This window comes from Bradyrhizobium sp. CAR08 (assembly GCF_052871955.1).
In genome coordinates this window covers 326145-380773 of record NZ_JBIXJX010000005.1, presented here as the reverse complement: position 1 = coordinate 380773, position 54629 = coordinate 326145, and the positions used below count along the sequence as shown (strand labels likewise).

Sequence of the window (54629 nt, the reverse complement as noted above, 5' to 3'; positions counted from 1 at the left end):
CTCCGGCCAGTGCAATCACGGCCGCCCCACCTATGTCGAGCTGAAGCTGTCGGATGTCGAGAAGCTGTTCGGGCGAAGGTAATGTTCGAAGTTACGGCCGCTTCAAAAACACGAACTCCGTGTCGTCATAAGCGCGCCGCTCCAATTCCTCGAAGCCTTCCGGCGTGACGAACTGCGCAGCCTTTGCCTCTTCCACCACGAGCAGCGCGCCCGGCGTGAGCCAGCCGCCGTCGCGCAAGCTCGCAAGCGCCTTCTCCGCAAACCCCTTGCCATAGGGCGGATCGAGGAACACCAGCGAGAACGGCTCGACCGGATGCGCAGGGCCGAGATCGGTGGCATCACGGCGATAGACTTTTGTCACGCCACCCAGGCCCAGCGTCTCGACATTATTCCGCAGCAGGGCGCGCGCTTCCGCGCCGTTGTCGACGAACAGCGTGAACTTCGCGCCGCGTGAAGACGCTTCGATTCCCAGCGCACCGGTGCCGGCGAAGAGATCGAGCACGCGCACATCCGCAATCGGATCGTCATAGGCGTGCACGAGGATGTTGAACACGGACTCACGCAGGCGGTCCGCCGTGGGGCGGATGTCGCGCGAGGACGGTGAGGCCAGATTGCGCCCCTTCAATCGACCGCCGACGACGCGCAACGTCAGTCCTCCTTCGGCGCCAGATCGCGCTTGCCGTGATAGCCGCGCTTGGGACGGCGCGGCGGGCCGTAGCCGCTCGCCTCAGCCTCGTTGCGCTCGCGCGCTTCCTCGCTGCCGGTGCGTTGCACCAGCACGCGGCGGCCCTTGCGGTCGTTGATCACGCCGCGCTTGGTCGCCGGCTTCTTCTCGCGCGGCACGTCGTCGCCCTCATGCGAGGCAGATTTCTGCGGCACGTCGAACTGCGCACCCGATTTCTCGATGATCTTTTCGCCGAGCTGGTCGCGCAGCACGCGGGACTTGATCTCCTCGACCTGGCCCTCGGGGACCTCGCCGAGCTGGAACGGGCCGTAGGAGACCCGGATCAGCCGGTTCACCTCGAGCCCGAGATGAGCGCAGACGTTGCGTACTTCGCGGTTCTTGCCCTCGCGGATCGCGAAAACCAGCCAGACATTCGCGCCCTGGTCACGCTCCAGCGTGGCGTCGATCGGACCGTATTTGATGCCCTCGATCTCGATGCCGTTCTTCAGCTCGTCGAGCTGCGCCTGCGTGACGTCGCCATGGGCGCGGACACGGTAGCGGCGCAGCCAGCCGGTGTCCGGCAGCTCGAGCGTGCGCGCGAGCCCGCCATCATTGGTGAGCAGCAGCAGGCCCTCGGTGTTGAAGTCGAGCCGGCCGACGCTGATCAGCCGCGGCAGACCTTCGGGCAGATTGTCGAACACGGTCGGACGGCCCTCGGGATCGTCATGCGTCGTCATGAGGCCGCGGGGCTTGTGATAGAGGAACAGCCGCGTGCGCTCACGCTCCGGCATCGGCTTGCCGTCGACAGTGACGACATCGTTCGAGGTGATGTCGAGCGCCGGCGAATTGATGACACGGCCGTTGACGCTGACGCGGCCCTGCGTGACCATCTCCTCGGCATCGCGGCGCGAGGCGAGGCCCGCGCGCGACAGCACCTTGGCGATACGCTCGCCGGCCTTCTTCGGCTTGGTCTCTTCCTCGCGGCGCGGCCGCCGCTCGGAATCACGATCGCGCTCGCGATAGGCGCCGCGACCGCCGAAGGCCGGACGCTTCTCGAAGATCCTGCTCTCGTCCTCGTTTTCGCGGCGTGGACGATCGCCGGAACGCGCTTCGCTGCGGGGATGCTCGTGCCAGTCGGAACGGCCCTCGGAACGCTCGCGCGGACGATCGAATTTCGGGCGATCGCCGCCGCGATCGAACCTCGGACGATCATCGCGAGGACGATCGAATTTGGGGCGCTCGCGGAACGGACGATCACCCGATGGACGATCGTCGCGCTTCTGCCAGGGCTTGTCCCCACCGCGGTCGCTGCCGCCAAAATCCTTGCGCGGACCCTTGCTGAAGTCCTTGCGCGGCGGCCGGTCGCCGCGAGGCGCCGCATCGCGCTTCTGCCAGGGTTTTGAATCGCTGCGCTCGCTGCGATTGCGGTCCGGTGCGCCGCGCGAAAACTTCCGCTCGCCGTCGAACTTGCGTTCCGGACGGTCGCCACGCGGCGCATAAGGTCGCTTGTCGCCAAACTTCGCGTCACCGGTTCGGCCGGCCGGACGGGAATCGTCGCGATCCCTGCGCGGCGGACGGTCATCACGCCCATAGGACGGGCGATCACCGCGCGGCTTGAACGGCCGCTTGTCGCCATCGCGCGAGGGGCGATCAGAAAATGGGCGGTCACCACGGGGCTTGAACGGGCGCTTCTCGCCGTCGCGCGACGGACGATCGGAAAACGGACGGTCTTCACGCGGCTTGAAGGGACGATCGCCACGCGGCTTGAAGCTGCGCTCGCCACGATCCTCGCCGCGCGGCCGGTCTTCACGCGGCCGGTCTTGGCGATTGAACTTCGGGCGGTCGCTGAAGTCGCGGCGCGGGGCATCGCCCTCCTCGCGGCGGCGGAATGATGGACGGCTGTCGCGGTCGCCGCGGGGCGGGCGGGCGTCGCCTTTGTCCCCGGGAGGGCCGCGCTTGGCGAACTTCTTGTCGGGTCCGCGTGGCTTGCCGGAGCGGCCCTTGGCGGGGCCGCCCTTGGCCGGGCCGCGATCACGCCGGCCGCGGGAATCGTTGTCTTTGTCGCTGTCGCGAGGCATGAATAATCTCACTCAGGGGATGGCCAGAAAGCATTGTGCGCGCTCGTCTCGAGCCGCATGCTCAGGCAAATTCGGTCAAGCACTTCTGCTGAAGGCGCAGCTACTAGCAGGTTTCTCGCGATGATACGAGGCTTGAAAGCCCCCTCTTTCATGGATTTGGCGCTCAAAACGGCCGAAAACGCCGGAAAGGCGGGCGAAGTTCCGATCGGATGCGTCGTGGTCCGCAATTACGAGGTCATCGCCACCGCGGCGAACCGGACGCTGACCGACTACGACCCCACGGCGCATGCCGAGATCGTGGCGCTGCGCGAGGCGGCCAAAAAGATCGGCAGCGAGCGTCTGGTCGACTGCGACCTCTACGTGACGCTGGAGCCGTGCACCATGTGTGCGGGCGCGATCTCGTTTGCAAGGGTGAGGCGGCTCTATTACGGCGCCGCCGACCCCAAGGGCGGCGCGGTTGAATCAGGTGTGCGGTTCTTCACGCAGCCGACCTGCCATCACGTCCCGGATGTCTATTCCGGGGTCGGCGAAAGCGAGGCGGCGCGGCTGCTCAAGGACTTCTTTCGTGAGCGGCGGTAGGAGATACGCCCTCCGCTGTCATGCCCCGGCTTGACCGGGGCATCCAGTACGCCGAGGCGTATCGATCAATCATGACCGCCTCGGAGTACTGGATCGCCCGCCTTCGCGGGCGATGACAGTTGAGTGTGTGGCGAACAGCGTGGCCTAGACCGAGAAGAACTCGCGCAGCGCCTTCGCGGTGACATCCGGGTTTTCCTCGGTAAGGAAGTGGCCGGAATCCACCGGCATGCCGTCCACGTTCGTCGCCCATTGCTTCCAGATGTCGAGCGGGGTGGCGGCGGCTTGCGCCACGCCGGCATTGCCCCACAGCGCCAGCATCGGAATGGTGATCTTCTTGCCGGCCTCGAAATCGGCCTTGTCGAGATCGTAGTCGAAATAGGCGCCGGCGCGATAATCCTCGCACATCGCGTGGACGCGGGCGGGATCGCGGAACGGGGCGATGTAGTGTTCGAGCGCGCGCTTGTCGATCGCATCGAGCGTCTTCGATTTGGTCTGGCTCGCCATCTTGAAGCGCAGGAAGAACTCGCCATTGCTCGCGACCAGCGTCTCCGGCAGCGGATAGGGCTGCGCCAGAAAAGTCCAGTGATAGATCTTCAGCGCATAGGCGCGGTTCATCCGCTCCCAGTAATTATAGGTCGGCAGGATATCGAGCACCGCAAGCTTCGACAGCCGGCCGGGATGATCGAGCGCCAGCCGATACGAGACGCGGCCGCCGCGATCGTGGCCGGCGAGCGCGAAGTGCACGTGGCCGAGCCGCTCCATCGCCTCCACCATCGCTTTCGCCATCGCGCGCTTGCTGTAGGGCATGTGCAGCGCGTCGCTCTCGGGCATGTCGGACCAGCCATAGCCGGGCAGATCGGCGATGATCAGCGTGAACTGGTCGGCCAGCTGCGGCGCCACGCGGTGCCACATCACGTTGGTCTCGGAGAAGCCGTGCAGCAGCAACAGCGGCGGTCCCTTGCCGCCGACGCGGGCGAAGATGCGGCCGAAGGAGGTGTTGATCCATTCGGAGGCGAAGCCGGGATAGAGGTCGGCGAGATCGGACATCTTCTGCATCCTTATCTGTCAGCGTGGGATCTGTTCGGTGTTGAGAATGCCCCAAAACAAAAAGTCGAAAAACAACCCCATGCACAGTAGCTAAGTCCAACAACCGCCTACATAATTTCGGAGTGCCGTCGGGCGGGGCGAAATTGCGCGCGTGTGCGAAAAAAGCCTGTCAGCTCTTGGCCTTCTCGGCGTCCACGGCCTGCCAGCCGATGTCGCGGCGGCAGAAGCCTTCCGGCCAATTGATGCGGTCGACGGCCTGGTAGGCGCGCACCTGCGCTTCCGTCACGGTCTTGCCGAGCGCGCAGACATTGAGCACGCGGCCGCCATTGGCGAGGATGGCGCCGTCCTTCTCGACCGTGCCGGCGTGGAAGATCTCGGCGGTCTCGACCTCTGAGGCGTCATCGAGCCCCTCGATCCGCGTGCCTTTCTGATAGTCGCCGGGATAGCCCTTCGCCGCCATCACCACCGTGAGCGCGGCCTCCGGATGCCAGCGGAGGTCAAAGTTCTTCAGCTGCCCGTCGCAGGCGGCGAGGAAGGCCGGCACGATGTCCGACATCATCCTGAGCATCAGCACCTGGCACTCGGGATCGCCGAAGCGCACGTTGAACTCGAAGAGCTTTGGGCCCTGCGTCGTCAACATGATCCCGGCGTAGAGGATGCCGCGAAACGGCGTGCCGCGCTGCTTCATGCCTGATACCGTCGGCAGAATGATTTTGGCCATGATCGCGTCATGGATCGCCGGCGTGACCAGCGGCGTCGGCGAATACGCGCCCATGCCGCCGGTGTTCGGACCGACGTCGTGGTCGAACACGCGCTTGTGGTCCTGCGCGGACGCCAGCGGAATGGCGGTCTCGCCGTCGCACAGCGCGAAGAAGCTGATCTCGCGGCCCGGCAGAAACTCCTCGATCACGACCTCGGCGCCGGCCTCCCCAAAGCCGCCCTCGAACATCATGGCGATGGCGTCCTCCGCCTCGCGCACCGACTTGGCGACGACGACGCCCTTGCCGGCGGCAAGACCGTCGGCCTTGACCACGATCGGCGCGCCCTGGCTCTGGACGTAAGCACGCGCATCGGCGGCGTTGGTGAAGCGCTTGTAGGCGCCGGTCGGAATGCCGAACTCGGTGCACAGCGCCTTGGTAAAGCCCTTCGAGCTTTCGAGCTGGGCGGGGATCCTGTTCGGCCCGAACGCCTTGATGCCGGCGGCGGTGAGGTCATCGACGATGCCGGCCGCCAGCGGCGTCTCCGGGCCGACCACCACGAGCTCGACCGCATTCGCCTTGCAGAAGTCGATCACGGCGGCATGGTCGGCGATGTCGAGCGCCACGCATTCCGCCTCGCGCGCGATCCCGGCATTGCCCGGCGCGCACCAGAATTTGGTCACCAGGGGAGAGGCCGCGATCTTCCACGCCAGGGCATGTTCGCGACCGCCGGAACCAAGCAGGAGAATGTGCATCGAGGGCTCAGAAATGAGGGATTTGCTGGGGGCGGAGGTCGCACGAATCGGGGCCGGGCTCAAGGGGGCGGCGCCCGAACTCCCCGTCATTCCGGCGCTCGCCGCTGAGGCGCGAGCCCGAATTCATCGGGACCATACGCAGACGACCAGCGATGGGATTGACCGGCTCTCCTGCTCTCAAGCTCAACTTGCTTACCCAAATCCTTCAAGATGGCCATCTCGTAGATGACGCGTCCCTTGTCGAAATCGCCAGTGCCATTGTGGCGGCACGTTTGCCGGACAATAGTTGGGTACGTGGACACATCAAACAAACGCTAAGTGGTCTCGGTTCTTCGTCTATATGGAGCTTGTATGCCCAAATCTGGCTTGCTTCGAAGTACTCATCGAACGATGAACTCATGGCAATAATTGACACGAAGGCCTCCATGTGGGGAAGCAACGAGCATCTCACTCGATTAGTCGCAGGAATGTTTTCCAGATTTGTTGGCTCTCCGCTTCAATCAAAGTTTGAGGCAATACTTCGCAAGGCAGGGGGCTTTGCTACCTCAAGTGTAACGCAGTTTCACCGCGAGCTTGCTGATACCGTTGCTGGCTTCACAGCCATCAGAAAGTTCATCGTTGCTCACAACACTTCACTTCCAAATCGCATTTCGCACGCAAAGTTTTTGATGCTCCTCTCGCTCCTTCGGAACGCGGGCATTGCGCCGGTGGCAGTAACCCAGTTGAAAACCATCACGCAGTCACTCTAACGGACCCATTTTACGCTCACCTTGTACCGTAAGCAGCCCGTAGGATGGGTTGAGCCCTTGCGAAACCCATCGCACTTGTTTCGTGGTAACGTCCCGTCATGACCGCGTACCGCCGCAACTTTCTTCCGGGTGGGTGCTTCTTCTTCACGGTCAACCTGGCGGAGCGGAAGCTAGCGTTGCTGACGGATCATATCGGGTTGTTGCGCACGGCGTTTCGTGAAACGCACCGACGCCATCCATTCACGATCGATGCCATCGTGGTGCTGCCTGATCACCTTCACACGGTGTGGACGTTGCCAGAAGGTGGTGCCGATTTTGCAATGCGCTGGCAGTTGATCAAATCCACCTTTTCGCGCGGCCTGGCGCGCAACGAGAGGATATCCCCAAGCCGCGCGGCCAAAGGTGAACGGGGCATCTGGCAACGCAGATATTGGGAGCATACCATTCGCGACGAAGCTGATTTCGCGCGGCATGTAGACTATGTTCATATCAATCCGGTCAAGCACGGGCTCGTCGACAGAGTCCGTGACTGGGCGCCCTCCTCGTTTCATCGCCACATAAAGTTCGGCAATTACCCGGCCGATTGGGCCGGCGATCAGTCGGATGACGGCCGCGATTTCGGAGAACGGGGATAGAGAAGCGATGGGTTTCGCAAGGGCTCAACCCATCCTACGAGCTTTGTACCAGTAAAGCAGCGTTGGCCCCTTGATGCCTCGGACCCCGGAGAATCGTACTCGCTTTCGGCACCTGCACACGGCGCCCGGATCGGCATCCGACGCAAGGAAACGCGCGAAGCCGTCCTGCTATGGGAGCGCCAGAATCGCCCGCAATTTCTCGTTCAACTGATCGATAGAAAACGGCTTGCCTATCGCGGGCGAACTGTTGAACTCCTCCTCGAGCGGAGGTCCGCCGTAACCCGTGCTAAACAGGAAGGGAATCCTTCGCTCCCGCAAGATGCGAGCTACCGGAAAAACAAGTTCGCCAGCCAGGTTCACATCAAGGAGCGCCAAATCGAACGATGCCGTCGTCGCGAGTTCGCACGCCTTTTGTACGTGGGCTGCTGAGGCAACGACCTTCAAGCCCAGTTCCTCAAGCATATCTTCGAGCATGAGGGCCACAAGGCCCTCATCTTCGACCAGGAGAACCTTGGCGCCGGACAGCTCAACCATTGGACGCTGCAGGCATAATGGGAAACACCATGCGGCAGCGAGTGCCCTCCGGCTCGAATACCAGATCGAACTCACCTGCGAGATCATGCTCGACGCAACGTTCCATCAACCGCGTGCCGAAGCCGCGCCGCTTTGGAGGCGTAACAGGTGGTCCGCCACGTTCGTGCCATTCGCAATCCAGCACGGCTGGCGAGCGCTCGCCGGCGCTGATCCGCCAAGTGAGCGCAACTGATCCATTCGGCACTGAGAGTGCGCCGTACTTCGCCGCATTAGTCAGAAGCTCGTTGAGCACCATGGTGATGCTCAGTGCCATGCGGGCGTCTAGCTCAACGTGCGGCCCGCTAGTCAGCACCCGTCCGCCCGACATCGGAGCGACGATATCGTGGACGAGCTTTTCGAAAGGCGTATCCTGCCAGTTTCGCTTCGTCAGCAGGTCATGTCCGCGGGCGAGCGCAAGCAGCCGTCCCGTGAAGGTCGGCAGAAATTCCTGCAGATCGGCGGCGTGACGGGCGGTCTGGTTCGCCAGAGATTGCACCGTGGCCAGGGTGTTTTTCACACGGTGGTTTAGTTCGTCGATGAGAGCCTTTTGAGCGTTCTCGGCGTTCTTCCGCTCGCTAATGTCGACGAGCATGTTGATGGCGCCGACAAGATTGCCGTCCGCGTCGCGCAGCGGCGTTGGAAAAGGAATAAACGGCACGCGTCTGCCGTCTGGACGTTCGGCCACCGCTTCGGCACCGCGAACCGGCCGGTTTTCGCGCAGCGCAACAGCCATCGGGCATTCATTGTGCGGCAGCGGCGAGCCGTCGGGCCAATAGAGCTTCCAGGTCACACACCATTCGTCGCCTGGCTGCGGCGTTCTGCCCGCCATCTCGACGGCAGCCCGATTGAAGAAATTAATGCGCCCCTTGGCGTCCGTCGTGTAGATGGCTGCTGGCAACGCCTCGAGGAGATCGCGCATGCGCTGCTCGCCTTCACGCAAGCGATCCTCCAGTTGCTTGGTGGTGGTGACATCCTGAGCGACCCGCACGCCATAAAGGAAGCAGCCTTCCGAATCCCGCACCGACGAACTGAAGATATCCAGATGGCGAACGGACCCGTCAGGCCGTACCACACGCTTGCGAACCGTGTAGTTCTCGATGTCGCCGCGGACTTGCCGCGCGTACAGTTCGGCATCTTCGGTCTGATCGTTGGAATCGGTGTAGTCGAGGAAGGTCATCCCCAACAGTTCGTCGCGTTTGCGCGCGGTGATGCGGCAGAGGGAATCATTCACCCGCAAGAAGCGACCGTTCTCGTCGGTCTCCGAAATACCGACGCTGGCGGCCTCATAAGTCGCCGCAAGCCGCGCCTCACTTGCTTGCCGTGCCTCTTCGGCAGCATGCAGTTCGGTGACGTCGGTCGTGAAGCAGCGCGTGTTGACAAACTTGCCGTCCACAATGCGGCTGTTCGAGGTAATCAGGACATGCTTGATCGTGCCGTCGCGGGCGCGCAGCCGGGCAGGGTAGCGCTGCAGCGGCTCACCGCACGAAAGACGCTGGAGAATATCGCCAATCACGGGAGCGTCGGCGTGGAACTCGGCGACATGACGCCCGATATACTCCTCGGGCCGGTAGCCAAGCAGATCCAATTCGGCCTTATTGGCGCGAATGATAATTCCCTCGCCACTGACGATGTGAAGGCCCACCGCGCCATTGTCAAAAAAGTCCTGCAGATCCTGCGTCGTGCGGCGGACTTCCTCCTCGACCTGCTTGCGTCCGGTGATGTCCTGGAAGCAATTGATGGCGCCCTGGATGCGACCAGAAAAGTCGCGCAACGCGCGGATGTTGACCAAGGCCGTGAAGCGAGAGCCATCCGGCCGCGCCATTATCACTTCGGCATTGCGCGTCGGCGTTCCCGCGCGAACGGCGGTGGCTATGGGGCAGTCGGCATGCGCGAGGGGAGTTCCATCCACCAGGTAGAGCTGGTGTGAACCGCAGAAGCGCTCCCTCCCAACATCAGGTGTGCGCCCCCACAGCACCACAGCCTCCGCGTTATAGGCGACCAGCAGCCCCTCCGCGTCACAGAGATAGACTGCGCCCGGAATGGCATCGAGCGCGGCAGCGCCGGCCGCAACCAGGGCCTCGAACTCCGTGGGGCGGTGCCGGGCGGAGAGTGGGAATTCTTCTACGTTCGACATGCGGGTGCCCGGCTCTCGGGGGCGAGAGGAACGACGACCCGATACGAGCGTCGTTCGTGCAATAAACATGGGCGGACGCCCCTCCGGCCCGCCGAACTGCTCTTAACGCATCACGGGCCCCTTGGTTCCCCCCGTAGGTACGGGTTCGCGAGGGTCCGCTAATGGCGGTTATCGGCGTCAGGACAAGCTGATGAGCATGTCCGCTAAGGGCCGCCTGACCGGGGACATTGCATGGCCGCGACCGCCACTGAGCGGCCTTACTGTCTTGTGTGGTGCTTGAGAACAGTGACGCGCCGATCTCTGTGCCACACTTCTAAATCGTGGCCGTCGAGCAGCTGTCTCGCTTTGGCTGTGGCCTCCTCGTCGTCGGCGCAATCCATCTCATGAACGCCGCTGATCCGCCCGTCCTCGCCCATGATATAAGCGCGGTAGTCCATCGCACGCCTTCCCCGTTGGGAACGTTTTACCTCCCAGTTACGGGGCGCGGCTTTAACATAGATTAATCGATGTCGTGGGTGCCTCAATCGTCGCAATGAGCTCCTGGCACTTGAAGATGCGGACGGTTTTGAAGAAGCGTGTATCGAGATAGCTTTGGACCCGCAGCAATCGGGCATCGCAATGCCGGCAATCCCCAAATTGATATGGACTATCGTTGTACGGGCGAGCCTCGCAGGTCAGCTTCGGGTCACAAGCCATCGATCATGCCCGAGGTGGGAGACTTCCGCTTTGCGTTAGTAAGCCGACGTTTTTGAGTACGTCCTACCCCTGCTTCCCCGCGATGATCTCCTGCAACGTCGCGACATGCCGCGCAAACGCGCCGCGGCCGGCGGCTGTGGCAGTCACCGTGGTCTGCGGCTTCTTGCCGACGAACGCCTTCTCCACCGACACGTAGCCTGCTTTCGCCAGCGTCTCGATATGCGCGCCGAGATTGCCGTCGGTGGCGCCGGTGAGCTTTTTCAGCCGGGAAAATTCCAATCCTGCGGTGGCCGGCAGCGCGTTCAGTGCCGCCATGATCTTGAGCCGCAACGGCTGGTGGATGATGTCGTCGAGCTCGGCCATCAGATCCGCCGCATCCAGAGGCCGCCGAGGATCAGGCCTCCGCCATTGACGAAGGCCATCCAGAGCGGGAACGCCTCGCCGATGTAGAAATAGCCGATCAGCGTCAGCGCGGAGATACCGAGACCGATCGCCATGAAGGCATAGCCGAACCAGAGACCCGCCAGCGAATAGAACAGCATGAAGTAGAGCGGCCAGAACGTGCCGAGCTGGCGCGGACCGAAATGACCGATCACGCTGGTGCAGAGATAACCGAAGGCGAAGAAGAGCGCGAACACCAGAAGCAGTCTGACGTTGAAACCGACGCCATGGGAATAATGTGGCGGATTGAGAATGCGCAGCGCCACCAGACCGCCGGCGCCCAAAACGTCCACGGCAACCCAGGCGTAGCCCGCATAGACCGGCCAAAGCCAGGTCACGAGATTGCCCGCGAACACCAATGCGCCCCACCAGACGGCAGCAAAGCTCGCCAGCTCGTAGAGCTGCGATTGCTTCACGCGCTGGACGATGTCGTCGATATCGGCCAGCGCCGCCGAGGCTTCCTTGCTGTCGATCATGACTGCCCTGTCCCGCGCGTCGCCACATCGTCGGCGATGACCGAGATCGCCTTCGGGTTGGTGACGATGCCCATATGGTTGATGCCGTCGATGATCTTGACGTCGACCGACGGCTTCACCGCCTGCACGGTCTCCGCGTACTTGTCCGAGATCATCATCTCGTCCTCGGCGCCGCCGAAGATCGTGATCGGGCGGGTCGTCGCCGGAAAATCGGTGCGATAGCCGCGCGTTGCGAAATTGCGCGTCAGGCGGTCCGAATAGGTCGAGACGAGGTACTTTGCCGAAGTCGCGGGCACGGCGAGCGCGAGCACCGGAAGCTGCGAACAGCAGTCGATGCCGATCTTGCGCAGCGTGGCCAGCGCGAAGAAGCGCGGCAGGTCGACATTGGCCCAGCCGCCGGCATGCGGCTTGTTGGTCGGCGCGTCATAGCCGAGATAGGGCGCGAGCAGCACGGTGCGCACGAACATGTCCTGCATGATCGGCGTCGCGGCGACGCGCAGCGAGAAGCCGGCGCCGGCGGAATGGCCGATCAAGGTGAGCGGCAGCTCCGGCGCGGTCTTGCGGATTTGAGCGACGAAATCGACGAGGTCGTCCTCGAGCTGGCCGACATAGCCGATATCGCCGCGCGTGCCGGAGCCACCATGGCCGCGGATGTCGAGCGCCCAGGTCTCCACGCCGCGCGCGGCGATGGCATGGGTCAGGGCATGATTGACGGTGCCGCTGGAGCCGGACGAGCCGTGGATGAAGATCGCGCCACGGCCGGTTGCAAGACCATTGGCAGCGTAGTGGCGGAAACCGATCCAGGTGCCGTCGCGGGCCTGGAAGCGCTCGAGCGGAGGCAGCGTGGACCAGTCTATCCCCTTCGATGAGTCGGAGACCGACTTCATCTCCGGCGGCCGCTCCAGCGGCGTTGCGATCATGGCAGCCAGGATCAGCGCCACACAGCCGACCGCACACAGGGCCCATTTCAGCCCGTTCACAACGCCGCGCAGCACTCGAATTGCCATGATCTACTCCTCTCAGCCTATTCAGATATAGAGAACTCTATATTGCAGAGTACTCTTCTGGTCAATCCCCGGATTGGCGCGGCGCTGCAAAAATCCTTAACGTCGGGTCTGATCCCCACATGCCGAATCGTTTGCCGATGCCTTCAGCGGAACCCCTGCTCAACACACCCGAATTCACCGTTTCCGAGCTCTCGCAGTCCCTGAAACGGACGGTCGAGGACACCTATGGCCATGTCCGGGTCCGCGGCGAGATCTCCGGCTTTCGCGGGGCGCATTCCTCCGGCCATTGCTATTTCGCGCTCAAGGACGAGAGCGCCAAGATCGAGGCGGTGATCTGGAAGGGCGTGCACGGCCGCATGCGCTTCAAGCCCCAGGAGGGGCTCGAGGTCATCGCCACCGGCAAGCTCACGACCTATCCGGGGTCCTCGAAATACCAGATCGTGATCGAGGCGCTGGAGCCGGCCGGCATCGGCGCGCTGATGGCGCTGATGGAGGAGCGCAAGAGGAAGCTCGCCGCCGAAGGCCTGTTCGACGAGGCGCGCAAGCAGCTTTTGCCGTGGCTGCCGGAGGTGATCGGCGTGGTGACCTCGCCGACCGGCGCCGTGATCCGCGACATCCTGCATCGCCTGGAGGACCGCTTTCCTCGCCACGTGCTGGTATGGCCGGTCAAGGTGCAGGGCGAAGGCTCGGCCGAGCAGGTCGCGGCCGCGATCCGCGGCTTCAATGCGCTGCCGGAGGGCGGCAAGATTCCGCGCCCCGACGTGCTGATCGTGGCGCGCGGCGGCGGCTCGCTGGAGGACCTCTGGTCGTTCAACGAGGAGATCGTGGTCCGTGCCGCGGCCGAGAGCATGATCCCGCTGATCTCGGCCGTGGGGCATGAGACCGACATCACGCTGATCGATTTCGTCGCCGACAAGCGCGCGCCGACGCCGACGGCGGCGGCCGAGATGGCGGTGCCGGTGCGCAGCGATCTCTTCGTCGAGGTCGGCGATCTCGGGCGACGCACCCGGTCCTGCTGGCAACGCGGCCATGAGAGCCGCCGCAGCGAGCTGCGTGCCGCCGCGCGCGCGCTGCCGGCCGCCGGCGATTTGCTGGCGATCCCGCGGCAGCGGCTGGATTCGGCGGGTGCGTCCCTGCCCCGCTGCCTCAAGGCCAACACCCACGCGCATTTCCGAAGGTTCACCGCCGCAGGCGCCAAGCTGACGCTGCGGGTGCTGCACGGCCAGATCGCGCAGGCTGATCATCGCCTCACCGTGTGCGGCGAACGGCTCGGCCTATCCGCACGCTCGCTCTTGCGGCGGCGGCGCGACCGCTTTGCCGGGCTGGAGGTGCGCTTGCGTGCCTCAAAACTGTCCAATGCGCAGGCGCAGCGCAACGCGATTCACCGCCAGCGCGAGCGCACGCATCGCCTTGCCGAGCGCGCGGGCCGCGCGCTGGTGACGCTGTTGCAGCGGCTGGATGCCCGCATCGAGAACAGCGGCAAGCTGCTCTCCGCCTTGTCCTATCGCGGCGTGCTCGCGCGCGGCTTTGCCCTGGTGCGGGACGAGGCCGGCCATCCGCTGCATTCGGCGAATGAGATCGGTCCCGGCGCACGGGTCGAGATCGAGTTTGCGGATGGCCGTGTCGGTGCGACCGCGGATGCGGATCGGCCCGCGGCTGCAGCGAAGCGCGCGCCGGCGCAAGCGAAGCCAGCCGCGCAGGACGCCAAGCCTGCGCCGAAGCGCGTGGGCAAGCCGGTGGATCAGGGGAATTTGTTTTAGGCGGAGGGCGGCGTTCCACCCTGGCTGTCATTCCCCGCCTTGTGCGCAATTGCGCACAGGAGCGGGAATCCAGTACGCCGCGGCTTCTCGATCCATCACAACCGCCTCGGCGTACTGGATCGCCCGGTCAAGCCGGGCGGTGACAGTGAGTGTGTGGGACGCGTGTCACGAACTCGCTGTCGTAGCCCGCATGAGCGTAGCGACATGCGGGAGCAGCGGCCCCGGATATCGCTACGCTCATCCGGGCTACAAGACTGCGCGTCTCAGCGGCAGGACAATCCCGCGTCGATCGTGGTCCAGAAGCCGCAATGTTCCGGCGCGAGTTGCGGCGCGCCGGCATGGGCTTCAAACAGGAAGACCGCGACGGTGAAGACGATCAGGGCGGAGGAGAACAGGACGAAGCGGTTGCGCATGGGATTGCGTTTAATCGACATCGTGGTCGAATGATGGCGTCGTTACGAAATGAAACCATCACGGCGCGCGATCCGTAGAGTCACGGTCGGCCATTTTCCGTGCAGGGCGGTGGTCGATGCGGGGCTGTCCGCTGTTGTTCCCTCGGGCGGCCCCGCCTTCGCTTCTCACGAGCTACGGCGCGGCGAGCCCGCTCGCCACATGTAGCTTGCATGAGCGCAGCGACATGCGGGACAGGCCTACCCGGATATCGCTACGCTCATCCGGGCTACGGCACTGCCATCACCGTGCCAGCCACTCTGCGACTTCCTTCTGCGACGCCGCGCGCGCTGCCGCATCGGTGCCGAGATGGCCGTGCTCGGGCGCGGCGGCGTCGGTGCTGCCGCTCGCTGCGTGCAGCGGCGTGTTGGCGCGGTCGAAGTCGTGATAGGCGCCGGGATAGACCACGATGCGCGCGAGCGCGCTGCGGCCATGCGCACCATCGACCATCTGGCGGCAGGCCGGCGGCGACGAGACGTCGTCATTGCCACCGATCAGCACCAGCGTCGGCACCCGTGTGCTCCACCCGAGGCCGGCGGAAATCCTGCAGTCCGGATAGAACGCGATCGCGGCGCGGAAATCCGGACCCGTCTCGCGCGCAAGGTTTTGCGGACGCACGGCCCAGAGCAGCGCGCTGGCGCCGTTGGCCCACCCCATCAGGCTGACGCGGTCGCGCGCAACCCAGCTCTGCTTCATCAGCCACGCGCGCGACGCCGCGATGTCGGTGACGCGTTCGCGCCGCGCCTTGACGTGGATCTCCTTGACGCGGCATTGCGGCCCGAGCTCGCGCGAGCCGTAGCTGTCAGGGAGCAGGACGGCGTTGCCGGACTTGAGCAGCCGCTCGGCCCATTCGCGGTAGCGCGGCAGCACGGAATCGGAATGGCCACCGAGGCCCCCGCAGCCGTGGAGCGCGATCACGGTCGGAAACGGCCCGGTGCCCTCGGGCTTGTAGAGCTGCGCATGCAGCACGCCGGACGCCAGCGGAATCTCGACCGGCTGCGGTGCCGGCGAGCCGTGCGCGGCCGAGAGCAGGAAGGTCAGGAACAGGGCGGTGAACGGAAGGCGCATCGAACTTTGCCGTTGGATCCTTCGCTCAAGCACTATCACGCGGAAACGCCGCCAAAACATCACAAACCGGTGGGTTTACCGGGCGGACAAGCCACCCTATCTGTGCTACATCCCGTCCAACACATCGTGCCCTCCCATGTGATCCCGGAGCGGCCTTCCACGGAGACTTTCGACCGTGCTGAACAAGTTCGGCCCTTCGGGCCATGGCGAAGCGCAGGTGCAGTATCTCGACGGCGATTTCCGCGTGATCTCGCCGGGGACCTTCGTGCGCTGCGCGATCACCGATACGCGCATTCCGCTCGACGAGTTGAAATACTGGAGCGTGGACCTGCAGGAAGCCTACGCCACGCCCGCCGCCGTGCTCGAGCGGCATTACCCGGGCGCGCCCAAGCCGCAGGCGTGAGGCCGCAGCCGCGCGTCTATCGCTGCTCCGCGCCATCCGCGCCCACGCAGGTCTTGATGAAACTCTTCCTGGTCTCGCCGACGATCTTCTGATCGATCGCCTGCTTGAGGCAATCGAGCCGCGCCTGCGCCATGCAGAGCTGCATCTGGTCGCGCTTATCCTGTCCCTTCAGGCTCGCCGTCGCGGAAAGACACGTCACGCGCTTGGTCGCGGGAACCGGCACTGTGGCGGTGGACGCCGCCGGCGGTGCCGTCTGTGCAAACACCGGCGCCACGACCAGACCCACAAGACTGGCGGCAACGGCGGCGGACGGCAACTTCATCGCATTCTCCTGAGCGTCTGAAAACGATAGGAGCTTGCGATGAATGGCGCCTGAATGGCAGGCTGCTGTCGATGGGCAAAGCGCAGCTGCCCTGCCGGCATAGCACGAGCGGTGCAGCTTTTTCACGAGGCATGTTCGGACGCATCGGAAATGCTGCTCTCACAGCCGAGATGATTTCCGTTATGCCAATCCGCGTTGCATCGAAGAGTGCTTGCACTCCATGGTTAGTTATTTCGCGTTGTGGTTGGATTCTTTGTTGCGATTGGCGCTCTTAGGTTGTTTGACGAAGTCTTGGTGAAACAAAGCGCCGCTATGCTTCATCTTAGGTAACTGGCCCTGCTCTTTTTATCGCACAGACAATCAAGTCAGCCAAGCCGCCACTGAGCTCTGGAATTGGCGCAGTCTGTGAACGGGCTCATATCGAAGAGCCATCTGTCGGGCTACGATCACCTCGAAAATTTGCGGTGGAATATCTGTAATCGAAAATCAACGATGGGGGTGATCATGCCCACCATATTAGACCTGCTCTATCGTGAATATTGCCGCGCCCGCCTCGCTGAAATGCGGAAACAGCTTCTGATCGCAGCTGAACGCTTTGAAGCTCTCGACGCGCATCATCATCCGGATCAGGGTGACGATGAGAGGACGGACGCACAACGCAAGACCGGTCGCCGCGCGCCGAATTGAAGCGGCCCGAGACCGGCGATCTCTCCCCGTACCAGTGACCAAGCAGTTGGCAACAGTTTGGGAGGCAGCAATGAATACACCCGAGTACTATACCGCCATGGTGGCCTGCGTCTCATGCCTGACCATTATCGGATTGATGGCCGTTGGGGCGTGGTGAGCATGATTGACTGCTGAACGCCGCGGACGCAGCACGCACCGGACAGCATGGTTCGTCAACGCAGGCTGGAAGGCCTTCGCCTTGCCTCGGTTGCAGACGTGATTCTTGCTGTGAGGTGAGCGTTGCCGCCGCTTCCTTCGACTGCGGCGGCTTCGCTTTAGATCCGGATGTCAGCTTCCGGGCGGAGTATACGAAGAACGCAGCTTCGCCGCGTTCTGGCGAACCTGCTTGATCTCGTCCTGCGTGAACAGCCGCGTCAGTTTCACGTTCTGCAGGGTGCCCGCCGTGACGGTCAGGCCGGAGATGGCCGGAGCCGCACCCGGATCAGGCACATCGAAAATCACCAACACGCCTGGGCCGTCGGCCGCAACGCTGAACATCGAAATCAGCTTTCCGCCGGCCGCTTCGATGAGTTTTCTTGCCGCCTCCTGACGATCGGTCTTGGGGTTCTCCAAAATGGCATTGAGAGCGCGGGGTGTGTATTGTCCGGTGAGGCAAAAATGCATGGCATGTTCTCCTCTGGGTTTTTGGCAATGACTTTCCCTGCCGTTCCGAACTCGTCGTTACGGCCGCTGCATCTGAAATGATGAAGGTACTGCCCGCCGTGGGCATAAACGCCGTCGATGATTTCCGGGAGTTCGGCACGTCCCGGTGACGGCTCTCATGCGAGGCTACATCAACTCCCGAACGTGCGGAAGGAAATTCATCAGTGCGACATGTCGTCCCGATCAGATCTCGCCCACCTTACGAGATCATCGCCTGGAAAACCGCCGCTCGCGCGCCTTGTAGAGATGATCGCTGATCAATTGCCGAAGCGCAACCGGGTCATCGAACTCGAGCTGCACCGCGAAAGGCACGATGTCATCCGGCACGCCTTCACGGCCGTGCAGGCGAGCGAGATCCTTTTCGGTCGTCACCAGTGTTTGCTGCTCGCGCCACGCCTCCGCAGCGACGGCTGCGATCTCCTCGTTCGAAAACATGTGGTGATCGGCGAAGGCGCGCGTGCGCGCGAGCTCGATGCCGCTGGCGCGCAACGTACGGAAGAACCGTTCGGGATCGCCGATGCCGGCGAACGCGAACACCGGCTTGCCCAACAGTCTTGCGACCGCCTCGGCGTCGGGTTTCAGCCGCGCGCGCAGTTCCGGCTTGTTGCGCCTGGCTAGCTCGGCGGCGACACCATCGGCGGCGCGGCCGCCGCCGATCACGACCAGCGCGTCGGTGCGCGCGAGCTGCGCCTCCAGCGGCGCACGCAGCGGACCGGCCGGAAACACCTTGCCATTGCCGAGGCCGCGCTCACTGTCGATCACGATCAGCGAGGTGTCCTTGAGAAGACGCGGGTTCTGGAAACCGTCGTCCATCAGGATCACGGTGGCGCCTTGCGACTTCGCCAGCACGACGCCGTCGAGGCGGTCGCGCGCGACCGTGACGGGAACGTCGCGCGCCATCATCAGCGGCTCGTCGCCGACGTCGGACGCGGTGTGACGCATGCGGTCGACCATTACCGGGCCCCTGAGGCTACCGCCATAGCCGCGGCTGAGCACCACCGGCGTCTCGCCGAGCTCGCGCAGGAGCTTCGTCAGCGCCAGCACGGTCGGCGTCTTGCCGGCGCCGCCGACATGGTAGTTGCCGACGCAGATCACGGGGATGCCGGCGTCGACGCCCGCGCGCAGCATCCGCCGTTCGGTGATCGCGCCGTAGAGCGCACCCAGCGGCCCCAATGCGTACGATTCGAGCGAACGTGGCCGGTACCAGAAGGCCGGCTCACGCATTGGCGGCCCCCATCTCGATCCGCAACTGCAGAAGATAAGGCTCGAGCGCGGTCATGGTGCGGTTGAGCGCGCCGCCGAGATCCTCGACCACGCCGGCGCCCGATTGCTGGATCTTGTGACGCACGGCAGGATCGGCGAGCAGCTGGCCGAGCTGCTTGATCAGCAGCTCCTGCGTGTCGGCCTGGCGCGCACCGCCGCTGTGATCGAGCGCCTCGTAGACGTCGGCGAAATTGAAGACGTGCGGACCATGGACGATGGCCGCGCCGAGCTTGATCGCTTCGATCGGATTCTGGCCGCCATGGTGGATCAGCGATCCGCCCATGAACACGATGTCCGAGAGGCGATAGAACAGGCCGAGCTCGCCCATGGTGTCGGCGACATAAACGTCGGTGGTCGCCGTCGGCAGCTCGTCGCGCGAGCGCAGGGCCGGCTTCAGGCCGGACGCCGTGATCAGGCCCGTGATCGAGGAGCCGCGATCCGGATGGCGCGGCACGATCACGGTCAGGAGCTGCGGGAAGAATCCGCTGAGGCTGCGATGCGCCGCCACCAGCATCTCCTCCTCGCCCGGATGGGTCGAGGCCGCGACGATGATCGGACGCCCGCGCGTCATCGCCATCAGCCGTTCGAGCTTGGCAGGATCGGCCGGCGGCGCCGGCACGTCGAGCTTGAGATTGCCCGTGGTGACGACGTCCCGGCCGCCGAGCGCCGAGAAGCGCTCGGCATCGGTCTTCGACTGCGCCAGACAAATGTCGAAACGCGACAGCAGCGCCGAGATGGTGCCCTGCATGCGGCGCCAGCGCGGGAACGAGCGCGGCGACATTCGCCCGTTGATCAGCACCATCGGCACGCGGCGCGCGGCGCCTGCCAGGATCAGGTTCGGCCACAGATCGGATTCGATGAACAGCGCCAGCGACGGCTTCCAATGGTCGAGGAAGCGCGCGACATAACGCGGGGAATCATACGGCACGTATTGATGGATGACGTCGGGCGGAAAGCGCTTTGCGACAATAGCAGCCGACGTGACGGTGCCCGAGGTGAGCAAAATGCGCAGGTTCAGATCGCGCAAGCGCTCGATCAATGCCGCCGCGGCGAGGACCTCGCCGACGCTGGCGCCATGAATCCAGACCAGCGGGCCGTGCGGCCGCACGTCCCGGGACAGGCCGCGCCGTTCGCCGACGCGCGCGGGATCTTCCTTGCCCTGCTTCAGGCGCCGCTTGATCAGCACAGGCGCGAGCGGCACCAGGCCGCGCGCCAGGCGCCGGTACATCCGCAGCGTCAAAGGCAGCGAGCCGGGCAGCGATTTAGGCATCTGCAGGTCCCGGCCGGCCGAGTTGCGCATAGGCGCGGCGGGTCGCCTCGTTCAAGGTCTCCTCCAGCTCGAGCCGCAGCGCTTCCATGGTGGCGGCGTCCGCATCCGGTGGAACGTGGATTTCCTTGATGCCGACCAATGCGCCCCGCCCGAACGGCAGGTTGATGGTGGTGCGGTCCCAGTTCTTGAGCCGGACGAAGCGGCTGGTCGCCATCGCAAAAGGCATGATCGGCCGCCCCGATTCCCGTGCCAGCATGATGATGCCGAGCCCGGCCACGCGCGAGCGCTTGGGGACGTCGGCGGTCAGCGCGACATTACAACCGTCCTGGAGCGTCCGCACCATTTCCTTGAAGGCACCGACCCCGCCTTTGCGGTGAAACGCGCCGCCATGGTCGCCGGACCCGCGGATGGTGCCGATGCCGAGCCGCTCGGCGGCAATCGCGTTGAACTCGCCGTCGCGGTGACGGGAGATCAGGACCCTGGCCTTGTACCAGTCCTTGTTCTTGATGAAGGGGGTGAGGAAATGCTGACCGTGCCAAAACGCGAAGATCGCCGGGATCTGCGGTTCGACGCGGTCATAGACGTCGGGCGGATCGAACGTGAATTTGTTCGTCCGCCACACCAGACGCAGATATTCCGCCGCCAGGATTCCGACGGCACGCTGGACGAAACTGCTCCTCAGCGTATTGCGAAGCAGCTTTTTCAACGCGCCGGTTCTTGATTCGGGTCGAGCAGCCGGTGGAGATGGACGATGAAATAGCGCATCTGCGCGTTGTCGACCGTGCTCTGCGCCTTGGCACGCCAGGCGGCGTGCGCGGTCGCATAGTTCGGATAGAGGCCGACGATCTCGACGTCGTCGAGGTTCTTGAAGGTGTTGTGCTCGAGATCGACGAGCTCGCCGCCGACGACGAGGTGGAGCAGTTGTTGCGGGGCACTATCTGGCATCGGTTCTGTTCCTAACGGGCTGCCCGGCAAAGCAGTGTTCGACAAGCACGAGAAAGCGCTTCACGGCAAGGGGCGGTTTCGAAAATGCGAGACAATGTTCGCATGACGATCGCAACCCGCTGCCACCAGCACCCCATGCGTGACTTGCCGGCGGTTATAGAGGATGGGATCTCCGGAGAGATCGCTCATCCTACCATCGGCTTCCTGCACGATCAAATCGGCCGCGGCAAGGTCCCAATCATGACTGTTGCCGCCCGCAAAAGCCGCATCCAGCGCGCCATGGGAGACGCGGCACAGCCGCAGCGCGAGCGAACCGATTCGCGGATGCAGCTTGATCTCGCCCAGTGACGGCTTCAGGCGTTCAACCAGGGGCTTCGGACCCGCGACCCGCGAGAAGTCGAGCTCGGATCCCGCCGTCGCCCGCACCGGCACATCGTTGAGGGTCGTGCCCTGGCCGCGGGCGGCGAAGAAGAACTCATCGCTCGTCGGCGCGAACACCGCGGCGAGGACGGGCGAGGCATCCTCGACCAGCGCGACGCTGACGCACCATTCGTCGTGGCCGTTGAGGTAGTTGCGGGTGCCGTCGATGGGATCGACGATCCAGGTCATCCGCCGCGACAGCCGCACCTCGTCGTCGGCGCTCTCCTCCGACAGCCAGCCATAGTCGGGCGTCGCCGCGCGCAGGCGCGCTTCCAGGAGATCGTTGACGGCAATGTCGGCTTCCGAGACCGGCGAGGACGCGCCCTTGGTCCACTTCTTCAGCTCGGTGCGGAACATCGACTGCGCGAGTGCGCCCGCCTCCCGCACCGTCTCTTGCAGCAGCGCCGCGTCGCGCGTCAGGATGGCTCCACCTGTTGCGTTCGCGTCAACGTCCGCCAAGCGTCAAACCCTCGATGCGCACCGTCGGCGCATTGACGCCGTAGCGGAACTCGAGATCGTTCGCCGGCTGCATCGACTTGAAGATCTCGAACAGATGGCCGGCGATCGTCACCTCGCTCACGGGATAAGTGAGTTCGCCGTTCTCGATCCAGAAGCCGGAGGCGCCGCGGCTGTAATCGCCGGTCACGCCGTTGACCCCCGAGCCAATCAAATCGGTGACGTAGAACCCCTGCTTGATGTCGGAGATCAGCTCGGCCGGCGTGGGAGTGCCGGGTTCGAGATGCAGATTATACGGCCCGGGCGACGGCGAGGAGGAGACGCCGCGATGGGCATGGCCGGTGGTGGTGAGACCGAGCTCACGCGCGGTGGCGCAATCGAGCAGCCAGGTCGTCAGCACGCCTTCTTCGATCAGCGCGATCTTCTTCACGGCAACGCCTTCGGCGTCGAACGTCTGCGAGCGCAGGCCGCGTTTGCGCAGGGGATCGTCGATGATGCGGATGTTCTTGGCGAACAGCTGCTGGCCGAGCTTGTCCTTCAGGAAACTGGTCTTGCGCGCGATCGAAGCACCATTGATGGCGCCGACGACGTGACCGACCAGCGAGCCCGCGACGCGCGGATCGAACACCACAGGCACCTTGCAGGTCTCGACCTTGCGCGGATTGAAGCGCGCCACGGTGCGCTCGCCCGCGGAACGGCCGACGATCTCCGGTGACAAGAGGTCTACACCATGCGGCGCCGAGGTGAAGTCGTAGTCGCGCTCCATGCCGGTGCCGTCACCGACAATGGCGGTGGCGGAGATGCCCTGGCTGGACCGCAGATAAGAGCCGTGGAAGCCGGTGCTGGTGACGAGCACCATGCCGCCCATGCCGGCGGAGGCCGAGGCGCCGCCGGATTTGGTCACGCCCTTCACAGCGAGCGCCGCAGCCTCGGCTTCGAGCGCGCGGCGCTCGAGCTCCGAGGTCGCGGGCACGTCAGGGTCGAGCAGATCGAGATCGGGGAAGTCGCGCGCGAGCAGTGCGGGATCGGCAAGGCCGACATATTTGTCGTCGGGCGCGACGCGCGCCATCGCAACCGCTCGCTCGGCAAGCTTGGTCACGGCATCGCCGCTGGCGTCGTTGGTCGAGACCACCGCCTGGCGTCGGCCGACCAGCACGCGCAAGCCGACATCGTCGCCCTCGGAACGTTCGGATTCCTCGACCCGGCCGTCGCGCACCTCGACGCCTTGCGAGACGCCACGGACGGCGACCGCATCGGCCGCATCCGCGCCGGCGCGCCTGGCAGCCTCTACCAGCCGCTGCGCGAGATCGGAGAGCGCAGACTGGTCGAACAGGTCGCGGCTGGCTGTGGACGAATCCTTGGGCGAAAGCGTCGAGCTTGGTGAAGGGTTCACAAACGAAATCCTGTTGGGTCGGGCTGCGGGACCGGAACCCACAGATGTGCCCTGATCGCGCGGACTTCAAGCATTTTCAGCCCACCAAAAGCTCAGATTCGCAGCTTGTGCGCAACGTCTCGTCAATCATGCGCGCCAAGGTCTTGTCAATCATGCGCGGCGGTGAGGTTGGATTAACCAGCCTTTTTAAGCGGTTTCGGAAAGGCACGCGCTAAGGTCCTCGCATCGACCGGGAACATAATCCCGGCGGGGAGAACTAAAGCCGTGAGGCGTCAAACAGCAACAAGCGGGATCGCTCCCGCCGGGTCGAGCCGCTCCCTGCGGCTCGACCCCCTTTCCCTTCCGGTCCGCTTCGATGCGCATGATCCGCGTGCCGACGGATATGTCCGGCAGATCGAGCTTCATCGCGAACGTGTCGTGCTGCACCGTGCCGTCCGCGGCATGCGGATGGCGATCAACGTCCGCGTCAGCGACTTCATCGGCGTCGCGCTGCGCGGCAACGACGAGGCCCAGACCCTCGTCCTCGTGCATCGCGATCCCTCGCTCTCCATTCCGCTGCTGGTCAGCGCCGATGGCGACGAACTCGTTGAGGCCTGGGCGATCTGGAGCGAGCTGTTCGCGCTTCCGCAGCTCGACGAAGGCGCACGCAAGCCCACGCCGCGCCGCCGCCGCGCCAACGCGATTCGCGACCGCCGTCCGAAATTTCTGATGCGCCGCCGCACCGGTGTTGCACGGGAGTTGTCGGTGCATCGCGATGAGCGCGAGATCATCGCCCGGAGTTAAGCCGTCCGCATCACCGCGTCGGCCAGCAAACCCGCAAACAACAACACCCCCGCGTCGCGGTTCGAGTAGAACAGGCGCTTGCAGAGATCGCCGTCGCTGATATTCAGCCGCCCGATCTGCGAGGCCAGATGCACGGCGAAGGCCCCAAGTCCGAGCCAGGCCGGCCAGCGCGCATCGCCCGACGCCAGCGCCACGCCGATCAGCAGCACCGCGAGGCCGTAGAACAGTATCAGCGCCTGGTGCGTATGCGCGCCGAACAGGCGCGCGGTGGACTTGATGCCGATCAGCGCATCGTCCTCGGCGTCCTGATGCGCGTAGATCGTGTCGTAGCCGATCACCCAGGAGATCGCGCCGGCATAGAGCACGAGCGCGGTGACATCGATCCGCCCGAAGGTGACGGCAAATCCCATCAGGGCGCCCCAGGAGAACGCGAGCCCGAGCACGATCTGCGGCCACCAGGTGATGCGCTTCATGAACGGGTAGATCGCGACGATCAGCAGCGAGGCAATGCCGGTCAGGATCGCGAAGCGGTTGAACTGCAGCAACACCACGAGCCCGATCAGCGCCTGCGCGACCATGAACGCCAGCGCCTGCTTCGCGCTCACCTGGCCCGAGGGCAGCGGCCGCGAGCGGGTGCGCTCGACCTTGTCGTCGAGGTCACGGTCGGTGATGTCGTTCCAGGTACAGCCTGCCCCCCGCATGACGAAGGCGCCGATGAAGAACAGGACGATGGTGAGCGGCAGGCCGCGGACGTCATGGGCCATGCCGGCGGCGAGCGCCGCCGACCACCAGCACGGCATCAACAGGAGCCAGGAGCCGATCGGACGATCGAAGCGGGACAAGCGCAGATAAGGCCGCGCCCATTGCGGCGCACGCGTATCGACCCAGTTGCCAGTGGAATCGGCAACTCGGGCTGACGTGTCGCTCATCGCGTCAGGACGTTGCCGTTGAGTGTGTCGAAGGTGCTGCCGCCCTTCTTGCCGGCATTGGCCTCGGGCGGCGAGCCCGAACCCAGCACTTCGCTCAGCGACGGACCGGCCGGTCCGCGCGGCTGGTTCTGCATCTGCTGCGCGACATTGCAGACCTTCGCCGCCATGGCCTCGGTGTTCTTGTGGCCGTCCTTCATCTGCGCGCCGACCTGCGCCGGAATCCCGCACTTCGAGGCGTTGGCCTCGATGTACTTGATCATCTTGGTCTCAGCCTGGCTGAAGTTGCGGATCAGCTTGCAGGCCTCGTCAGGCGGGGCGTGACGGTCGCTCGCGGCCTTGATCAGCTTGCCGCGTTTTTCGGCATCTTCGCGCAGAGGCATGAACGCCTTCATGCAGTCCTCGCCGGGACCGGCTTGCGTCGGCGGGGCCGCGCTGAAGGCGCCGGCGCCACCGACAGGAGCGGCCCCATTCACGGGGAAGGACGATTGCGGCGCGCCGCCGACGGAGGCGACGGGCGCCGAGCCATTGACGGGCGGGAAGGCGGAACTGGTTGGGGCCTGGCCCGGCAGCGGCGCGGGAAAACCCTGCGCATAGGCACCAACGGCGCCCATCGTGACCATGGCGGCAGTGATCGGAACCATCAAATGACGGATCATCAAGGCAGTCTCTCCGGCAGGAGCATGCGGGTTCGGCGTCTTCCCAATTGAAGCGCAACCGGCGTGCTCGCGATTTTACGATTCCCGCCGGCCCTTAACAACCCGTTGAATAGGGCGGGAGCGCGGCGCGCCGACGCACCATTTTGGCAAAATTTACCCCGAAAGGACTGCTTTCGGTTAAGAACGGCGGCAAATCGGACCTTTGACGATGCCTTCCCACGATTTCCGCGGCCCCCGCCTGTTCGTCGACGCCCCGCTTGCCCAGGACGGCAGGGTCGAGCTCGACCGCGACCAGAGCAATTATCTCGGCAATGTGCTGCGGCTTGCCGCCGGGGCCGAGGTTTTGGCGTTCAACGGCCGCGACGGCGAGTGGCAGGCCGCCATTGAAGGCCGCAAGCGGCCGGACGGTCTCGTCATCCTCCAGCAGACCCGGCCGCAGGACCGGCTGCCCGACCTCGCCTACATCTTCGCTCCGCTCAAGCATGCCCGGCTCGACTACATGGTGCAGAAGGCCATCGAGATGGGCGCCGCCAGCCTGCAGCCGGTTCTGACCCGATTCACCCAGGCCTCACGCGTCAATACCGAGCGGATGCGCGCCAATGTCGTCGAGGCGGCCGAGCAATGCGGCATTCTCAGCATCGCCACCGTTGCCGAGCCGGTGCCGCTGGAGCGCTTCTTGACCCAGCGCGCCGCTGGCAGGCTGCTGATCTTCTGCGACGAGGCGGCGGAGCTCGAAAACCCCATTCGGAGCTTGCAAGCCGCACGCGCCGGGGAGGGAATCGACGTGCTGATCGGACCCGAAGGCGGCTTTGCCGAGGAAGAGCGGGTCCTGCTGCTGCGGCAGCCGAAAATCCTGCGGCTGGCGCTCGGACCCCGCATCATGCGGGCCGACACCGCCGCGGTGGCCGCGCTGGCGCTGGTGCAGGCGGTGCTGGGCGACTGGGGTGGCGAACGCGGCTAAGGCACGTTGCTATTCGCCTCGTAGCGATCGGTTCAGGGTCTCCGAAGGCAACTCTCCGAAAGCCTCTCTGTAGCTCGCTGCGAATTCGCTGAGATGCCAGAAACCATGCGCAAGCGCGCAGGACTTCACACTCCGGCCTGCTCGGCCGGTGCGCAGTTGCTTGCGTACCGACCAGAGGCGCAAGACCCGGCTATAGCGATGTGGGCTCATGCCGCAGATGGCCCGTGTCGCACTCTGGAGAGTCCGGACCGACACGCCCGCCTGTTCCGCCAGTTCGGTGGTCTTGTGCCAGATCATCAGATCGCGCCGAATCAGTTTTTCCATATCAGCCACGATCCGCCGATAATGCTCGGTGGTGGACGACGCAGGTGCGCTTGCGACACTGGACCAGATCGCCGCATCCATCGTGCTGAGCAGTGACCGTTCGACAATCGTTTGCGAAGCCGGCTCATTCAGGAAGTCCGGGTCATTTGCCGCGGTTTCAAGCGAGATCGAGATCAGACGGCGCAGCGAGGCAAGCACGTCCGGCGCCGGATTCAGCAAATGGCATCCATCGCTCAATTCAGGCAATGGCTCCCGCCCGGATGGACTGAAGTAGACCACCGCCAGCAGACGCCCCTCCGGCTCATGCACCAAGCAATCTGAACCGCCTTTTAGAATGACAACAGAACCGCCGGTCGATTGCCCGTTTATGCGGGCAGAGGTCACGTGATCCATCGGTACCACCACTGCGGCAGCATTGGTGAGCTGATAGCCGCGAATGATCCGGGGGAAGGTTTTCAACAGCGACAGGGTCAGGGTCGGCAAGGTGAGCCGGGCACGCATGATCGCGGTCGTCCCGACAGACAACGGCATGCTCGATGCGCCGGCGTATTTCTCGGTCTCACCGAAATGATCGATGTCATACGATTTGAGCTCGAGCGCCGAGGATGGCTTGAGATCCTGGAACGACATCAAGCGATCCGCCGCTATCTTTTGCATTGCCTCGCGAGCAGGGACTAGACGGCTTTGATCCATGTTCTGCTGCTTACCTGACCTTCTTCGTAGAGACGGCGACTTTAGCGCGACGCAAACCACCCGGCCCTCTGGCCCCGGCGCGCCGCAGGTCGCGGGGCATTGAGAATGGCACGAACGATCAGAAGGTCGAGTGGATCTAAGTCGTAGTGCCGGAACATCTCGCTGATCAAAACAGCATACAGGCCAGCGTGTGTCGCGCGACCGTTCGGATTACATCTGTGCGTTGCCGCATGAATCGGAAACCAACTTTCGCATGGTAAACGAAGGCTCTGCGAACGGATCGTCCGCCCTACCCAAATTGAGCATGCGACCAGTGGACACCCTCAACCGGGCCAAGCAGCTCGCGGATGAGGTTACATGCGAGGCGGCGAGCATTCCGGCCAGGCGGCCATTCCTTCGTGGAAGCGGCCCGGAGAGCTCGCTGGCCGAATGAACGAGCGTGAGGCGTCCAACCTAACTCGATCGGCCGCAGCGCGATTAGGTATTATATTACCTAGCTTGGCGACGATGCCTGAATTGGGCTTCGCATCCTCTGCTGACGGCGCGTCACTCCGGCGCTGTTAAGCGATTGATCCTTTGGAGGTCGAAACCGCTTCCAGGCCATGCTAAGGCCTGCGGCAATTCGTTCCCTGCTTGCCCTGCCCGGTTCCACCGGGACGATGGACCGCGAGATGACCGCGACTGCCACCTCAAATGCTGCCGGCTCCGCCGCCTGGGCGGACACGCTGCTGCTGTCGTTCGCGCAGGCCGGCTATGTCAGGGCCGAGCCCGCCATCCTGCAGCCGGCCGAACCGTTCCTGGATCTCTCCGGCGAGGACATCCGCAAGAGCCTGTACCTGACCACGGACCTCTCCGGCGAGGAGCTATGCCTGCGCCCGGACCTGACCATTCCGGTGGCCCGCGATTACCTCAGCTCTGGCCGTGCCGGCCAGCCGGCCGGATTCAGTTATCTCGGCCCGGTGTTCCGCTACCGCAACGGCCAGAGCAGCGAATTCCTGCAGGCCGGCATCGAGTCGTTCGGCCGCCAGGACCGCGCCGCGGCCGATGCCGAAATGCTGGCGCTGGCGCTGGAGGCGACCGCCGCCTTCGGCGTTCGCGACGTCGAGATCCGCACCGGCGACGTGGCGCTGTTCAACGCGCTGCTCGACGCGCTCGACCTCTATCCGGTCTGGCGCCGCCGTCTGGTCAAGGATTTCAACCGCAAGATCAGCCTGGAGCAGGATCTGGAACGGCTGGCAGCCGCGACCACAGCGACCCGCAGCGAATATGAGGGCGTGCTTGCGGCGCTCGCCGGCTCCGACCGCAAGGCGGCACTCGCTTTCGTTACCGATCTGATGTCGATCGCCGGCACCACCAATGTCGGCGGCCGCACCACGGCCGAGATTGCCGACCGCTTCCTCGAGCAGTCGACGCTGAAGGGCGGCGCGCTACCGCGCGAAGCCATCGCCGTGCTCAAGCGTTTCCTGTCGATATCGGGTAACCCCGACGACGCCGTGGCCGAGCTGCGCGCGCTCACCAATGATGCGAAGCTCGACCTCAGTGCTGCGATCGACCAGTTCGAAAGCCGGGTCGGCTTCATGGCGGCGCGCGGCATCGATGTGAAGGCGACGCGCTTTTCCACCGCGTTCGGGCGCGGGCTCGACTACTACACCGGCTTCGAATTCGAGCTGCATCACCGCGGCAACGGCGCCGAGCCGCTGGTTGCCGGCGGCCGCTATGACGGATTGATGACCCAGCTTGGATCGGCCGAGCCGATCCCCGCGGTCGGTTTCTCGGTCTGGGTGGATGCGCTGACCCGGATCGGCCGCAAGGTGGGAGCTTAAGTCATGAGCGCGCCATTCGTTCTGGCCGTTCCCTCCAAGGGCCGCCTTCAGGAAAATACCGAGGCCTTCTTCGCCCGCGCCGGGCTGAAGCTGTCGAAGGCGGGCGGCGCCCGCGACTATCGCGGCACGCTCGCTGGCCTCGACAATGTCGAAGTCGCATATCTCTCGGCGAGCGAAATCGCCTCGCAACTGTCCCGCGGCTCGGCGCATCTCGGCGTCACTGGCGAGGATCTGGTGCGCGAGACCATCGCGGACGCCGACAAGCGCGTCTCCCTGATCGAAGGCCTCGGCTTCGGCTATGCCGACGTCGTCGTCGCGGTGCCGCAGGCGTGGATCGACGTCCGCACCATGGCCGACCTCGACGACGTCACCACCGGCTTCCGCGAGCAGCATCACATGCGGATGCGGGTCGCAACCAAGTTCATCAATCTCACCCGCGCCTTCTTCCAGAGCCAAGGCATCACCGATTACCGCATCGTCGAAAGCACGGGCGCGACCGAAGGCGCACCGGCCGCCGGCAGCGCCGAGTTGATCGTCGATATCACCACGACCGGCGCGACGCTCGCCGCCAACGGATTGCGGGTGCTCGACGACGGCGTGATCCTGCGCAGCCAGGCCAATCTGGTCGCCTCAAGGGACGCCGATTGGTCGCCGCAAGCGCGGGAGACCGCGCGAATCATCCTCGATCACATCGCGGCGCGGGCGCGGGCCAACAAATACCGCGAAGTCCGCACCCGCTTCCGCCAGTGCGACGCGGCCATGCTCACCGAGGCCCATGAGCGCTTCGGCGTCGAAGCCCCGTTCGGCGGACCGACCTCGTCAGGCATGCTCACGCTGCACTGCCCGCCGGGCCAGCTCTATGCACTCGCGAGCTTCCTGCGCGGGCATGGCGCCGAGACCGTCTCGGTGGTTTCGCTGGATTACGTGTTCGACCGGGAGAACCCGCTGTTCGCCAGGCTCGAGGCGTTCCTGCGGCAGTGAGCCCAAAGTTTGTTGAGCAATTCCGTTCAGCGTAGCGACAGCAAACGGCAGCTACCATATGCTGTTGAGATGACCTTGAACGCCTCTGGAACCTTGATCGATGACGCTGGGCTCTGACGTTTCCGGCATGACGACCAACGCGGCAAGCGCCGCCGCGAAGGGGCTGTCGATTGTCGTCCCGCTCTACAACGAAGCCGCGGGCCTCGCCGCCCTGCACCAGCGCATCTGCGATCTCGCAAAGACCTTGCGGGAGCGCTATCGCTTGGCTTGCGAGGTCGTCTATGTCGATGACGGCAGCGCGGACGCGACGCTGTCGATCGCCCGCTCGCTGCCGGCCGACGCGGTCGACGTCCAGGTGGTGTCGCTGTCGCGCAATTTCGGCAAGGAGGCCGCGCTGATGGCCGGCCTCGACCATGCCCGGCTCGGCGCGGTGCTGTTCATGGACGGCGACGGCCAGCATCCGCCGTCGCTGGTCGAGCGACTGGTGCGGCACTGGATCGAGGACGGCTACGACGTCGTCTATACCGCCAAGGCGCATCGCGACAACGAGCCCTTCCTGCGGCGGCTCGCCGGACGCGGCTTCTATGCGCTGATCAATTGGGGCGCGCGCCAGAAGATTCCCGAAGACGCCGGCGACTTCCGCCTGCTGTCGCCGCGCGCGGTCGCAGCACTGAGGCAGCTGCCCGAGCGCAACCGCTTCTTCAAGGGCCTCGCGAGCTGGATCGGCTTCCGCCAGATCCGCGTCGATTACGAGCCCGCGCCGCGCACCCATGGCGTGACGACCTTCAGCGCCGCACGCCTGCTTGGTCTTTCGATCGAAGGCGTCACCTCGTTCTCGGTGGCGCCGCTGCGCTTCGCCAGCCTGCTCGGCGTGATCCTCGCCGGCGGAGCGTTCCTGTTCGGTCTGTCGATCCTCTGGGAGGTCTTGACCACCGGCAAGCAGGTGCCCGGCTATCCCTCACTCGTGATCGGCCTGATGACGATCGGCGGCGTGCAGCTCATCATGATCGGCATCGTCGGCGAATATATCGGCAAGATCCTCTCCGAGCTGAAGGCGCGCCCGATCTACTTCGTCGCCGAGCACAGTGAAAAGCATTTCGAAACCGAGAAGGCCCAGGACGCTTCAAGCTTGGACGCCGCGAAGAGGACGGCGGCCGAATGAGCGCGGCCGCGCCGCTGCGGCGGATCTGGCTCTGCGCCGACGATTACGGCATCAGCCCGGGCGTCAATCGCGCCATCCGCGACCTGATCGAACGCGGCCGTCTCAACGCTACCTCGGTGATGATGGTGGGACCTGCGGTCGAGCGCAGCGAGATCGAGGCGCTCCAGGCGGCAGCGCAAGCGAGCCCACGCTGCGCGATCGGATTGCACGTGACGTTGTCGGCACCGTTCCGGCCGCTCACCATGCATTTCCGTCCGCTCGACGGCGACATGTTTCTCCCGTTTCCGAAGCTGCTGCGCGCGGGTCTTGCCCGAAGGCTCGACCGCGAGTTCTTTCGCAACGAGGTCAAGGCGCAGCTCGCAGCCTTCGCGAAAGCGTTCGGACGCGCGCCTGACTTCGTCGACGGCCATCAGCATGTGCAGCTCTACCCGCAGGTGCGCGACGGCTTTGTCGATGCGGTGAGCGAAGTCGCGCCAAAAGCCTGGGTGCGCCAGGGCGGCCGCGACCTGCCGCTGATGCAGCGGCTGGCCTCACCGAAAGCCATGGTGCTCGACATTCTCAGCGCGCAATTCCGCCGCCGTGCCGGCAGCGCGGGCCTCAGCTTCAATCCCGGCTTCGCCGGCGCCTATGATTTCACGCAGGCGGCCGATTTCGGCGAGCTGATGCGGCAATTTCTCGAAGGCCTGCCGGATGGCGGCCTCGTGATGTGTCATCCCGGCTTCGTCGACGAAATTCTCACCGGGCTCGACCCGATGACGGATGTCCGCGAACGCGAGCACGCCTATCTCGCCGGCGATGCCTTTGCACGCCTGCTGACGGACAGCGGCGTCACGCTGCGGTAAAACCGGCCAAGTTTGCGAGAAAGCCGCCCGCGGGCAGCTTGTCGCATACCGAAATTTAATCCAGCCGGCACTGTTGGGGCCACAATGGAACCCTACATCTGCCTCGCGCTTGTTTTGCGCGAGGGAGACTGACCATGACGCCGCAGGAACGCCAGCTCGTCGACGAGCTTTTCGACCGGCTTTCGAAACTGGAAAATGCACCGCGCGATCCCGACGCGATCGCCGCGATCTCCGACGGCCTGCGCAAGGCGCCCGGCGCCATCTATGCGCTGGTGCAGACCGTGCTGTTGCAGGACGAGGCGCTGAAGCGTGCTCACAACCGCATCCAAGAGCTGGAGGCGGCGCAGGCGCCCGAGCAGGCGCAGTCCGGCGGTTTCCTGGACACCATGCGCGACACGCTATTCGGCGGGGGCCCGTCGCGCGGCTCGGTTCCGAACGTGCCGCCGCGTGACTCGCGGCCGGTCTGGAACAGCGGCCGGGCGATGCAGCAGCCCCAGCCGGGCTATGGCCAACCACCGTACGGGCAGGCCTACGGCCAAGGACCGGGTCAGGGCTATGGTGCGCCGCCGATCGGCGGTGGCGGTGGCTCGTTCCTCGGCACGGCGGCGGCCGCCGCGGCCGGCGTCGTCGGCGGCTCGCTGCTGCTCTCCAGCATCCGCGGCATGATGGGCGGATCGCATCAGCAGGCCTTCGGCGACACCAATGCTCTGGGCGATCGCAGCCCCTGGACCGGCAGCGATCAGTCCGGCGGCTCGCTCGCGCGCGATGCCGGCCTCGATGACATCGGCTCGAACCGCGGTGATGCTTCCCGGCAGGGCTTCGCCGACCACGCTTCGAACGACGACCAGAATTACAACGATCAGAACGACAATGACGGCGGCAATGTCGACCTCGCCGACGACGGCGATTTCGGCGGCGGCGACGATGGCGGCAGCGATTACGCCTGACGCTTCTTATCCTTGCTCCAAACGAGAACGGCCGCCGATGAGGCGGCCGTTTTTGGTTCCGAGCGCTATGCGCCTACATCACCACGACCTTGGTGCCGACGTTGACGCGGCCGTAGAGATCGATGACGTCCTCGTTGCGCATGCGAATGCAGCCCGAGGAGACGTTGGTACCGATGGTCCAAGGCTCGTTGGAGCCGTGGATACGGTAGAGCGTCGAGCCGAGATACATCGCGCGCGCACCGAGCGGATTTTCGGGGCCGCCTTCCATATGCCTCGGCAGGTCAGGACGGCGCGCGATCATTTCCGCCGGCGGCGTCCAGGCCGGCCATTCGCGCTTGGCCGTGATCGACTTCACGCCGGACCAGGTGAAGCCGGGGCGGCCGACGCCGATACCGTAGCGCATCGCGCGGCCGTTGCCCTCGACGAGGTAGAGGAATTTGTTCGGCGTATCGACCACGATCGTGCCGGCGCTTTCGTTGCCGCTATAGTCAACGAGTTGTTTCTCGAATTTCGGATCGAACTGACGCTGCCGCGGGTCGACCGCCTCCTGCTGGAGACCTGCGTCCTGCATCTGCGGTTCGCCCATCGGCGGCAGGCGGCGCTGGTCATAATAACCTGGCTGCTGCTGATACACCGGCTGCTGCGGAGCGTAGGCCGGACCGCGACCGGGCCCGTCACCGAAGATAAACTCGATGAAGCCGCCGCCCATGTTCGAATTGGACGCGACGCGAACCGGCGCAGGCGGCACCTGCGGCTGGTACAGCACCGCGGGCGGATCGTTCGGCACGCTATTGTCGAAGGCGCTGGCGCTGTTGACGCCGGCAAGGAAGGTGCAAGCGCTGCCAAGCAGCGCAACAGACATTTTCTTGAACATCGACGTACTCTGTACTGTTTCGTCTAGATCACATGCGTCGTGGCGAGGTGATGGCTGATCCGCACCCGCGACGTGGTCAATAAAGAGCAAAAGCCGTTTTGTTTGGTAAACGGAAACGCCATTTCGATTCACCACGTCGTCGGCAGCGGCGCAATTTGGCGATCAGCGTTTATTTTCGATGAACGCCGCGCACGCATGGTTAATCGCTCGTTTGCAAGCCGTCGCGCACAGCCGTACGACAGTTCCGGCTGTGAACTTCGTGTTAAATCGCTTCTGCCTACAAAGACGCGTGAGTGAGGTGGGGGGAGTTCTTGATGGCTATTCACCGCAAACGTTTTCGTGTCGAGGAGGCTATTGTCGGCGAGATGCCCAGCCCCGAAATGATTGAGGAGGCTGCGCCGATGCATAGCGAGATCATGGCCGAGTTGCGTGCGATCCGCACGCAGATGGCGAAGGGCACCGCGCCGTTGTCCGGCAGCGCCGCCATGGCGGCGATCGACGCCTCCACCGCCCACGAGCTCTCCGAAGCCCGTACCATGCTCGATACTTACCGGGCGCAGATCGAGCAGTGCGAGAAGCTGAAGGTCGAGCTCGACCTCATCCACGACGCCATCGACCGCACCAAGCGCGAGATCGCGACACTGCATGGCAAGAGCTTCGACGGCGGCGAAATGGCCAAGGTCAATGGCGAGCTCGGCGCGGTCGTCGGCGGTACCGAACAGGCGACCCAGCAGATCCTCGAAGCCGCCGAGTCGATCGACCAGGCGGCCAGCGCGATGGCCAAGGTGCAATCGGCCGACCAGCAGAAGCGGCTCGCCGACGATATCCAGGAACGCGTCATCTCGATCTTCGAAGCCTGCAACTTCCAGGACCTGACTGGTCAGCGCATCAGCAAGGTCATGAGCACGATGAAGTTCATCGAGCAGCACATCAATTCCATGATGGAAATCTGGGGCGGCGTCGACGCGATCAAGTCCCACGTCGTGCCGCAGGTCGACACCCGCAGCGATGACGACAAGCTTCTCAACGGCCCGAAGCTCGCAGGCGACGTCGGCCACGCCTCGCAGGACGACATCGACGCGCTGTTCGACTGAACGGACGCGACGCTCTGAATAACGAAACGCCGGCGCAAGCCGGCGTTTTTTTGTTGTCTATCGTCCCCGCTGTCATCGTCCGCGCAGGCGGACGATCCAGTATTCCAGAGACGGCAATGATTGAGCCGAGAAGCCGCGGCGTACTGGATGTCCGCCTGCCGCCTACGCTAAAGCTTCGGCGCCCCTGGACCTCAACCCCGGCGAAGCCTTGGCGTAGCCGGGTCGCGGGGCATGACGAAGGATAGAGACTACGCCCTCGGCGCGCAGCGGACGTAGACCATGTTGCCGTAGCGGGTGGCGGCGTCCTTGTCGATGAAGCGGGTGATGAGGACGCGGCCGTCGAAGGAGACGATCTCGCGGTCCTGGTCGCCGGGCGTCGGACCCGCCGGCCCGATATAGTTCTTGCCGCTCGGCGAGCCCTTCAGGCGCAGCTCCTGCGGTGTTGCCTGGTCGGCCAGATGCATGATCACGCCGCCGGAGGAGCCGGCCGTGATCACGTAAGGATTTTTGCATTGGGCCCGGGCGGCAGCCTCGGTGCGGGCGCGGTCGGCCGGGTTCTGGAACGAGGCCAGGCCCCAGCGCCCGACGATCTCGTCGGCGCGGATCGACGCGGGCATTTCCGGACCGGTGCCGGGCTCGGCCTCGGGGGGCGGTGAGGACGAAGAAAAGGACGGCAGGCTCATGCCGCCGCCGCAGGCACCAAGCAGCAGCGCCAGGCAAGAAGCCGCCGCCAGATTGGCGACCGTGCGCGCGTGAGCTGAACTGATCATGGCATTCCCCCGGACAAAACCATGGCCGCACCCCTTACGCAGCCAAGCGCAAAACCGCTGCCGGAGCAATGACGTCCTTTAATACGCCGGCACCCCGAACAAGTTTCCAATGTCACCATCCTATATCCGTCTCACCAATCGCTTAACCACCTTTGCTTGACAGGATCGCGGCCAAGCCATATTCCCGGGCGCACCATTAGCACTCTGAAAGATGGATTGCTAACGCGCGCCGATCGATCCTCGGGAAGGGTGGACGGAAGCGCCGCCCGCCCACTTCCTCTCCTTCCGAAGCGAGCCTCCAAAGGGAAACGTCATGACTAAATCCAAATTTCGTCCGCTGCATGACCGTGTCGTGGTCAAACGTATCGACGCCGAGTCAAAGACCAAGGGCGGCATCATCATTCCGGACACGGCCAAGGAAAAGCCGTCCCAGGGCGAAGTCGTCGCCGTCGGCCCCGGTGGCCGCGACGAGGCCGGCAAGCTGATCCCGATCGACCTCAAGGTCGGCGACCGTGTGCTGTTTGGCAAGTGGTCGGGCACCGAGGTCAAGATCGACAACGATGAGCTCCTGATCATGAAGGAGTCGGACATTATGGGCGTGATGGCCTAAGGCCAGACGCCTGAACGGCCGCTGAATGCATGCCCGGGTCACTCGATCCGGGCATGCATCATTCCGCCGGGTTCGATCGCGGACCCCGGAATGAGGCGGCCCAATAAGCAAGACACATCACGAAAAAAGAAGAGGAATTGCAGACCATGGCTGCCAAAGACGTCAAGTTTTCCGGAGACGCGCGCGAACGCATGCTGCGCGGCGTCGATATTCTCGCCAACGCCGTCAAGGTGACGCTCGGCCCGAAAGGCCGCAACGTGCTCATCGAGAAGTCGTTCGGCGCGCCCCGCATCACCAAGGACGGCGTCACCGTCGCCAAGGAGATCGAGCTCGAGGACAAGTTCGAGAACATGGGCGCCCAGATGGTGCGTGAGGTCGCCTCCAAGACCAACGACCTCGCCGGCGACGGCACCACCACCGCGACCGTGCTGGCCCAGTCCATCGTCCGCGAAGGCGCCAAGTCGGTTGCCGCCGGCATGAACCCGATGGACCTCAAGCGCGGCATCGACATCGCGGTCGCGGCCGTCGTCAAGGACATCGAGAAGCGCGCCAAGCCGGTCGCCGCCTCTTCCGAGGTCGCCCAGGTCGGCACCATCTCGGCCAACGGCGACGCCGCCATCGGCAAGATGATCGCGCAGGCGATGCAGAAGGTCGGCAACGAGGGCGTCATCACCGTCGAGGAGAACAAGTCACTCGACACCGAGGTGGACATCGTCGAGGGCATGAAGTTCGACCGCGGCTATCTCAGCCCCTACTTCGTCACCAACCCCGAGAAGATGACGGCCGAGCTCGAGGACGCTTACATCCTCCTGCACGAGAAGAAGCTGTCCGGCCTGCAGGCCATGCTGCCCGTGCTGGAAGCCGTGGTGCAGTCGGGCAAGCCGCTCGTCATCATCGCCGAGGACGTCGAGGGCGAGGCGCTGGCCACCCTGGTCGTCAACCGCCTCCGTGGCGGCCTGAAGGTCGCCGCCGTCAAGGCGCCGGGCTTCGGCGACCGCCGCAAGGCCATGCTCGAGGACCTCGCGATCCTCACCGGCGGCCAGCTGATCTCCGAAGACCTCGGCATGAAGCTCGAGAGCGTGACGGTGAAGATGCTTGGGCGCGCGGGCAAGGTTGTGATCGACAAGGAGAACACCACGATCGTCAAGGGCGCCGGCAAGAAGCCCGAGATCGAGGCCCGCGTCGGCCAGATCAAGGCCCAGATCGAGGAAACCACCTCGGATTACGACCGTGAGAAGCTCCAGGAGCGCCTCGCCAAGCTCGCAGGCGGCGTCGCGGTGATCCGCGTCGGCGGTGCCACCGAGATCGAGGTCAAGGAGAAGAAGGACCGCGTCGAGGATGCGCTCAACGCCACGCGCGCCGCGGTGCAGGAAGGCATCGTCCCCGGCGGCGGCGTCGCGCTGCTCCGCGCCAAGAAGGCGGTCGGCCGTCTGACCAACGCCAATGCCGACGTCCAGGCCGGCATCAACATCGTGCTGAAGGCACTGGAAGCCCCGATCCGCCAAATCTCCGAGAACGCGGGCGTAGAAGGCTCGATCGTCGTCGGCAAGATCCTGGAGAACAAGTCCGAGACCTTCGGCTTCGACGCCCAAACCGAGGAGTATGTCGACATGGTCGAGAAGGGCATCATCGACCCCGCCAAAGTGGTGCGCACCGCGCTCCAGGACGCCGCCTCGATCGCCGGCCTGCTGGTGACCACCGAGGCCATGGTCGCGGAGTCGCCGAAGAAGGAAGCCGCCTCCGGCATGCCGGCCGGTGGCGGCATGGGCGGCTTCTAAGCCGTCCGTTCCATTGCAGTGTTGCGAAGGCCGCCTCCGGGCGGCCTTCTTTTTGCCGATCATGACCCGTGCTTTCCAATTCAACCGGCGGCCAAAACCCACTACGGTGACGCCCGATTCGAATTGTTTGGGCCTGATCTCAGCGGAAAACCGCTTCACACTTTCCGGGTCATGCCCCCATTGCCTCAGGGATTTCGTCAATGCGCGCGCTTGTGTTTTGCTCCACGGCCGTTCTGGCGGCTCTGCTTGCAGGTTCGCCTGAGGTCGCATCCGCCCAGATGAAGCTGGCGCCGAAGGCCACGGCGCCCGGCGGCGTCGAGACGCGCTATTTCACCTCGATCGACGGGTTGATGGACGGCAATGCCGACGTGATCCTGAAGGAGACACGCCAGGGCAAGACCGTCACCGCAGCCGTGCTCGACGTCTGCTATCCCGTCGCGAAGAATTCCGACCGCAAGGACCGCTTCGTCGTCAATCTCCAGGTCGCGGGCCAGAACCTGACGGGTACGACGCAGAGCCTCGGCGCGAAGGCGCCGGTCACCGTCAAGCTGCTGCGCAAACAGGCCGGAGACACGTTTGAATTCCGCGGCCAGATCAGCATTGGCCAGACCGTGACCGAGGTCACCTCGCCCGACAATTCCGATCTCAGCGAGAAGGAATTCCTCGACAACCAGACCTCCGACGACGGCATCACGCCCCAACCAAAGGATTTCACCGACGTCTCGCCGGAAGCGATCGCGGTCAAGGTCAAGCTGGATGCCGCGACCGAGTTCCTGAAGAGCCTGAAGGGCCAGGACGTCGAGGTGACGCTGGCGAGTCTCACCGTCGGCTGCGACGCGCTACGCGCAGGCGAGCAGACCATCAACATGTCGGTCGATCCGGAGCGCGCCGGCGCGCTGCTGGCGAAATTCAAGGCGACGCCCGGCGTCACCGCCGCGGGCTGGACCGCGGGCATGACCGAGATGGACCGCACCATCCGCATTCCCGCCGCCGATTGGCGCGACGGCGACAAGATCAACCGCGACAAGCTCGCGGCCGCGGTGGCTGGCGTGCTGAGCAGGACGCTCGCGGCAAAGCCGGTCTCGCAAAGCTTCAACCCGGCGACCGGCAAGCTCAAGCTGGTGTTCAAGCGGCCGAACCAGGACTTTCCCGCGCTCGAGCTCACCGACACGATCGAGGTTGCGGGTCTCGTCTCGCCCGACAAGCCCGGCACGACCGACAAGCTCATGCTCTGGATCGGGAGTCCCGCGACCACGACCACTGACGAGAGCAGCGGCGCCAAGCTCAATCTCTCGGACGAAGCGACCGCGGACGAGGAAGGCGATCAGCCCGACGACAACGGTTCGGTCGAGGCGCTCGCCAAGGAGCTGAAAGGCCAGCGCTGGGACGCCGACAAGTCTGTGTGGAAGTGATGTAGCCCGCACAGGTCATCGCCCGGCTTGATCGGGCGATCCAGTACTCCGAGAAGGTTTTGATGAATCGAGAAGCCGCGGCGTACTGGATTCCCCGCTTGCCGCCTGTGCTAAAGCTTCGGCGCCTCTGGACCTCAACCCCGGCGAAGCCTTGGCGTAGCCGGGTCGCGGGGAATGACAGCAGGGCTAATTGCCGTTGACGCGAAAGCGCAGCGGCTTGGGGCCGACGAGCGTGAGCACGTCACCCTGGCGCTTCCAGGTCTCGACACTGCCCAGGGCTGCAACGAGATCGTCGTCGGCCTGGGCCCTTGCCGGCGGGCAGGAGCGGTCCTGGATCTGGCCGGGGACGAAGATCACGGTGTTTCCGGCAACCGAGAACTGGCCCTTGCCGCCCTTGCACCAGAGCTCCAGCACGACCTCGCCATTGTCGCCGATCTCGATGTTCGGAATCCGCTTCGAGCCCGGCTGCGGCAGCGCCTCCAGCGTCATCTCGGTGCCGAACGGAAAACCGTCCTCCGCACGCGCGAGCGTGGACATCGCGAGCGTTGCAACCGCCGCACACACCATCTGCCTGAACGAAACCATGAGACCTCTCGACCGACGTGATTTGCGGCACCTTCTATAAGACGGCGGCGCCGTTGAGAAGGTTCGCCCATGGGCCACGCAAAAATCCCCGCGAGGAGCAACCTCGCGGGGATTTGGCTTGAAGCCGGGCGTGGCCTGCTACTTCAGGACCATCGCCGTGAACGGCCAGACATAGGCCTGCAGCGTCACGAACACGCCGACCAACGAGGCCAGCACGATCGAGTGCCAGAACACGAAGCGCAGGATCGTGCCCTCGTGCCCGTACCAATTCGTCGCGGTGGACGCGACCACGATCGACTGGGCGTCGATCATCTTGCCCATCACGCCGCCGGACGAGTTCGCCGCAGCCATCAGGATCGGCGACAGACCAAGCTGCTCGGAGGTGATCTTCTGAAGATTTCCGAACAGAACGTTGGAAGCGGTATCCGATCCCGTTAGCGCCACGCCCAACCAGCCGAGCAGCGTGCCGAAGAAGGGATAGAGCACGCCGGTTGCAGCAAAGGCGAGACCGAGCGTCGCGTCCACGCCGGAGAGCCGCGTCAGCGTGCCAATCGCGAGCATCGCCGAGATCGTGATCAGCGAGATCGCGCAAAGCCGGATGGTGCGCCCGTATTCCGTCAAGAGCCGGCCAGGACCGACGCCCATCAGGAAGCCTGAGATGATCGCCGCAATCAGCATGCCGGTGCCGGTGAACGAGAGATAGGTGAAGCCGAACACCGCGCTCTCTTTCGTCGGCCCCGGCGCGACCGGCGGCATCTTGTTGATCATCTGATGCAGCTCGGGAACGGGATAGTTCCAGGTGAAGATCGAGTTCGCCCAGGTCTTGAATCCACCATTGCCCCAGATCAGCATCACGATGCAGACGATGATCCACGGCAGCAGCGCGCTGAACAGCTCGCTCTGCGTCAGCGGCGTCTTGTCCATCGGTTTTGCCGCGGCCATGGTGGCGGCCGATTCATCGCGGCCGCGCAGCGCCGGCGACAGCCAGAGCTGCCTGGGCTGCCAGACCTTCAGGAACAGGATCAGCGCCCCCATCGAGATCAGCGACGCCCCGATGTCGACGATCCAGGGATTGACGTAGTTCGAGATCACGAATTGCGGGACCGCGAACGACACGCCGGTGACCAGGATCGCCGGCCAGACGTCCTTCATGCCCTTCCAGCCCGCGAACGCCCACACCACCCAGAACGGCACGATCAGCGAGAAGAACGGCAATTGCCGGCCGACCATCGCGCCGAGGATGTAGGGATCAAGCCCGGTCACCGAGGCAAGGCCTTGGATCGGCGTGCCCAGCGCCCCATAAGCGACCGGCGCGGTGTTGGCGATCAGCGACAGGCCGCTTGCTGCAAGCGGCGAGAAGCCGAGGCCGATCAGGACGGCGCCCGTGATCGCGACCGGCGTGCCGAAGCCCGAGGCGCCTTCGAAGAAGGCGCCGAACGAGAACGCGATCAGCAGCAATTGCAGCCGCCGGTCCTCGGTGACGCCGCCGACCGCGCGCTTGAGCAATTCGAAGCGCCCGGTGCTCACCGTCACCTGGTAGAGGAAGATGACGTTGAGAACGATCCAGCCGATCGGGAAGAACCCGGTGACGATGCCCAGCACCGAGGCGCGGATCGACATGTTCGCCGGCATGGTGAAGACGAAGATCGTGATCAAATTGGCCACGATCACAGCGATGACCGCTGCGATATGAGCCTGGACCCGTCCGCTCGCGATCAGGACCAGCAATGTGACGACAGGGACTGCCGCCGCGATCGTCGACAGCACGGGGCTGTGCAACGGGTCATAAACTTGATTCCACATGATCTTCCTCCCCCACGCATGTGTGCTGCAGGCGGCCCGCGTGGACAGCCGATCCTGCTTGACGCTGAAGCGATAACCCCCGAGCCGGACGCGAATTCCTCGCGAATGCAGCGGTTCCCGTCCGCTCACAAGCTCGCGAAATCCCGAAGGCCCCCACCCCGCGCCATCGAGCCCCATGCTAGGGTTGCAAGCTGCGACAAGCCAACGCAAATTGCAGGACTTGCGACTTTAGTCTAAGCGCGCCGATTTCCGCCGTCGTCCCAAGTCTTTGGCCCCGGGCAGTTGTGCACATCCCTCAGGAGACAGAGCTCTGTGAAGAACATCAGCGCCACGCTCGCGATCGTCTGGCGAATCGCCGCCCCCTATTTCCGGTCGGAGGACAAATGGGCCGGCCGCGGCCTGCTTGCCGCAGTCATCGCGATGGAGCTGGCGCTGGTCGCGATCGACGTCCTGGTCAATCAATGGCAGAACCGGTTCTACAGCTCACTGCAGGCAAGTGACTGGGATAGCTTCGTCAGGGAGATCTGGATCTTCATCGGCCTCGCCTCCGCCTTCATCGCGCTGGCGGTCTACAAGCTGTACCTGAACCAGTGGCTCCAGATCCGCTGGCGGCAATGGCTGACCCGGCACTATTTGGGCGAATGGCTGCAAGGCGCCACCCACTACCGCATGCAGCTTAAGGGCGATGCGGCCGACAACCCGGACCAGCGCATCACCGAGGACGTCAAGAACTTCGTCGAGCAGACCCTGACCATCGGGCTCGGCCTGCTCTCGTCGATCGTGACGCTGTTCTCCTTCGTGATCATCCTCTGGGGGCTTTCCAACGCTGCGCCGTTGCACCTGTTCGGCGCCGACCTCATGATCCCCGGATATCTGTGCTGGGGCGCGCTGGTCTACGCGATCTTCGGCACCGCGCTGACGCACTGGATCGGTGCCCCGCTGGTCAATCTCAATTTCGAGCAGCAGCGCTTCGAGGCCGACTTCCGCTTCAACCTCGTCCGCGTCCGCGAGAATTCCGAGCAGATCGCGCTGCTCAAGGGCGAAGGCGCCGAGCGCGGCCGGCTGCTGGACCGCTTCGGCTTCGTGATCGGCAATTGGTATGCCATCATGAGCCGCACCAAGCGCCTCACCGCGTTCACCGCGAGCTACCAGCAGGCCGCCGTGATCTTTCCCTACGTGCTGGTGGCGCCGGCCTTCTTCGCCAAGAAGATCCAGCTTGGCGACATGATGCAGACCGCCTCCGCCTTCTCGAGCGTACAGGGCGCATTGTCGTTCTTCGTCACGGCGTACCGATCGCTGGCGGAATGGCGCTCGATCGTCGCCCGCCTCGACGGCTTCGAGATGTCGGTCGATGCGGCCGCGCACCTGCCGCCGCACGAGCCTGCGATCGCCCTCAAGGCCGGCGGCAATCGCAATATCACCCTCGAACAGCTCTGCGTGAACCTGCCGAGCGGCACGCCGCTGGTCGCCACCGACGCCTTCTCCGTCCAGACGCCGGAGCGCGTGCTGGTGACCGGACCGTCGGGCTCCGGCAAGTCGACGCTGTTCCGCGCCATCGCCGGCATCTGGCCGTTCGGCACCGGCACCATCTTCGTCCCGGAAAAAGCGAAGCTGATGATGCTGCCCCAGCGCCCCTATTTCCCGGTCGGCGTGCTGCGCGACGCGGTGGTCTATCCGGCCGCGCCGGGCGCATTCGAAACTGCACGCGTCAGGGACGCGCTGATCGCGGTCGGCCTGCCCGACCTCGCCGAGCGGCTTGAGGAGGACGGTCATTGGAACCGGATGCTGTCGCTGGGCGAGCAGCAGCGCCTCGGGCTCGCCCGCGCGCTGCTGCACGCGCCGGACTATCTGTTCCTGGACGAGGCCACGGCCTCGCTGGACGAGCCGTCCGAGGCCCGCCTGTACCGGCTGCTGGCGGAGAAGCTGCCACAGGCCACCCTCGTCTCGATCGGCCACCGCTCGACGCTGGAAGCCTTCCATACCCGCAAGGTGACGATGGTGAAGCACGGCGCGATCCACGTCCTCGGTGACGGTGGTGTGCCGGTCGAGAAGGAGCCGAGCGCGGCACGCTGAGACGGCCCGACGAAGCCCTGAGGCTATGGCCGTTCGTTGCGGCCATTCTTCGAGACGCCCGCCTTTGGCGGGCCTTCAGGATGAGGTCTGTCCTCGCGGTGAGATCTGTGACCCCTCATGGTGAGGAGCCCGCCGGAGGCTTGCGTCTCGAACCATGCGGGCCCCTGGCCTACGCCCCAAAGCCCCAAAGCAAAAGGGCGGCAGGTTGCCCTGCCGCCCTCATCAAGTCGCTTCGGGAAGAAGCTTACTTCAGGTTGCTCATGGCCGTCAGGTCGAACGACAGCTTGGCAATGCCGGCCGCGCCGCACCAGTTGGAGCCAGCGCCGCCCGGATTGATCGCGGTGACGTTGGTGGTGCCGGTGGCGTTGAAGGCGCTGGTGAAGGCGTTGCAATCACCCTTGTTCAGGTCGGTGTCGGAGTAACGCAGGTCCAGCGTGAACACTTTGTAGGTGAAGCCGATGCCGATGTTCCAGGTGTTGTAGTCCTTGTAGGGGATACCGTTGGCGAAAACGGTGCCGACGCCGGTGCCGTAGAAGGCGTCCGAAGTACCAAACCACTGCCGGCCGAACTCACCCGAGACGTACATGCCCATGCCGGAAGCACCGAAGGCCGTGCTGGGCGCCGTGTACTTGGCGGTCAACGAAGCGTAGTTGCCCCAGGCACCCGAGTTCAGGAAGTTCGGCGAGTAGTACTCGGTCGCGCCGACCGTGAAGCTGTCGTTGATGGTGTAGTTCACCTTGCCGTAGACTTCGACGAAGCTGACGTCCTTCTTCATGACGTTGCCGTCGGCGAGGAAGATCGTGGTCGTGCTGACGCCGCAGACGTTGCCGCCCGGAATGCCGCCGGTGAGCACGTTGTCGGCGCAGCTGCCGCCCGGATACAGGTAGCCCCAGACACCGATATCGAAGGCGAAGGCGCCGAAGGTCGGGCGGATACCGCCGTAGATGTCGACTTCAGCAGCAGCGCGATTGGCGAAGGAGATGCTCTCGGCGGACACGCCGACGTAGAGCTGGAGGTCCTTGTTGACGTTGTAGCGCGGCTCGAAATAGGCCGCGACCGACGGCTTGTGGTTCGACTGCGTGACGCCGCGGAAGATGTAGTCGCTCATGATGGCGCCGCCGAAGGCGATATCCCAAGGATCAAACGCGACCACCGGCGGGGCCTTCAGTGCCTTCACTCGCATGTCTGCCGCGAAAGCCGAGCCCGTCACCATTGCCAGCGCCGTTGCCAACAAAGCCACTTTTTTCATTTCGATCCCCATCACCAGTTCTAAGACCCCAGCCGGATCCCGGAAGCCCCCGGAACGCTCGACCTGATTGCAAATTTCGTAACTGCGGCAATCTGGATGGGGTGAGGCAAACCGTGAAGCAAAAAACGCGGGCATCTGCCGACTTTTTGGGCGTTCTGACGATTCCACGAAAGGTTGTCAGCCCGTGTGTCTTCTCGATCACATTATTTGCATTCCAAAGTGCACTGGGAGGCCCGCGTTAGTACGGGTCCGGCGGTACCGTGCTGCCCGTGCCACGAATCAGGCTGCTTCCCGACGAGATCATCCCCGCGCGCCGGCGGGCCGATGCAAAAAGGCCGCAGCATCGCCGCTGCGGCCTTCCTGTTGCCGATCATGGTCGTCGGATTGGATCCAGCCTTTGGCCTGACCTTGGGCCTAACCTTGTCCTTCGGCCGGTGTCGTGTCCGCAGAAGACGAAGGCATCGCCCAGCTTGTCTCGGCGGCAGGCTCGGGAGCCGGAGCTGCCGGCGTTGACGGCTTCGGAGCTGCCTTCGCCTTCTTCGGCGCCGCTTTCTTCGCAGCCTTCTTGGCGGCCTTCTTAGGCGCAGTCTTCTTAGCCGCCTTCTTCGGCGCGGCCTTCTTCGCAGATTTCTTTGTGGCCTTCTTGGCAGACTTCTTCGCGGATTTCTTCGCGGACTTCTTGGCTGCCTTCTTTGAGGTCTTCTTCGCCGCTACCGCCTTCTTGGCCTTTTTGGCCTTCTTGCTTTTTTTCTTCTTCGCTTTCGCCATCGTGGTCCTCCTGTTGCCGCCGAACAATGGTCGATCGGGTGTCTTCAGCCGTCACCTCCGGACGAAAGCTCAGCCCTCGAAAGCTTAGTCTTCGAAAGCTCAGTCTTGCGCGTTCAATGCCGGCTGCGACCCGCCCGTAGCCCAATCGAGAAGCTCAATCGTGTGTACGACCGGAACTGACGTGCCACTGGCAATCTGCACCATGCAGCCGATATTGCCTGCGGCAATCATGTCCGGCTTGACGCTCGCGATGTTGGCGACCTTGCGATCGCGCAACCGGCCCGCAAGCTCGGGCTGGAGAATGTTGTAAGTCCCCGCCGAACCGCAACACAAATGGCTCTCCGGCACATCTTTCACCACGAATCCGTTATTGGAAAGCAATTCTTTCGGAAGGCCCGTGATTTTCTGCCCGTGCTGCAACGAACACGCAGAGTGATAAGCGACGACGATGTTGTCCTGTCGCGTCGTAGCCGCGAGTCCAAGGCCGGCGACGTATTCAGTGATGTCCTTGGCGAGCGCAGAGACCTTCGCCGCATCGGCGGCAAACGCAGCGTCTTCGCGCAGAAGATAGCCGTAGTCCTTGATCACGGTGCCGCAGCCTGACGCCGTCACCAGGATGGCGTCGAGCCCCTCGCCGGCCGCTTCCGCGCGCCACGCCGCGACATTGGCGCGAGCCCGTGCCAATGCGTCCTGATCGTCGCCGAGGTGATGGGTCAGGGCGCCGCAGCACTGCTCGTCCCTGACAAGGACGACCTCGATGCCGTGGCGCGTGAGGAGACTGATGGCGGCCTGGTTGATTCGCGGCGCCAGCACCTGCTGGGCGCAGCCCTGGAGCAGCGCGACCCGGCCGCGCTTCTTGCCGAGTGCCGCGAACACACTGCCGGCGGCGGGCCCGGGCGGCGGCAGCCGGTCCGGCGCCAGCGCCAGCATCGCCTTGAGGCGCAGAACCAGGCCGGGCGTCGCCGACGGCCGCGGCGTCGGCAGGAACGCGGCCAGCGGGCGGGCCAGCCGCGCCAGCCACATGCTGGCGCGGAAACGCTGCGGGTGCGGCAGGACGAAGGCCAGCACTCGGCGCAGCAGCCGCTCGGCGAGCGGCCGCTCGTAACGCTGCTCGATCCTGACCCGGGCCTGATCGACCAGATGCATGTAATTCACGCCCGAGGGGCAGGTCGTCATGCAGGCCAGGCACGACAGGCAGCGGTCGACATGTTTGACCACTTCGGCCGTCGGCGTCTGGTCCTTCTCCAGCATCTCCTTGATCAGATAGATGCGGCCGCGCGGGCTATCGAGCTCGTCGCCAAGCAGCACATAGGTCGGACAGGTTGCGGTGCAGAAGCCGCAATGGACGCAGGCGCGCAGGATCTTGTCGGCTTCCGCGATGTCGGGATCGGCGAGCTGCGCGAGTGAGAATTCGGTCTTCATGCGGCAGTGCCTCGCGTCAGCCGCCCCCGGTTGAGGATGATCTTCGGATCGAAACTGGCGCGGACCCGCTCGCTCAAGGCGGCAAGGCCAGGGGCTTGCGGGTGGAATACATCGATCGCGCGCCTGATGTCCTCGGCCGCCCGGATCAGCGTGGCGTGCCCGCCGGCGGCATTCGTACGTTCGCGCACGGCCCGAGCATGCGCGTCCGGCTTCGGTGGCACCGCCGCCCAGATCAGTCCACCACCCCAATCGTAGATCACGTCGCCACCGGTCTCGCGCGCCAGCAGGGTCCCGAGCGCCGCGCCCGACGCCGGCGGGCAGACGATCCGCCAGACCGGCCAGGCCCCCAGCGCGCCACTGGCCGCGAACGGCAGGACGTCGCGGATCGTGGTCCACAGCGCCGCTGACGCCGTGTCCTCGACGAGAATTGCGGTTCCGAACGGCGCCAGCAATTCGCGCAGCGAGCCGGCACGGTGGGCGGCCGAGACGGTAATGCCCTCGAGCCGCAGCGCGGTCAGCGCCTCGCCCTGGCCTGCGATATCGCCGAGACCTTCGATCTCGGTCCGGAACGCCGATGTCGGCAGATGCGCGGCCCCGGAGACATCGAAAGGCGAGCCGAGCGCCGCCGTCATTGCCTTGTTGGCGGCGGCATCGTCGAGCCCGCGCAGCAACAGCGTCCGCTCGGCCTCCGGCTTGGGCATCACTTTCAGCGTGACCTCGGTCATGACCGACAGCGTGCCCCAGGAACCGGCGAGAAGCTTGCAGAGGTCGTAGCCGGTGACGTTCTTCACCACCTTGCCGCCGGTCTTGAAGCTGTCGCCGAAACCGGAGACGGCATGCGCCCCGAGCAGATGGTCGCGCGCGCCGCCCGCCTTGATCCGGCGCGGACCGGCCAGGCCAGCCGCGATCATGCCGCCGATGGTGCCGAGCGCGGGCGTGCCGAGCAGCGGCGCGGTGTTCATCGGCTCGAAGGCGAATTGCTGGTTCTTGGCATCGATCAGCGACAGCACGTCGGCCAGCGGCGCCCCGGCCTGGAGCGTGACAATGAGTTCGTTGGGCTCGTAGGCGGTGATGGCATTCAGCGCGGAGACGTCGAGCACGGCGTTGGTCGCCATCGCGTGGCCGATGCCGCGCTTGGAGCCATGGCCGATGATCTCGAGCGGCTGCTCATTGGCAATCGCCGCGCGCACCACCTCTTCGACGTCTTTGGCGTCTCGTACCTTGAGCGTATCCACGGGCAAAGGCGGTAGCGAAATTCGCCGCCAAAATCAATGCAGCGTGACGACAGCGGCCATTGCCGCGCGATCCGGCTCGACCTCGGAGCCACGGCCAACATTCGATCCTCATCGAAGCATTCACGACATCGACACTTCGATCACCGGCGAACCAAAGCCGACAGCCGATCGCTACAAATCTGCACCGAGAGACCAACCGATGGAGACGACATCATGAACCACTATGCCACGCAGAAATCGCTCAGCGACGCCGTCGACGGCGGCGGCCTGCTCGTCGTCGCGCAATGGGAAGCGAAGCCGGGCGAGGCCGACAAGATCGCCGCGATCCTCGACCGCTTCCTGCCGGAGGCCCAGCGCGAGGACGGCGTCAAGCTGTTCTTGATCTCGCGCGCAAAGGACAATCCGGCCCAGTTCCTGTTCTACGAACTGTTCCGCGACGAGGCGGCATTCAAGGCGCACCAGGAGAGCGCGCATTTCAAGACCTGGATCGCTGGCGAAGCCCTACCGCTGCTGGCGAAGCGCGAGCGGGCGCAATACGGACTGCTGTAGGCATTGCCGAGGAAAGAGGCGTGCATCGCAAGCCCTTCCATCGGCGCAAGCGCCTAGAACCGGGGGATGTCCGGGAATGCCAGCTTCCCGGCATGGACGTGCATGCGGCCGAGCTCAGCGCAGCGGTGCAGGGTCGGAAACACCTTTCCGGGATTGAGCAGGCCCTGCGCGTCGAAGGCGCATTTCAGACGCTGCTGCTGGTTGAGGTCGATCTCGCTGAACATTTCCGGCATCAGATCGCGCTTCTCGATGCCGACGCCGTGCTCGCCGGTGAGCACGCCGCCGAACTCGACGCAGGCGCGCAGGATGTCGGCGCCGAAGGCTTCGGCGCGCTCGATCTCGCCGGGCTTGTTGGCGTCATAGAGGATCAGCGGATGCAGATTGCCGTCGCCGGCATGGAACACGTTGGCGCAACCGAGCTGGTACTTTTCCGAGAGCTCGCGGATGCGCGCCAGCGCCTTCGGCAGCGCACCGCGCGGGATGGTGCCGTCCATGCAGAGATAGTCCGGGGAGATGCGGCCGACGGCGGGGAAGGCGGCTTTCCGGCCGGCCCAGAACAGATTGCGCTCGGCTTCCGAGGTCGAGATCTGGCAGGTGGTCGAGCCGCAAGCGTTCGCAATCGTCTCGACCCGCGTGATCAGCTCGTCGACCTCGATCTTGGGACCGTCGAGCTCGATAATAAGGAGGGCCTCGACATTGAGCGGATAGCCGGCATGGACGAAGGCCTCCGCGGCGTGGATCGCGGGCTTGTCCATCATCTCCATGCCGCCGGGAATGATGCCGGCGCCGATGATGCGCGCCACGCATTCGCCGGCCGCCTCGACTTGCGCGAAGCCGACCATCAGCGCGCGCGCCGTCTCCGGCTTTTGCAGGATGCGCACCGTGATCTCGGTGATGACGCCGAGCAGGCCTTCCGAGCCGGTGATGACGCCCATCAAATCGTAGCCGGAGTTCTCCGCCGATTTACCGCCGATGCGCAGGATCTCGCCGCTCATCAGCACGATCTCGCAGCCGAGCACGTTGTTGGTGGTCATGCCGTATTTCAGGCAGTGCACGCCGCCCGAATTCTCCGCGACATTGCCGCCGATCGAGCAGGCGATCTGCGAGGACGGATCCGGCGCGTAGTAGAACCCAGCATGGGCGACGGCCTGGCTGATCGCGAGGTTGGTGACGCCGGGTTCGGTGACGACGGCGCGGTTGTCGAAATCGATCTCGCGGATGCGCTTGAACTTGCCGAGGCCCAGAAGCACGCCGTCTTCCAGCGGCAGCGCGCCGCCGGACAGCGAGGTGCCGGAGCCGCGGGGCACCACCTTGATGCCCTGCCCTGCACAATATTTCAGGACCAGCGAAACCTGCTCGGTCGTGTCGGGCAGCACAACGACCATCGGCGGCTGCCGATAGGCCGTCAACCCATCGGATTCATAGGCCCGCATCTCGGCGGCGCTGTCGATCACGCCTTCGCCCGGCACGATTGCGCGCAATGCAGCCACGATCTCGGCGCGGCGCGCGAGCACGGCCTGGTCGCTCGCGGGCATCATGATGGCCATAACATTTCCTTCATGGCATATCCTTCCGGCCAAGGCCGCATGATCGATTTGTCGCGGTAAATCAACCACGTCCGCGGTGGTTTGGGTAGGCCGTCCGAAAGTCGGATCGACGATCCTGCGCGAGTTCGCTCTGGGACAAGTAGGAAATCGTGAAACCTGCCATGGTTTGGCGGCTTGTCCAATCCGAGCAGGCCTGCCAAAACCGGCAGGTCCGACCGTTGCCGATCAGGCATGCAACTGACCAGCCCCCAGGGAAGAGACGAAGAGCACCCGATGACAAAACTGATTTTTGGCGCATTGACCATCCTCACCGCGATTGCCACCGCACCCGCCGCGATGGCGCAGGACGTCGCGGCCGGCAAGTCGTCGTTCAACAAATGCCTGGCCTGTCACGCGATCGGCGAAGGCGCCAAGAACAAGGTCGGCCCCGAGCTCAACGGCCTCGACGGCCGCAAGTCCGGCACCGCGCCGGACTACAATTACTCCGACGCCAACAAGAATTCCGGCATCACCTGGAACGAGGCCGTGTTCAAGGAATACATCAAGGACCCCAAGGCCAAGATCCCCGGCACCAAGATGGCGTTCGCCGGCATCAAGAACGAGACCGAGATCAACAATCTCTGGGCCTACGTGTCGCAGTTCGACAAAGACGGAAAGATCAAGCAGTAAGCGCGCGAACGGCGGCCGCTGGAGCTTCGGTTCTGAACCGAAGCTCCAGCTTCTCGTTTTGACGCGTTTTCTTCACGCGAACCGGCATCCACTTCGCTCGAAAACGCTCTAATCGGCGGTCGCCTGCGCCGGGACGATTTTCCCGATCATCGTCTCGATCTCTGTCTTCACGAGATCGGGCACCGCGTTCTGCACCATGTGGCCGAGATCAGGCAGCACGATCAGCTTGGCATTCTGCACGGTGGCGGCGAACGGGCGGGCGTGAATGGCGGTCTTTACCGTCTTGTCGGGTTCGCCGGCGATGATCGTGACCGGCGCCGTTATCTCGCCGTAGCGCGGAGCTTGCGCAGCCACCGCCTGCTTCAGCGACACCAGATCATAGGCATTGGCGATGAACTCGCGCGGGCGCAGCAGCAACGGCGTCGCGGAGTCCTGCACGAAACCGTCCGGCATCGTTTGCGGCAGGAAGACGTTGCGCGCGCCGGACTCGCTCAGGAAATAGCCCAGCGGGAGGGTTATGGTGTAGGCGAGCAGCGGGCCGATTACGGGCGTTGCGATGATCTCGTTGTAGCGGCCGACGCCGCCGCGCCAAGGATGGGTGACGGGCGCGAGCATCACAAGGCCCGCGACGCGGCCGGGATGATCGAGCGCCAGCCGCGCGCCGAGCGCGCCGCTCCAGGAATGCACCACGAACACCGCGCGATCGATCCCGAGCTTGCCTAGCGCCTCATCGATCATTCGCGCCTGGACCTCCGGCGTCGAATCCTGCCGCCGCGCCCGCGTGCTCCAGCCGTGGCCGGGACGGTCGATCAGGATGACGCGATGGTTCCTGGCGAGGAGATCGCCGAGCGGCCGCCGCATTGCCTCGAGGTTGGAGCTCGCGCCGTGCAGCATCACGATCGGCAGGCCCGAATCGCGCGGGCCGATATCGACGAGGTGAAGCACGGCACCCTCGACCTCGATCATCCGGCCCTGCGGTGGAAAGGCGCGTTGCACGGCGAGGACGCCGGCCTGCGTGACCAGCGCCAGCACAACCAGCGCGGTCACGACTGACATCACGATCATGGACGGAATCCGGGCGACCCAAGGCACAGGGCAGTTACGTGGCTTGCGGCCGGCAGTTTCGCCCGGGGAGCCCCCGCGCTCCACTTGAAATGCCGGGGCTGTGGATATGTGCATAATTCAAGCGAGAAAAACGCAATGAAATCAATACCGCTCCCCGGAGCACGCAGGCTTCGAAACAGCTTCATGCACTCGTCATCGCGGCTTCCTTATAATCGCCATGGTCGGTTCCGCCATTTAGACGCAGGTGGGCGCCGATCGTGCTCGCAACCCTCAGGGATGCGGGAAGACCGGCAGGATTTATCCTGATTTGAACCGGAGAATTTCGATGAGCCTGAGATCCAAAGATACTGCGATCGACGAGATCGTGGCAAGCTGCCACGGTGACCTGCGCGGTGCCGTGCGCGCGCTGCTGCTGATCAACGAGCACCTCGAGACGGAGCTTGCAAAGGCCTACGCCGCAGCGGTCGATCGCGGACTCGCCGAGCGCGAGGGCAGCGTTTTGCACTAGATTGCTGTCGACCTAGTTCGTGCTGTCCTCGTCCTTTTCCTCGTCAGGCGTGGGTGCGGGACAGGCGCGGATGGTCGAGCGGGCAAGCTTGGCGTCGGCCTTCGATTTGTAAGGACCGTCACCGAACCAGACGTCGCCGATGATCACGGGATTGCTGGTCACGATGTTGCATTTTCCGGTGGCGCGATTGCCGACCACCCAGAACAGTCCGTCGGCGAGGCTCGCCGTGCCCGACGCCAACAGCAACGTACCTGCAAAGATCAAACGCTTCATGGCTGTGCTCCCGCCATGAAGGTAGGTCTGCGGCGGTGCCAGCCACACCCCTTGTAACGCGGCGCGTGTCATCGTGGTTAGTCCCCCTGCGCCGCATTCGCTCGAGCAATGATCGACTTGTCCGCTAAATATCGCGGCCTTCGACCTTCTCGGTCAGCGCCTTGACCTGGTCGGGGATCTTCTCGAGGTGCGGATTGACGGCGAGCGCCTTGCGGTAGGCTTCGAGCGCGCGCTTTTCGTCGCCGACCTCCTGCATGATCATGCCGAGGCCTGCGAGCGCGCCGAAATGACGAGGCTCGCGGATCAACACCTCGCGAATGTCGGCGAGCGAACGGCCATAATCGTTCTGCATGTAGTAGAGCGTCGCGCGACGATTCCAGGCCTCGATGTAGTCGGGCCTGAGCTTGACGACCGAATCCAGCAGCTTGATCGCAACCTCGATCTTCTTTGCGTCGACGGCGGTCTTGGCCCGCGCCATCAAAAGCGCCGCGGTGTCGCTCGGGGTCTGGATCCAGATCGCCCAGATCCGCGCCTCGACATGCTTGGCGCTGGCTTCGTCGGGCGCAGCTTTCA

Annotated in this window: 57 protein-coding genes (2 of these 57 cut by a window edge); 22 read left to right on the top strand and 35 right to left on the bottom strand. The window is 64.5% G+C overall.

What is annotated here, in order from left to right:
* A protein-coding gene (gene mutL, locus ACIPUD_RS14195) for a DNA mismatch repair endonuclease MutL (protein WP_446480862.1) crosses the window boundary here: on the top strand, window positions 1-82 show its final stretch. Its footprint begins 1730 nt before the window's first position; only the last 82 of its 1812 coding nucleotides appear in the window; its start codon lies off the left edge, out of view; the stop codon is at window positions 80-82.
* 9 nt (window positions 83-91) lie between these two features.
* On the opposite strand, the gene rsmD is transcribed toward mutL, so the two are convergent.
* Complete coding sequence (gene rsmD / locus ACIPUD_RS14190; protein WP_446480861.1) at window positions 92-646, bottom strand: 16S rRNA (guanine(966)-N(2))-methyltransferase RsmD; 555 nt, start codon at window positions 644-646, stop codon at window positions 92-94.
* 2 nt (window positions 647-648) lie between these two features.
* Window positions 649-2742: a pseudouridine synthase gene (locus tag ACIPUD_RS14185; protein WP_446480860.1), complete on the bottom strand. Its 2094-nt coding sequence runs from the start codon at window positions 2740-2742 to the stop codon at window positions 649-651.
* Window positions 2743-2862: 120 nt separating this feature from the next.
* Here ACIPUD_RS14185 and ACIPUD_RS14180 point away from each other — a divergent pair, with 120 nt between their 5' ends.
* Window positions 2863-3321, top strand: a complete 459-nt coding sequence (locus ACIPUD_RS14180) for a nucleoside deaminase (protein ID WP_204512384.1) — start codon at window positions 2863-2865, stop codon at window positions 3319-3321.
* Between the two features lie 144 nt (window positions 3322-3465).
* Here ACIPUD_RS14180 and ACIPUD_RS14175 read toward each other — a convergent pair whose 3' ends face one another.
* Both ACIPUD_RS14175 and purD read right to left on the bottom strand, forming a co-directional pair.
* Window positions 3466-4368: an alpha/beta fold hydrolase gene (locus tag ACIPUD_RS14175; RefSeq protein WP_446480859.1), complete on the bottom strand. Its 903-nt coding sequence runs from the start codon at window positions 4366-4368 to the stop codon at window positions 3466-3468.
* A gap of 169 nt (window positions 4369-4537) precedes the next feature.
* Window positions 4538-5821 carry a phosphoribosylamine--glycine ligase gene (gene purD / locus ACIPUD_RS14170; protein WP_446480858.1) on the bottom strand — a complete coding sequence of 428 codons (1284 nt, stop codon included), beginning with the start codon at window positions 5819-5821 and terminating at the stop codon, window positions 4538-4540.
* Between the two features lie 152 nt (window positions 5822-5973).
* On the opposite strand from purD, the gene ACIPUD_RS14165 reads away from it, so the two are divergent.
* Together ACIPUD_RS14165 and ACIPUD_RS14160 are read left to right on the top strand one after the other, a co-directional pair.
* Window positions 5974-6570: a hypothetical protein gene (locus ACIPUD_RS14165; RefSeq protein WP_446480857.1), complete on the top strand. Its 597-nt coding sequence runs from the start codon at window positions 5974-5976 to the stop codon at window positions 6568-6570.
* 98 nt (window positions 6571-6668) lie between these two features.
* On the top strand, window positions 6669-7205 hold the full coding sequence (locus tag ACIPUD_RS14160) for an REP-associated tyrosine transposase (RefSeq protein WP_377788330.1): 537 nt from the start codon (window positions 6669-6671) through the stop codon (window positions 7203-7205).
* A gap of 168 nt (window positions 7206-7373) precedes the next feature.
* Here the strand turns inward: ACIPUD_RS14160 and ACIPUD_RS14155 are convergent, their stop codons facing one another.
* The 6 genes from ACIPUD_RS14155 to ACIPUD_RS14130 all read right to left on the bottom strand — a co-directional run bounded on the left by ACIPUD_RS14155 (window position 7374) and on the right by ACIPUD_RS14130 (window position 12532).
* Window positions 7374-7739: a response regulator gene (locus ACIPUD_RS14155; protein WP_018453464.1), complete on the bottom strand. Its 366-nt coding sequence runs from the start codon at window positions 7737-7739 to the stop codon at window positions 7374-7376.
* Window positions 7732-9912 carry a PAS domain-containing sensor histidine kinase gene (locus ACIPUD_RS14150; RefSeq protein ID WP_446480856.1) on the bottom strand — a complete coding sequence of 727 codons (2181 nt, stop codon included), beginning with the start codon at window positions 9910-9912 and terminating at the stop codon, window positions 7732-7734. The genes ACIPUD_RS14155 and ACIPUD_RS14150 overlap by 8 nt, the downstream gene beginning before the upstream one ends.
* Window positions 9913-10169: 257 nt before the next feature.
* Entirely contained in the window at window positions 10170-10349 is a 180-nt protein-coding gene (locus ACIPUD_RS14145; protein ID WP_085357155.1) for a hypothetical protein, read from the bottom strand.
* Between the two features lie 322 nt (window positions 10350-10671).
* The gene (locus ACIPUD_RS14140) at window positions 10672-10971 is read right to left on the bottom strand and encodes a winged helix-turn-helix domain-containing protein (RefSeq protein ID WP_018453460.1); all 300 of its coding nucleotides are present in this window, start codon (window positions 10969-10971) and stop codon (window positions 10672-10674) included.
* Complete coding sequence (locus tag ACIPUD_RS14135) at window positions 10971-11525, bottom strand: hypothetical protein (protein ID WP_446480855.1); 555 nt, start codon at window positions 11523-11525, stop codon at window positions 10971-10973. The genes ACIPUD_RS14140 and ACIPUD_RS14135 overlap by 1 nt, the downstream gene beginning before the upstream one ends.
* Complete coding sequence (locus ACIPUD_RS14130) at window positions 11522-12532, bottom strand: alpha/beta hydrolase (protein WP_446480854.1); 1011 nt, start codon at window positions 12530-12532, stop codon at window positions 11522-11524. The genes ACIPUD_RS14135 and ACIPUD_RS14130 overlap by 4 nt, the downstream gene beginning before the upstream one ends.
* A 137-nt stretch (window positions 12533-12669) precedes the next feature.
* Between ACIPUD_RS14130 and xseA the strand changes: the two genes are divergently transcribed.
* Complete coding sequence (gene xseA, locus ACIPUD_RS14125) at window positions 12670-14292, top strand: exodeoxyribonuclease VII large subunit (protein WP_446480853.1); 1623 nt, start codon at window positions 12670-12672, stop codon at window positions 14290-14292.
* 263 nt (window positions 14293-14555) lie between these two features.
* Here the strand turns inward: xseA and ACIPUD_RS14120 are convergent, their stop codons facing one another.
* Window positions 14556-14726 carry a hypothetical protein gene (locus ACIPUD_RS14120; RefSeq protein WP_166517608.1) on the bottom strand — a complete coding sequence of 57 codons (171 nt, stop codon included), beginning with the start codon at window positions 14724-14726 and terminating at the stop codon, window positions 14556-14558.
* A gap of 259 nt (window positions 14727-14985) precedes the next feature.
* A complete protein-coding gene (locus tag ACIPUD_RS14115; protein WP_446480852.1) occupies window positions 14986-15810 on the bottom strand; it encodes a dienelactone hydrolase family protein in 825 nt (274 codons plus the stop codon).
* A gap of 175 nt (window positions 15811-15985) precedes the next feature.
* On the opposite strand from ACIPUD_RS14115, the gene ACIPUD_RS14110 reads away from it, so the two are divergent.
* Window positions 15986-16213: a DUF2093 domain-containing protein gene (locus tag ACIPUD_RS14110; protein ID WP_007596922.1), complete on the top strand. Its 228-nt coding sequence runs from the start codon at window positions 15986-15988 to the stop codon at window positions 16211-16213.
* Between the two features lie 16 nt (window positions 16214-16229).
* On the opposite strand, the gene ACIPUD_RS14105 is transcribed toward ACIPUD_RS14110, so the two are convergent.
* On the bottom strand, window positions 16230-16535 hold the full coding sequence (locus ACIPUD_RS14105) for a hypothetical protein (RefSeq protein WP_204512394.1): 306 nt from the start codon (window positions 16533-16535) through the stop codon (window positions 16230-16232).
* A gap of 405 nt (window positions 16536-16940) precedes the next feature.
* On the opposite strand from ACIPUD_RS14105, the gene ACIPUD_RS14100 reads away from it, so the two are divergent.
* Window positions 16941-17222, top strand: coding sequence for a hypothetical protein (locus ACIPUD_RS14100; RefSeq protein WP_231190246.1), 282 nt, complete (start codon window positions 16941-16943; stop codon window positions 17220-17222).
* Between the two features lie 327 nt (window positions 17223-17549).
* Here ACIPUD_RS14100 and ACIPUD_RS14095 read toward each other — a convergent pair whose 3' ends face one another.
* The 7 genes from ACIPUD_RS14095 to ACIPUD_RS14065 all read right to left on the bottom strand — a co-directional run bounded on the left by ACIPUD_RS14095 (window position 17550) and on the right by ACIPUD_RS14065 (window position 23671).
* Window positions 17550-17885: a GYD domain-containing protein gene (locus ACIPUD_RS14095; protein ID WP_007596925.1), complete on the bottom strand. Its 336-nt coding sequence runs from the start codon at window positions 17883-17885 to the stop codon at window positions 17550-17552.
* Window positions 17886-18131: 246 nt separating this feature from the next.
* Window positions 18132-19148 (bottom strand): tetraacyldisaccharide 4'-kinase, encoded by a 1017-nt coding sequence (gene lpxK / locus ACIPUD_RS14090; protein ID WP_446480851.1) that lies wholly within the window; start codon window positions 19146-19148, stop codon window positions 18132-18134.
* Window positions 19141-20487 carry a 3-deoxy-D-manno-octulosonic acid transferase gene (locus tag ACIPUD_RS14085; RefSeq protein ID WP_085361278.1) on the bottom strand — a complete coding sequence of 449 codons (1347 nt, stop codon included), beginning with the start codon at window positions 20485-20487 and terminating at the stop codon, window positions 19141-19143. The genes lpxK and ACIPUD_RS14085 overlap by 8 nt, the downstream gene beginning before the upstream one ends.
* Entirely contained in the window at window positions 20450-21163 is a 714-nt protein-coding gene (locus tag ACIPUD_RS14080; RefSeq protein WP_085361277.1) for a lysophospholipid acyltransferase family protein, read from the bottom strand. Before ACIPUD_RS14080 ends, ACIPUD_RS14085 begins: the two co-directional genes overlap by 38 nt.
* On the bottom strand, window positions 21160-21402 hold the full coding sequence (locus ACIPUD_RS14075) for a DUF4170 domain-containing protein (RefSeq protein WP_007596929.1): 243 nt from the start codon (window positions 21400-21402) through the stop codon (window positions 21160-21162). Before ACIPUD_RS14075 ends, ACIPUD_RS14080 begins: the two co-directional genes overlap by 4 nt.
* A gap of 60 nt (window positions 21403-21462) precedes the next feature.
* The gene (locus ACIPUD_RS14070) at window positions 21463-22281 is read right to left on the bottom strand and encodes an inositol monophosphatase family protein (protein ID WP_085350100.1); all 819 of its coding nucleotides are present in this window, start codon (window positions 22279-22281) and stop codon (window positions 21463-21465) included.
* Window positions 22268-23671 carry a TldD/PmbA family protein gene (locus ACIPUD_RS14065; protein WP_085385431.1) on the bottom strand — a complete coding sequence of 468 codons (1404 nt, stop codon included), beginning with the start codon at window positions 23669-23671 and terminating at the stop codon, window positions 22268-22270. The genes ACIPUD_RS14070 and ACIPUD_RS14065 overlap by 14 nt, the downstream gene beginning before the upstream one ends.
* 264 nt (window positions 23672-23935) lie before the next feature.
* Here ACIPUD_RS14065 and ACIPUD_RS14060 point away from each other — a divergent pair, with 264 nt between their 5' ends.
* On the top strand, window positions 23936-24454 hold the full coding sequence (locus tag ACIPUD_RS14060) for a DUF6101 family protein (RefSeq protein WP_085350102.1): 519 nt from the start codon (window positions 23936-23938) through the stop codon (window positions 24452-24454).
* On the opposite strand, the gene ubiA is transcribed toward ACIPUD_RS14060, so the two are convergent.
* Window positions 24451-25383, bottom strand: coding sequence for a 4-hydroxybenzoate octaprenyltransferase (gene ubiA, locus ACIPUD_RS14055; RefSeq protein ID WP_085361275.1), 933 nt, complete (start codon window positions 25381-25383; stop codon window positions 24451-24453). The two genes, ACIPUD_RS14060 and ubiA, sit on opposite strands and share 4 nt — an antisense overlap.
* Window positions 25380-26039, bottom strand: coding sequence for a hypothetical protein (locus ACIPUD_RS14050; RefSeq protein WP_085350104.1), 660 nt, complete (start codon window positions 26037-26039; stop codon window positions 25380-25382). The genes ubiA and ACIPUD_RS14050 overlap by 4 nt, the downstream gene beginning before the upstream one ends.
* 208 nt (window positions 26040-26247) lie before the next feature.
* Here ACIPUD_RS14050 and ACIPUD_RS14045 point away from each other — a divergent pair, with 208 nt between their 5' ends.
* Window positions 26248-27000 (top strand): 16S rRNA (uracil(1498)-N(3))-methyltransferase, encoded by a 753-nt coding sequence (locus ACIPUD_RS14045; RefSeq protein ID WP_018453443.1) that lies wholly within the window; start codon window positions 26248-26250, stop codon window positions 26998-27000.
* Between the two features lie 9 nt (window positions 27001-27009).
* Here the strand turns inward: ACIPUD_RS14045 and ACIPUD_RS14040 are convergent, their stop codons facing one another.
* Window positions 27010-27954: a helix-turn-helix domain-containing protein gene (locus tag ACIPUD_RS14040; RefSeq protein ID WP_240543985.1), complete on the bottom strand. Its 945-nt coding sequence runs from the start codon at window positions 27952-27954 to the stop codon at window positions 27010-27012.
* A 734-nt stretch (window positions 27955-28688) separates the two neighbouring features.
* Between ACIPUD_RS14040 and ACIPUD_RS14035 the strand changes: the two genes are divergently transcribed.
* The 5 genes from ACIPUD_RS14035 to ACIPUD_RS14015 all read left to right on the top strand — a co-directional run bounded on the left by ACIPUD_RS14035 (window position 28689) and on the right by ACIPUD_RS14015 (window position 33772).
* Window positions 28689-29840, top strand: coding sequence for an ATP phosphoribosyltransferase regulatory subunit (locus ACIPUD_RS14035; RefSeq protein ID WP_446480850.1), 1152 nt, complete (start codon window positions 28689-28691; stop codon window positions 29838-29840).
* Window positions 29841-29843: 3 nt separating this feature from the next.
* Window positions 29844-30821, top strand: coding sequence for an ATP phosphoribosyltransferase (hisG, locus tag ACIPUD_RS14030; protein WP_018453440.1), 978 nt, complete (start codon window positions 29844-29846; stop codon window positions 30819-30821).
* A 100-nt stretch (window positions 30822-30921) separates the two neighbouring features.
* The gene (locus ACIPUD_RS14025) at window positions 30922-31983 is read left to right on the top strand and encodes a glycosyltransferase family 2 protein (protein ID WP_204512399.1); all 1062 of its coding nucleotides are present in this window, start codon (window positions 30922-30924) and stop codon (window positions 31981-31983) included.
* Window positions 31980-32825: a ChbG/HpnK family deacetylase gene (locus ACIPUD_RS14020; protein ID WP_446480849.1), complete on the top strand. Its 846-nt coding sequence runs from the start codon at window positions 31980-31982 to the stop codon at window positions 32823-32825. The genes ACIPUD_RS14025 and ACIPUD_RS14020 overlap by 4 nt, the downstream gene beginning before the upstream one ends.
* 134 nt (window positions 32826-32959) lie before the next feature.
* Window positions 32960-33772: a DUF2076 domain-containing protein gene (locus ACIPUD_RS14015; RefSeq protein ID WP_446480848.1), complete on the top strand. Its 813-nt coding sequence runs from the start codon at window positions 32960-32962 to the stop codon at window positions 33770-33772.
* 73 nt (window positions 33773-33845) lie between these two features.
* Here the strand turns inward: ACIPUD_RS14015 and ACIPUD_RS14010 are convergent, their stop codons facing one another.
* Complete coding sequence (locus tag ACIPUD_RS14010) at window positions 33846-34646, bottom strand: L,D-transpeptidase (protein WP_018453436.1); 801 nt, start codon at window positions 34644-34646, stop codon at window positions 33846-33848.
* A 314-nt stretch (window positions 34647-34960) separates the two neighbouring features.
* On the opposite strand from ACIPUD_RS14010, the gene ACIPUD_RS14005 reads away from it, so the two are divergent.
* Complete coding sequence (locus tag ACIPUD_RS14005; RefSeq protein ID WP_018453435.1) at window positions 34961-35740, top strand: protein phosphatase CheZ; 780 nt, start codon at window positions 34961-34963, stop codon at window positions 35738-35740.
* A gap of 248 nt (window positions 35741-35988) precedes the next feature.
* On the opposite strand, the gene ACIPUD_RS14000 is transcribed toward ACIPUD_RS14005, so the two are convergent.
* A complete protein-coding gene (locus ACIPUD_RS14000; RefSeq protein WP_018453434.1) occupies window positions 35989-36510 on the bottom strand; it encodes a hypothetical protein in 522 nt (173 codons plus the stop codon).
* Window positions 36511-36823: 313 nt separating this feature from the next.
* Between ACIPUD_RS14000 and ACIPUD_RS13995 the strand changes: the two genes are divergently transcribed.
* The 3 genes from ACIPUD_RS13995 to ACIPUD_RS13985 all read left to right on the top strand — a co-directional run bounded on the left by ACIPUD_RS13995 (window position 36824) and on the right by ACIPUD_RS13985 (window position 40310).
* Window positions 36824-37120, top strand: a complete 297-nt coding sequence (locus ACIPUD_RS13995) for a co-chaperone GroES (RefSeq protein ID WP_007596954.1) — start codon at window positions 36824-36826, stop codon at window positions 37118-37120.
* Window positions 37121-37266: 146 nt separating this feature from the next.
* The gene (gene groL, locus ACIPUD_RS13990) at window positions 37267-38898 is read left to right on the top strand and encodes a chaperonin GroEL (protein WP_446480847.1); all 1632 of its coding nucleotides are present in this window, start codon (window positions 37267-37269) and stop codon (window positions 38896-38898) included.
* Between the two features lie 200 nt (window positions 38899-39098).
* On the top strand, window positions 39099-40310 hold the full coding sequence (locus ACIPUD_RS13985; protein ID WP_446480846.1) for a hypothetical protein: 1212 nt from the start codon (window positions 39099-39101) through the stop codon (window positions 40308-40310).
* A 186-nt stretch (window positions 40311-40496) separates the two neighbouring features.
* Here the strand turns inward: ACIPUD_RS13985 and ACIPUD_RS13980 are convergent, their stop codons facing one another.
* Entirely contained in the window at window positions 40497-40895 is a 399-nt protein-coding gene (locus ACIPUD_RS13980) for an META domain-containing protein (RefSeq protein ID WP_018453431.1), read from the bottom strand.
* A gap of 138 nt (window positions 40896-41033) precedes the next feature.
* Window positions 41034-42698, bottom strand: coding sequence for an L-lactate permease (locus ACIPUD_RS13975; RefSeq protein ID WP_026232530.1), 1665 nt, complete (start codon window positions 42696-42698; stop codon window positions 41034-41036).
* Window positions 42699-43010: 312 nt separating this feature from the next.
* On the opposite strand from ACIPUD_RS13975, the gene ACIPUD_RS13970 reads away from it, so the two are divergent.
* Entirely contained in the window at window positions 43011-44771 is a 1761-nt protein-coding gene (locus ACIPUD_RS13970) for an ABC transporter ATP-binding protein/permease (RefSeq protein ID WP_446480845.1), read from the top strand.
* Between the two features lie 244 nt (window positions 44772-45015).
* Here ACIPUD_RS13970 and ACIPUD_RS13965 read toward each other — a convergent pair whose 3' ends face one another.
* The 4 genes from ACIPUD_RS13965 to ACIPUD_RS13950 form a co-directional block, all read right to left on the bottom strand.
* Window positions 45016-46020 (bottom strand): TorF family putative porin, encoded by a 1005-nt coding sequence (locus ACIPUD_RS13965; RefSeq protein ID WP_026232529.1) that lies wholly within the window; start codon window positions 46018-46020, stop codon window positions 45016-45018.
* A gap of 414 nt (window positions 46021-46434) precedes the next feature.
* Window positions 46435-46788, bottom strand: coding sequence for a histone (locus ACIPUD_RS13960; protein WP_446480867.1), 354 nt, complete (start codon window positions 46786-46788; stop codon window positions 46435-46437).
* Between the two features lie 99 nt (window positions 46789-46887).
* A complete protein-coding gene (gene glcF / locus ACIPUD_RS13955) occupies window positions 46888-48210 on the bottom strand; it encodes a glycolate oxidase subunit GlcF (protein ID WP_018453426.1) in 1323 nt (440 codons plus the stop codon).
* On the bottom strand, window positions 48207-49445 hold the full coding sequence (locus ACIPUD_RS13950) for an FAD-binding protein (RefSeq protein ID WP_204512405.1): 1239 nt from the start codon (window positions 49443-49445) through the stop codon (window positions 48207-48209). Before ACIPUD_RS13950 ends, glcF begins: the two co-directional genes overlap by 4 nt.
* A 213-nt stretch (window positions 49446-49658) precedes the next feature.
* On the opposite strand from ACIPUD_RS13950, the gene ACIPUD_RS13945 reads away from it, so the two are divergent.
* Complete coding sequence (locus ACIPUD_RS13945) at window positions 49659-49994, top strand: putative quinol monooxygenase (RefSeq protein ID WP_026232528.1); 336 nt, start codon at window positions 49659-49661, stop codon at window positions 49992-49994.
* A 53-nt stretch (window positions 49995-50047) separates the two neighbouring features.
* Here the strand turns inward: ACIPUD_RS13945 and ACIPUD_RS13940 are convergent, their stop codons facing one another.
* Window positions 50048-51541, bottom strand: a complete 1494-nt coding sequence (locus tag ACIPUD_RS13940) for an FAD-linked oxidase C-terminal domain-containing protein (RefSeq protein WP_204512406.1) — start codon at window positions 51539-51541, stop codon at window positions 50048-50050.
* Between the two features lie 273 nt (window positions 51542-51814).
* Between ACIPUD_RS13940 and cycA the strand changes: the two genes are divergently transcribed.
* Entirely contained in the window at window positions 51815-52210 is a 396-nt protein-coding gene (cycA, locus tag ACIPUD_RS13935; protein ID WP_018453422.1) for a cytochrome c-550 CycA, read from the top strand.
* Between the two features lie 108 nt (window positions 52211-52318).
* On the opposite strand, the gene ACIPUD_RS13930 is transcribed toward cycA, so the two are convergent.
* Window positions 52319-53275, bottom strand: a complete 957-nt coding sequence (locus tag ACIPUD_RS13930; RefSeq protein ID WP_018453421.1) for an alpha/beta fold hydrolase — start codon at window positions 53273-53275, stop codon at window positions 52319-52321.
* 325 nt (window positions 53276-53600) lie between these two features.
* Between ACIPUD_RS13930 and ACIPUD_RS13925 the strand changes: the two genes are divergently transcribed.
* Window positions 53601-53783, top strand: a complete 183-nt coding sequence (locus ACIPUD_RS13925) for a hypothetical protein (protein WP_007596968.1) — start codon at window positions 53601-53603, stop codon at window positions 53781-53783.
* 12 nt (window positions 53784-53795) lie between these two features.
* Here ACIPUD_RS13925 and ACIPUD_RS13920 read toward each other — a convergent pair whose 3' ends face one another.
* Entirely contained in the window at window positions 53796-54056 is a 261-nt protein-coding gene (locus ACIPUD_RS13920) for a hypothetical protein (RefSeq protein WP_007596971.1), read from the bottom strand.
* A gap of 124 nt (window positions 54057-54180) precedes the next feature.
* Window positions 54181-54629, bottom strand: the 3' portion of a protein-coding gene (locus tag ACIPUD_RS13915; protein WP_026232527.1) for a tetratricopeptide repeat protein. The gene runs 190 nt beyond the window's last position; only the last 449 of its 639 coding nucleotides appear in the window; its start codon lies beyond the right edge, outside the window — the gene reads right to left on this strand; its stop codon occupies window positions 54181-54183.

Excerpts from the sequence above, each read along its gene's own strand:
- ACIPUD_RS14005 (WP_018453435.1), top strand. The coding sequence starts at position 34,961 with ATGGCTATTCACCGCAAACGTTTTCGTGTCGAGGAGGCTATTGTCGGC.
- ACIPUD_RS14140 (WP_018453460.1), bottom strand. The coding sequence starts at position 10,971 with ATGGCCGAGCTCGACGACATCATCCACCAGCCGTTGCGGCTCAAGATC.
- ACIPUD_RS13965 (WP_026232529.1), bottom strand. The coding sequence starts at position 46,020 with ATGAAAAAAGTGGCTTTGTTGGCAACGGCGCTGGCAATGGTGACGGGC.
- ACIPUD_RS13980 (WP_018453431.1), bottom strand. The coding sequence starts at position 40,895 with ATGGTTTCGTTCAGGCAGATGGTGTGTGCGGCGGTTGCAACGCTCGCG.
- xseA (WP_446480853.1), top strand. The coding sequence starts at position 12,670 with ATGCCTTCAGCGGAACCCCTGCTCAACACACCCGAATTCACCGTTTCC.
- ACIPUD_RS14045 (WP_018453443.1), top strand. The coding sequence starts at position 26,248 with ATGCCTTCCCACGATTTCCGCGGCCCCCGCCTGTTCGTCGACGCCCCG.
- ACIPUD_RS14185 (WP_446480860.1), bottom strand. The coding sequence starts at position 2,742 with ATGCCTCGCGACAGCGACAAAGACAACGATTCCCGCGGCCGGCGTGAT.
- ACIPUD_RS14085 (WP_085361278.1), bottom strand. The coding sequence starts at position 20,487 with ATGCGCAACTCGGCCGGCCGGGACCTGCAGATGCCTAAATCGCTGCCC.
- ACIPUD_RS14035 (WP_446480850.1), top strand. The coding sequence starts at position 28,689 with ATGACCGCGACTGCCACCTCAAATGCTGCCGGCTCCGCCGCCTGGGCG.
- ACIPUD_RS14010 (WP_018453436.1), bottom strand. The coding sequence starts at position 34,646 with ATGTTCAAGAAAATGTCTGTTGCGCTGCTTGGCAGCGCTTGCACCTTC.
- ubiA (WP_085361275.1), bottom strand. The coding sequence starts at position 25,383 with ATGAGCGACACGTCAGCCCGAGTTGCCGATTCCACTGGCAACTGGGTC.
- ACIPUD_RS14000 (WP_018453434.1), bottom strand. The coding sequence starts at position 36,510 with ATGATCAGTTCAGCTCACGCGCGCACGGTCGCCAATCTGGCGGCGGCT.
- ACIPUD_RS14015 (WP_446480848.1), top strand. The coding sequence starts at position 32,960 with ATGACGCCGCAGGAACGCCAGCTCGTCGACGAGCTTTTCGACCGGCTT.
- purD (WP_446480858.1), bottom strand. The coding sequence starts at position 5,821 with ATGCACATTCTCCTGCTTGGTTCCGGCGGTCGCGAACATGCCCTGGCG.
- ACIPUD_RS14120 (WP_166517608.1), bottom strand. The coding sequence starts at position 14,726 with ATGTCGATTAAACGCAATCCCATGCGCAACCGCTTCGTCCTGTTCTCC.
- ACIPUD_RS14180 (WP_204512384.1), top strand. The coding sequence starts at position 2,863 with ATGATACGAGGCTTGAAAGCCCCCTCTTTCATGGATTTGGCGCTCAAA.
- ACIPUD_RS14130 (WP_446480854.1), bottom strand. The coding sequence starts at position 12,532 with ATGGCAATTCGAGTGCTGCGCGGCGTTGTGAACGGGCTGAAATGGGCC.
- ACIPUD_RS13940 (WP_204512406.1), bottom strand. The coding sequence starts at position 51,541 with ATGGCCATCATGATGCCCGCGAGCGACCAGGCCGTGCTCGCGCGCCGC.
- ACIPUD_RS14115 (WP_446480852.1), bottom strand. The coding sequence starts at position 15,810 with ATGCGCCTTCCGTTCACCGCCCTGTTCCTGACCTTCCTGCTCTCGGCC.
- ACIPUD_RS13975 (WP_026232530.1), bottom strand. The coding sequence starts at position 42,698 with ATGTGGAATCAAGTTTATGACCCGTTGCACAGCCCCGTGCTGTCGACG.
- ACIPUD_RS14095 (WP_007596925.1), bottom strand. The coding sequence starts at position 17,885 with ATGCATTTTTGCCTCACCGGACAATACACACCCCGCGCTCTCAATGCC.
- ACIPUD_RS13960 (WP_446480867.1), bottom strand. The coding sequence starts at position 46,788 with ATGGCGAAAGCGAAGAAGAAAAAAAGCAAGAAGGCCAAAAAGGCCAAG.
- lpxK (WP_446480851.1), bottom strand. The coding sequence starts at position 19,148 with ATGCGTGAGCCGGCCTTCTGGTACCGGCCACGTTCGCTCGAATCGTAC.
- groL (WP_446480847.1), top strand. The coding sequence starts at position 37,267 with ATGGCTGCCAAAGACGTCAAGTTTTCCGGAGACGCGCGCGAACGCATG.
- ACIPUD_RS14160 (WP_377788330.1), top strand. The coding sequence starts at position 6,669 with ATGACCGCGTACCGCCGCAACTTTCTTCCGGGTGGGTGCTTCTTCTTC.
- ACIPUD_RS14135 (WP_446480855.1), bottom strand. The coding sequence starts at position 11,525 with ATGATCGACAGCAAGGAAGCCTCGGCGGCGCTGGCCGATATCGACGAC.
- ACIPUD_RS14040 (WP_240543985.1), bottom strand. The coding sequence starts at position 27,954 with ATGTCGTTCCAGGATCTCAAGCCATCCTCGGCGCTCGAGCTCAAATCG.
- ACIPUD_RS13985 (WP_446480846.1), top strand. The coding sequence starts at position 39,099 with ATGCGCGCGCTTGTGTTTTGCTCCACGGCCGTTCTGGCGGCTCTGCTT.
- cycA (WP_018453422.1), top strand. The coding sequence starts at position 51,815 with ATGACAAAACTGATTTTTGGCGCATTGACCATCCTCACCGCGATTGCC.
- ACIPUD_RS14075 (WP_007596929.1), bottom strand. The coding sequence starts at position 21,402 with ATGCCAGATAGTGCCCCGCAACAACTGCTCCACCTCGTCGTCGGCGGC.
- ACIPUD_RS13920 (WP_007596971.1), bottom strand. The coding sequence starts at position 54,056 with ATGAAGCGTTTGATCTTTGCAGGTACGTTGCTGTTGGCGTCGGGCACG.
- ACIPUD_RS14155 (WP_018453464.1), bottom strand. The coding sequence starts at position 7,739 with ATGGTTGAGCTGTCCGGCGCCAAGGTTCTCCTGGTCGAAGATGAGGGC.
- ACIPUD_RS13945 (WP_026232528.1), top strand. The coding sequence starts at position 49,659 with ATGAACCACTATGCCACGCAGAAATCGCTCAGCGACGCCGTCGACGGC.
- ACIPUD_RS14020 (WP_446480849.1), top strand. The coding sequence starts at position 31,980 with ATGAGCGCGGCCGCGCCGCTGCGGCGGATCTGGCTCTGCGCCGACGAT.
- ACIPUD_RS13930 (WP_018453421.1), bottom strand. The coding sequence starts at position 53,275 with ATGATCGTGATGTCAGTCGTGACCGCGCTGGTTGTGCTGGCGCTGGTC.
- hisG (WP_018453440.1), top strand. The coding sequence starts at position 29,844 with ATGAGCGCGCCATTCGTTCTGGCCGTTCCCTCCAAGGGCCGCCTTCAG.
- ACIPUD_RS14025 (WP_204512399.1), top strand. The coding sequence starts at position 30,922 with ATGACGCTGGGCTCTGACGTTTCCGGCATGACGACCAACGCGGCAAGC.
- glcF (WP_018453426.1), bottom strand. The coding sequence starts at position 48,210 with ATGAAGACCGAATTCTCACTCGCGCAGCTCGCCGATCCCGACATCGCG.
- ACIPUD_RS14105 (WP_204512394.1), bottom strand. The coding sequence starts at position 16,535 with ATGAAGTTGCCGTCCGCCGCCGTTGCCGCCAGTCTTGTGGGTCTGGTC.
- ACIPUD_RS14175 (WP_446480859.1), bottom strand. The coding sequence starts at position 4,368 with ATGTCCGATCTCGCCGACCTCTATCCCGGCTTCGCCTCCGAATGGATC.
- ACIPUD_RS13925 (WP_007596968.1), top strand. The coding sequence starts at position 53,601 with ATGAGCCTGAGATCCAAAGATACTGCGATCGACGAGATCGTGGCAAGC.
- ACIPUD_RS14050 (WP_085350104.1), bottom strand. The coding sequence starts at position 26,039 with ATGATCCGTCATTTGATGGTTCCGATCACTGCCGCCATGGTCACGATG.
- ACIPUD_RS14165 (WP_446480857.1), top strand. The coding sequence starts at position 5,974 with ATGGGATTGACCGGCTCTCCTGCTCTCAAGCTCAACTTGCTTACCCAA.
- ACIPUD_RS14145 (WP_085357155.1), bottom strand. The coding sequence starts at position 10,349 with ATGGACTACCGCGCTTATATCATGGGCGAGGACGGGCGGATCAGCGGC.
- ACIPUD_RS13995 (WP_007596954.1), top strand. The coding sequence starts at position 36,824 with ATGACTAAATCCAAATTTCGTCCGCTGCATGACCGTGTCGTGGTCAAA.
- ACIPUD_RS14150 (WP_446480856.1), bottom strand. The coding sequence starts at position 9,912 with ATGTCGAACGTAGAAGAATTCCCACTCTCCGCCCGGCACCGCCCCACG.